We start from the raw sequence: 54,030 nt of genomic DNA, 5'->3' as shown, positions 1-54,030 counted from the left end.
GGTCGCGGGGTTCGACGGGCGACGGGCCGCCGTCGGTCGGCCGAACACCTGTTTCAGACCCTTTTTACGCTCACACGCGATACGGACACCCAATGACGCGAATCGTCGTGGTCGACAACCACGGGCAGTTCACGCATCTCGAGCACCGGGCGCTCCGCGATCTGGGCGTCGACACCGAGATCGTCGACAACGAGACGCCGCCGGCCGACGTCGACGCCGACGGGGTCGTTCTCTCCGGGGGACCGGACATGGACCGCGTCGGCCGGGCGCCCGACTACCTCGATGCGGGCGTCCCCGTCCTCGGTATCTGTCTCGGCATGCAACTCATCGCCGAGGAACTGGGCGGTGCCGTCGAGGCCGGCGATTACGGCGGCTACGCCGACGTCACCGTCGAAATAGACGACGACGACGACCCCCTCGTCGGGTCGCTGGCGCCCGAAACCCGGGTGTGGGCGAGTCACGCCGACGAGGTGGTCGACCTCCCGGAGGGCTTCGTCCGGACGGCCCACAGCGACATCTGCGGCATCGAGGCGATGAGCGACACCGACCGGAACCTCTACGGCGTCCAGTGGCACCCCGAGGTCGCCCACACCGAGGAGGGCGAGGCCGTCTTCGAGAACTTCCTCGCGGTCTGCGAGAACGGCGCCTGACCGCTGGGGGCGATCAACCAGGGTACCGTGCACCAAAAATATCAGACTGAATGTAGATTTTTATCAGTAGGTATGGTTAAATATACGATATGAAAAATGGATATATCAAATAATTCACGGCCGGATGGAGCAGTGGCCATCGGTCTCGCTGCGTCGGCGGTACTCGTCGGCTGGGTGGTGTTCACTGGAGGCGCGTCGATGGGGCGAGACGTCGTCAATATCGGCGTGAGTCTCCCGGCGTACCCGATGCTGGTCGCCGGTCTCCTCGCGGGGCTCGCCTACCCGGAGTGGTCGACGAAGGCCCTGAGTCTGTGGACCGGACTGGGCGCCTCACTCGGGGTCGCTTTCGTCGTCGTCCGGAACGGTATTGACGCCGGGCTCACCGTCGACTCGACGGTGCGCATCGGAGCCGTCGTCGCCGGAACCATCGTGGCCATTCCGCTCTCGGTCGGGCTGACAGTCCTCGTTACAGCACTGGGGGTCGCCGTCGGTCGCCGGCTCGGAAGCAAGGGACGGTCTATGATCCGTTCGAGCGGGACCGGCTGAGACCGAATCCGGTGTCGACCGTCGGTCGACTGTTCTCTCCCGCCCATCGCTGTACCATTCAAAACGCGCATCTGTCGAACCGCGCAAGTACCGCTCTGTTCCAGTCTCCCGTCGCCGTGCCGGGTTCGTTCTCGGGGCTCTCTGCACGGCGAACCTGCTGTGACAGCCGACATTCGTGGAATCCGATTCGTACACGCAACCGTCGACGGACTGTTCGCCGAGACGACGGTCCATCTCGGCCTGACGCCTCTCGAACGAACCGTTGATTCGCCGTAATCGACGTCTGATAAACACTCCGGTCGCTCCCCGTCGACTGGACCGAACTGTGCGTTACTTTTCAGTTCCGGACCTACGTTCGGTCATGTACCGACGAATTTTGGTTCCGACCGACGGCAGCACCGGGTCGGCCCACGTCGCGATGCAGGCCTTCGACCTCGCCGAACAGTACGGCGCGACGGTCCACCTCCTGTACGTCGTCGACCGGGGACTGCGCGACGTGCTCGGCGACGCCGAATCCGAGCGGGAACTGCGCGAGTCCGGCGAGCGGGCGGTTGCGACGCTCGCCGAACTCGCAGAGACCTACGATGTCGAGACCGAACCCGTGATTCGGGAGGGCGACCCCGCGGGCGTGATTCGCTCGTACGCGGCGGAGGTCGATGTCGACCTGATCGTAATGGGGACCCACGGCCGGTCCGGTCTCGGGCGGCGACTCATCGGCAGCGTCGCCGAGACGGTCGTCCGCCGGTCCGAACGGCCCGTCCTGACCGTCCGGTTGCCTGGGTCCGACGAGACCGTGACCGACGCCGACACCGCGGCGGCCATCGTCGCCGACGCGCTGGCCGAGGAGGGCTACGACGCCGAGGTAGAGGGCGTCGAGCGCCAGAACCACGTCTGGGTCGTCGACGCGACCGGCGAGGCGGGCGCCTTCACCGTCTACGTCGACCCCGTGACGCGACGGACCAGCGCGATCCGACGGACCGAAGCGTGAGCGTTCGTGACAGTGAGTAGTTAGATTTTTGTTTCTCCCGAAACAATAGGAAATCATGGCCCTCCAGGCGAGACGAATCGAGGGGTGGCTACCGCTGCTGTTGGTCGCACTCTCGGGGTTCGTCCTCGCGCTCCTGTCGGCGTTCCTCCCGCGAGTCGTCGGCGTCGCCCTCCTCGCGGTCGCGTTCCTGGGTGCGGGGGCTGCCGGAACTATCGTCGCCCGGCGGCGAGGGGGCGTCGCCCGGGCCCTCCTTGCGGGCGTCGGCCCGGCCGTCGGTGCCGGCGCGGCCGGCGTGCTGCTCGCCTCGCGCCCCATCCGGGACTTCCCCTTCCACCTCGGCAGCGGTCTCGGTCTCGGCGTCTGTGCCGTCCTCGTCGGGTTCGGCCTCGGCGCGGCCGACCGCTGGCTCGGTGACGGTCCTCCGAGACCGCCGTGGCGAGACGTGGTCGGCTTCGTCGCGCTGCTGGTCGTCGGCGCCACCCTCGTCGCCGCCACCGCGCCGTATGCGGCCGTCCACGTCCCTCGGCTCCTCGCGTAGCCGTCCTCCGCTCCGTCCCGAGCGATTTAACCCCGATCCGACCGGTCGAGTGAACAATGACGCAGTCGCAGGGCGACCTCGCGGCGCTGTCCCGGTTCGTCTTCCGGACGCCCGACTGGTCGGCCAGCCTGTTCGCGGCACTTCTCATCGCCGCCGTCTCCGGCGTCGCCGCCTTCGATTCGCAGTTCGTCCTCGACGACGCCTACCAGGGGATGGTCTACATCGCCGTCCCGACCGTGGTCGCCGCCGTCACGACCCCGTGGTTCGACCGACGGCTCGGCGGGAAGCTGACCTACAACCGCTCCGCGCTGCTGGCGCTGGTCTGTGAGGTCATCCTCGTCGTCTTCCTCGTCGCCAGCGCCGCCGTCGCGGCGGTCGTGGGGCTGTGGCAGGTGTTCATCTTCGACGCGCTCGTCGTCGGACTGGCCTCGATCTTCGCGCTCCGGCTGTTCGTCATCGTGGCCGTCTCCCGGCGGTCGATACTCGTGGCGTCGGTCCCCGCGAGCATCCAGACGGTCACCGCCGCGGCGCTGGCGTTCGTCTACAGCGGCACCGTCCGGTACCTCGAGGTCGGCGGGCCGCTCGTCGACAGTTACCTCGCGCGAACGAGCGAGGCGCCGCCCGAGTTGGCCGTCGTCAGACCCGACGACTTCGTGGTGCTGGCGGCGCTGTGCGGCGTCTACGCCGTCGCGGTCTACGTCTTCGTCGTCGCCATCGACCGGCCGTGGCGCCAGAGCCTCGGCGTCTCCGTGCTGGACTTCATCCGCGGCTTCGTCGGTCACATCGCCGAGGGGACCCGCGAACTGGAGGCCTTCTTCGAGGACCTCGGCGAGGAGGCGGTCGTCCCGGTCACCGTCCTCTCGGTCCGACGACCCGGGGGCGCCGAGAAGGCGCGGTTCGTGCTGCCGATGATACACCCGGGCCCGATGGGTGAGATCGGCGGCGGCAACCTCCCGGAGCGGATCGCCGACACCGCCGACGGGGTGGCGTTCCCGCCGCACGCCACCGCCGGCCACGACTTCAACCTCGTCACCGAACGCGAGGTCGAGACCCTCGTCGAGGCCGCAGAGCGGGCCCACGACCGCATCGACTACCGCGACCGGGCCACCGAGAGCAGCCGCGAGCAGGAGGGCGAGTCGAAACTGCTCGGACAGGCCTTCGGCGAGGACGCCCTCGTGGTCGCCACCCACGCGCCGGGGTGTGCCGACGACGTCGACTTCTCGGTCGGGCTCTCGGCGGCCGCCGAGGCCCGCGTCTCCGGCCTCGAGAACGTCCTGCTCGTCGACGCCCACAACTGCAACGACGGGCTGGACGGCGACGACCTCGGGCACGTCGTCCCCGGGTCGCGCCGCTCGTTCGACATGATGACCGCCGCAGGGCGCCTCGGCGAGCGACTGGCCGACGCCGAACAGCGCCCGCTGTCGGTCGGCGTCGCCTGGGAGCCGACCGAGTGGGAACCCGAAGACGGCATCGGCCCGCTCGGGGTCCGGGTCGCCGTCGTCGAGGTCGGCGACGACGACCCCCAGCGGACGGTCTACTGTCTGGTCGACGGCAACAACATGAACCCCGGCGTCCGCGAGGAACTGCTGGCGGTCGTCGACGCCGACGAGGCCGAGGTGATGACCACCGACACCCACATCGTCAACACGATGGAGGCGGCCAACCAGGTCGGCAGCGAGATCGACGTCGACGAACTCGCGGCGGTCGTCGAGGACCTCGTCGAGGAGGCGGCCGCCGACCTCGAACCGGTCGAGGCCGGGATGGCCGTCGAACACACCGAGGTGACGGTGTTCGGCAACGACCGCACCGAGGCGCTGGCCTCGACCGCCAACGCCATGATACAGATGGGTGGCGCGCTACTCCTGCTCGTCATCGGCGGCGCGATGGCCGTCAGCCTGCTGATACTGTTACTCGCGCCCTAGGGACCGTCGCCGGGGGCGTCCTCGAAGAGGTCGTCGACGGCGGCCTCGGCGGCCTCGACGGCCTCGCTTGCGACGACGGCGGGGTCGGGGTCGTCCGGCGCGTCCAGGTAGACATCGACGTCGAGGCGGCCGTCCTCGAAGCGGACGGTCACGTCCAGGTCACGAACCTCGGACTGCTTGTACCGCGAGAGAACGAGTCCTTCCGCGGCGTCGGACGCCGCCTCGACGATCTCCTCGTCGGTCGGTTCGGCGGTCGAGTCGTCGGTCACGTCGGCTCAGTCGCCGCCGGCGCCCGGTCCGCCCGGACCCATCGGGCCACCGCCGCCCGCGCCCTGCAGCATCTGCTGGAGTTCCTCCTGGAGCTCCTCGAACTGCTCCTGGACCCGGTCCTCCTGCTTCTGGAGCGTCTGGACGCGGACTTCGAGGCTGTCGACTTTCTCTTCGAGGTTCTCGTAGGCGTCGTCGTAGTCGGTCTCGATGAGGAGTTCGCCGACCTCGCGGTACATCTGGGTCTCGCCCTCGATGCCGTCGAGCGTCTCCAGGGCCGTCTCGGACTCCTGCAGTTGCGTTTCGGCCTGCTGTTTCTGCTGTGCGACCTGCTGGGCCGTCTCCTGAAGGTCCTGGAGTTCCTCTATCTTCTCCTGGGCCTCCGGCGGTAGGTTACCCTGCATACCGTAGGCCTCGTCTTCGGGACGGAAAAACCCCCACTTTTCGACTCCCCGGCCGGCGACCCTCGCGGAGAGCGACACGCATATGGACGGCAGGGACAACCCACACGTAATGACGACGACTGCGGCGCCCGTTTCGCCGCGCCTGATACCATGTTGACCGCCACCGCGCTCGACGGCGTCGGCGTCGACGCCGTCGCGCTGAAACCCGCCGAGCACGACCTCGAACGAGCCACGGCCCTCGGCGTCGAGTCCGTGGTCGTCGACTACGAGGGCCGCGAGCACCTGCCCGACCCGGCGACGCTGTCGTCGCTCGCGTCGGCGCTGGACTGCTACGTGACGACGCCGGTCCGGGCCGACGGCTTCGACCCGCTCGGCGACGACTCGCTGATGGCGTCGCTGCCCGCCGGGGCGACGCGGGTCCTCGTGGCCGGCAACGACGCCTACCTGACCGAGAGCGAGGCCAAGCGCGCCGTCGCACCGCGTCTCGGGGCCGCCCGCGAGCGGGCACCCGACGCGTGGGTCGGAACCGAGGGCGTCGAGCGACTGGCGCTGGCCGCCGGTGGCACGCAGTTCGAACTGCTCGCCTCGAACACCGCACGGGAGGTGCGGGCGATGCGTGCCGCCGGGTTCGACGGCGACGTCGCGCTGTACGCCCCGACGGTGCTGACCGACGACCCCGACGAGACGCTGGACGCCGTCGGCAGCTACGTGGCCCGCCGCGGCCCGGTCCGGCGGGCGCTCCCCGCCGACGCCGCGACGGACGCGACCGCCACCGGGCGGGCCCGCGAGGTGCTGCTCGAGGCGGCGACGGACTTCGCGCTGGTCGGGGACGCCGACGCCGTCGCGGAGCGCATCGAGACGCTGCGGTCCGTCGGCGTCGACCACGTCGTCGCCTATCCTGCCCGGGGGCTGGAGGTGTTCGCCCGGGATGGCTGACGACGGCGAACGCGTCGCCGTCGTCGGGGCCGGCGTCGTCGGGTCGACGACGGCGCTTCGACTCGCCCGCCGGGACGCCGACGTGACGCTGTTCGACGCCGGGAACGTCGCCAGCGGGGCCAGCGGCAGCGCGGCCGGCATCGTGTACGACGCCTTCGCGGACCCCCTCGACGCCGAAATCGCGAGCGACGCGATAGCCGCCTTCCGCGAGCGTGGGTCGATAACCGACCGCCCGTACGTCTGGTTCGCCCGCGAGGGCGACGAGCGGAACGCCGAGGCGATACGCGAGCACGTCCCGCGGATGCAGGCGCAGGACCGGGCCGTCGAGTTCGTCGAGCCCTCGGAACTGGGCGCCCGCTGGCCCGGCCTCCGGACCGACGACATCGAGGTGGCCGCCGTCGCGCGCAACGCCGGCGTCGTCGACACCGGAGCGTTCACCCGCGAGACCGCGCAGTTCGCCGTCTCGGCGGGCGCCGACGCCCGGACGAACACCCGGGCCCGACTCGACGAGGAGGGCCGCGTCAACGGCGAGTCCTACGACGCCGTCGTCGTCGCGGCCGGCGCATACACCGGCCGACTGCTGGCCGGCGCCGGCTACCCGCTGGCCGTCGAGGCCTACCGCGTCCAGGCGTACCTCTCGGCGTCGACGCCGCTGGCCGAACGCGTCCCGACGCTGTACGACGCGACGGCCGGCTACTACGCCCGTCCGGACGACGGCCGGCTACTGGTCGGTGACGGGACGGTCCCGGAGGCCCACGACCCGACCGACTGGAAGCGGTCGGCCGACGCCGAGTTCCGCCGCGACTGTGCGTCGTACCTCGAGACGGCGGTCGGCGAGTCCCTCGACGAGCGGCGCTCGTGGGCCGGCCTCTGCACCGCGACGCCCGACGGCGACCCGCTGGTCGGCGAGCGAGCGCCGGGCATCTACGTTGCGACCGGCTTCCAGGGTCACGGCTTCATGCGGGCGCCGGCCATCGCGACCCGGCTGGCGGAGGAGGTGCTCGGCGGCGACGGCGTCCCGGCCTTCGACCCCACCCGGTTCGACGGCGAAGAGGACTTCGAAATCGTCGAGGGGATGACGCTGGACGGCTAGGCGTCCGCGGACGCCTCGTCGGCCGACCCCTCGTCGGCCCCGACGGTGTCCGAGGCGGTGACCGCTTCCTCGCCCGCCGCCTTCGGAATCAGCACCTCGAGAGCGCCGCTGCCGGTCAGGGTCGCCTCCGCGCGGTCGACCTCGACGTCGGCCGTCTCCGGAAGCGTCACCGACCCGCTCAGCGAGAGTCCCCGCCCCGGAAACCGCATCGCGTAGCCCTCGTGGTCCTCGCGGAACCGGTCGACGCGGACCGTGAGGGTGTTCTCGTCGAACCTGACGTCGACGTCGCCGGCGCGCGCGCCGGGCGCGTCGAACACCGCGAGGTAGGCGTCGTCGCTCTCCAGCAGGTCGACCGACAGCGGCTTGCGCTCCTGGACGCGACTGGAGGCCCGGCCGATGCCGTCGAGGACGACCCGGCCCAGCGACTCCCCGACCTCCCGAATCATGCGTGGATTTCCTCGAGGCCGTCGCTCTCGCCGCAGTACGGGCAGGTGAACGACTCGACACCCGTGCCGTCCGGCATCGAGTACCGGTAGTGTAGCTCGAACATGTCGAGGTCGCACGCCTCGCGGTTGCAGACGACTTCCAGGGTCTTCGGCATAGCCGGGTGTAGGGCCGAGACGGTAATCAATGCCCCGACGTTTTGTGGGGTCGGGACCCACTCGACGCATGGAGGTTCGCGGCGTCGACTTCAGTGGTTCGGCGGAACCGGGCTGTGACATCTGGCTCGCCGACGGGCGCTTCGACGGCGACCGCCTCGAGGTGCTGTCGTGTCGGCCCGCCGCCGAGGCGTTCGGTGCGACCGCTCGAAAGCCGGTCCTGGAGGCCCTGGCCGAGTCGCTCCGCACCCGCGAGGGGACGACCGGGCTCGATTTCTCCTTCGGCCTGCCCGCCGCGTTGCTGCCACCGGAAATCGACGGCTGGGCCGAATCCGTCGAGTGGTTCGCCCGGGAGTTCCGCGAGGCCGACGCCGACGGGATGCGCGAGGCGCTGAAGCGACGAGCGAGGGCGAGTGACGCCGACGGCGTCGAGTTGAAACGCCGGACCGACGACGCGGTCCGGGCGAACTCGCCGTACAGCTTCATCACCTACTACCAGACGCTGTACGGCGTCCGGGACCTGCTCGCGCCGCTCGTGGCCGACGGTGCCGTCTCGGCCCCGCCGATGCAGGCGCCCGGCGACCCCAACCTCGTCGAAATCTACCCGGCCGGGACGCTGCGACGACTCGACACCGTCGACGAGGGATACAAGGAGGCCACCGGCGAGGCCAGGGGCCGCCGCGAGGAGATACTGGCCGCACTCGACGCCGAGACGGCCCTCGAGGTTCGAATCGACGACGAGGTGCGCGAGCGGGCCGTCGCCGAATCCGGCGGCGACGCACTGGACAGCGTCGTCGCCGCCGTCGCGACCGCCCGGGCCGTCGACCGAGGGTTCGAGCCGACGACCCCGCACGACGAGCGCGAGGGCTGCATCTACGTCTGAGCGTCGGGCGAGTCCATCCGAGTCGGTTTTACGCCTCGGCGTCCACCACCCGAACATGAAGGACCCGGCGGAAATCGAGGTCACGATAGTCGACGGGTACGTCGACGAACCGGCACACTTCGGCGTGCCGCCCTACGTCTCGACGTACCCGCGCTTCGCCGCCGGGGCCGCCGTCGACGCCGGCGTCCCCCGGGAGTCGGTCACCTACCACACCATCGACGAACTCCGCGAGGACGGACACAAGAAACGCGACGTCGTCGACGCCGACCTGTTCGTCTACGTCGGCGGCATGACCGTCCCGGGCAACTACGTCGGCGGCACGCCCGCCGAACCCGACGAGGTGCGCGAGCTGGCCTGGACCGCCGAGGGAACGAGCGTGATGGGCGGTCCCGTCCGGTTCGGCGTCGGCGAGTCCAACGAGGGCGCCACCGAGACCGAGCGGCAGAACCTCGACTACGACTTCCTCGCGCTGGCGGACGTCGAGGCCGCGGTCTACGACCTCGTCCACGGCGGCCTCGAGGGGTTCGAGGACCGCTACCGCGACAACGCCGAGTTGGACCGCTGGGCGGCGAAGGGCGCCTTCGTCGTCGAGCAGCACCCCGACCACCCCGACTACCTCATCGCGGAGATGGAGACCTCCCGGGGCTGTCCCTACCGGTGTTCGTTCTGCACGGAGCCGATGTACGGCGACCCAGCCTTCCGGACGCCCGACGCCGTCGTGGCGGAGGTCGACGCCCTGTCGGACCACGGCGTCCGACACTTCCGGCTCGGCCGCCAGGCCGACATCCTCGCGTACGGCGGCGACGGCGAGGCGCCCAACCCCGACGCGCTCCGGGAACTGTACGGCGGCATCCGCGAGGCCGTCCCGAATCTCGGCACGCTGCACCTCGACAACATGAACCCCGTGACCATCACGGAGTACCCCGAGAAGTCCCGGGAGGGGATTCGCATCATCGCCGAGCACAACACGCCCGGCGACACCGCCGCCTTCGGCCTGGAGTCGGCCGACCCGCTCGTCCAGGAGAAGAACAACCTGCTCGTGACCGCAGAGGAGTGTCTTGAGGCGGTCCGCGTGGTCAACGAGGCCGGCGGCTGGCGCCCCGGCGAGGAGCCGGACACCGGGCCGAGCGTCGATCCGGACGCCGACCGCCTGCCGAAACTCCTCCCCGGAATCAACCTCGTCCACGGCCTGGAGGGCGAGCGCCGCGAGACCTTCGAGCACAACAAGCGGTTCCTGCAGGACGTCTACGACGAGGGGCTGATGCTCCGGCGCATCAACATCCGGCAGGTGATGGCCTTCGAGGGCACCGAGATGGCCGAGACCGGTGCGGAGGTGGCCAACGACCACAAGCAACTGTTCAAGAGCTACAAGGAGGAGGTCCGCGAGGAGATCGACCGCCCGATGCTGAAGCGGGTCGCCCCGCCGGGGACCGTCCTGCCGAACGTCTACCTCGAGTACCATCAGGACGGCAGGACCTTCGGCCGGCAACTGGGTACCTACGCCCTGCTCGTCGGCATCCCGGGCGAGCGCGAACTCGGCCGGACGGTCGACGTCGCCGTCACCGACTACGGCTTCCGGTCGGTGTCGGGCGTCCCCTACCCGCTCGACGTCAACGCTGCCTCGATGGACGAGTTGCGGATGCTGCCCGGCGTCGGCAAGCAGCGGGCCGGCAACATCCTCGTCGACCGGCCCTACGACTCCGTCGAGGAAGTCGCCGACGGCGTCGACGCCGACCTCTCGCGGTTCTTCGAGGCCGGCCGCGCGCCGGGCGCCGACTGACCGGGCGTCCCGTCCGGTTCGCGTCTCCCCCGGACCCGGAGGTACGATTATCCCCGTCCGGGCCGATGGACGACGCATGAACGTCCCCGCCGCCGACGAGATAGAGGAGACGCTGTGGCGCCGCCACGCCAACCCGAAGAGCGGCTGGTCGCGGGTTCCGACCGGGCCGGTGCTGGTGTACGCGGTCTACCGCCGGAACGTCCGCCTCCTCGCCGCGGCGCTGGTGTGGACCGTCGTCAACCCGTTTCTCTTCTCGCCGCCGGCCCACGAGGACGCCTGGATGACCCGCGCGGTGCTGGCCGAGCGGTGGTGGATTCACGAGGAGGGCAACCACACGGTCGGGTTCGGCTACCCGAACGTCTGCAACGCGGCTGGCGCGCTGGGCTTTTTCGCCGCGCTGTACGCCGCCTGGCGGCGCCGACCCGCCGGGGCCGCCCTCGGGACGGTCGCCTCGGTCGGCCTGAAACTGTGGTGGCTGGCCGTGCTGGTCGAACGCTACGACGCCCGAGAGCAGTGACGGCGCCGGGGTCGACTAGCGATCCCAGCCGAACGCGTCGTGGAGCGCCCGCCCCTCCTCGTTCAGCACCGGCCCGACGACCTCGGTGACGCCGTCGAGGATTCGGGCCGAGCGGACCGCCGGCGCCTGCCCGACGAACTCGGCTATCTCGTCGCCGCCGACGCTGTAGACGACGCGGTCGAAGCCCGCCTGCACGATCCCGCCGGCACACATCGGGCACGGCTCCGTGCTGGTGTACATGACCGTCTCGGCGCGTTCCCCGGCGGTCATCTCCCGGCAGGCGCGGTACGCGAGATGGAGTTCCGGGTGCCGCCGGACGTCGTTCTCGGTGACGACGCGGTTCGATTCGGCCATGACGACCTCGTCGTCGCGGACGAGGACGCTCCCGAACGGCCGGTCGCCGCGCTCGGTGGCGGCCCGGGCCTCCTCGAAGGCGCGCCGCATGTGTGATTCGTGGTCGAAGTCGTCGAAGTCGGCGGTCACGTCCGGGTGAGCGGGAAGCCGGAACAAAACCGTTCCGGCTCAGACGGGAAAGTCGGCGTCGGGGTCGACGACGCGGTCGGGTTCGGCGGGCATCTCCCAGTCGGTCGCCAGCTCGAGCAACTGCACGAGCATGCGGCCGGTCGCCCCCCAGACGGTGTAGCCGTCGACCCGGAAGAAGTGGATACGTACCTCGCCGTAGTGGGGGTGGTCGCGGCGCTCGGACTCGTAGTTGCCCAGGTCGGTCAGCGCCGCCACCGACAGGACCGCTATTTCGGCGACCTCGCGCTCGTCGGGGGTGTACTCCCGGTCCGGGATTTTGGCGACGAACGGCCGGACGGCGTAGTTGGTGATGGTACGGATGTCGTCGAGTTGGCCGACGACGTCGACCTCCTCGGGCCGGAGTCCGATCTCCTCGCGGCCCTCGCGTTTGGCGGTGGCGACGAGGTCCTCGTCGCTCGGCTCGCGGCCGCCCCCGGGGAAGCTCATCTGGCCGGGGTGTTCGCCGAGGTGGTCCGCGCGCTTCGTGAACAGCAGGTACTCGCCGTCGGCGCGGGTGACGACCGGCGCGAGGACGGCGGCCTCGCGCTCCTCGTCGGTCACCTCGATCGGCTCGTGGGCGGCCACCCGCTGCCAGTCCATACCCGACGTAGGTCCCCGGCGCTCTTAGTTCGTCCCATCGGTGGCGTCGTCGAGTCGCTCCCGCAGCGCCCCCAACTCGACCGGCGCCCACGATTCGAGGTCGTAGCTCACGTCGAGCAGTTCGGCGGCCCGGGCGTCGTCGCCGTCGGCGACGGCGCGGGCGGCCTCCGCACGGAGCCGTTCCTCGGCCGCGCGACCGACCCGCTCTTCGTCGACCGACCGCTTCTCGACGTCGAGGATGTGCGGGAGGTCCTCGGCGCCCTCCGGCAGCGTCGGGAACGCCGCCGGGCCGGGCGCGAGCAGGGGCTCGTCGCCCCCGTCCTCGAAGGCGACGAGGACGAACGCCTCGAGGGCCTCGTCGACGGCGCCCTCGGGGGGGTCGTCGCCCCGCCGGAAGGCCAGCTCCGACAGCGCCGTCTCCAGTTCCGACCGGTGGAGCGCGCCGAACAGGTCGACGATCCCCGCCAGCTCGTCGGTCGTGAACACGTCCGCCACTGCGGGCGGGGCCGCCGTGAACGTTCCGACGGCGGCGCGGAGTCCCCGGTGTTTTTCCACCGCGGGTTCGTCCCGGCGCCCATGCGAATCGCGGTCGTCATCGAGGACCCGCCGCCGCACGCCGACCGGGACGGCGCGGTCCGGCTGCGACGGTTCGCCCGGGAGTTCGCCGACCGCGACCACGATGTCACCGTCTACTGCACCGGCTGGTGGGACGACCACGAGCGTCGCATCGAGCGCGAGGGCGTCGTCTACGAGGCGGTGACGGTCGCCCCCGCCCGGACCTCCTTCCTGGCCCGCATTCCGGCGCTTTTGGCCCGCGACCGGCCGGACGCCGTCGTCGTCTCGCCGTCGCCGCCCGGCGCGGCCGTCGCCGCCAGCGTCGGCGGTGCCCTCGCCCGCGCGCCGGTGGTCTGCGACTGGTTCGGCGACGAACCGGGACCGGCCGACCCCCGTCGCCGTCGGCTCGCGGCCCGCGCGCCGACGCTCGTCGTCACCCCCTCGGAACTGGGGCGGACCCGGGTCCGCGAACTCGGCGTCCCGGCGGCCGACACGGCGGTCGTGCCCCAGAGCGTCGACTACCCGCTCGTGGAGTCGACGCCGCCGCGGGAGCGGGACGGTCCCGAGGCCGTCTACGCCCGCCGGCTGGACGCCGACGCCAACCTCGGGAGCTTCCTGCTGGCCCTGGCGGAGCTTCGCCGCCGCGAGGACTGGTCGGCGACCGTGATCGGCGACGGTCCCGAGCGGGCCGACTACGAGACCCAGGCCGCCGAGCTGGGCATCGCCGACCGGGTCGCCTTCGTCGGCGACCTCGACCGCGAGGCGCGGGTGGCGACGTACCGGGCCGCCGACGCCTTCGTCCAGACGGCGCGCCGCGAGCAGTTCGCCGAGGAACTGCTGTGGGCGCTTTCGGCCGGCTGCGTCGGCGTCGTCGAGTACCAGACCGACTCCAGCGCCCACGAACTGCTGGAGGGGCACGACCGCGGCATCCGCGTCACCGAATCGGAGGCGCTGGACGACGCCCTCGTCGACGCCTGGGCGATACCGCACCGCGACCTCGCCGAACCGATGCGGGCCTACGACCACGCTGCCGTCGCCGGCGACTACATCGGGCTGTTCCGCGAGCGCGGCGTCGACGCCCGGTAGCGGCCCCCGGGACGAACGCCCGGTTTCGGCACGCTCGGGCGACGACCCCGGTTCCGGGATGATTTAATATGTCAGTGGGAACGTATGGCACGTATGGACTGGAGAGAGACCGAACGGGAGTACACGGACGAGGTGATAGGGGAGACGACCATCCCGGAACTGCTGTTCGACTCCGTCGAGCGGAACGCGGACCGGGACGCCCAGATGTACAAGGGGGGTGTCCACGATCGCTCGCTGACGCCGGGGGTGGTGCCGGAACCGCCCGAAGGGGAGTACGGCGCCATCACCTACGAGGAGATGGGCGACATCGTTCGGCACCTTGCCGCGGGCTTCCGCGAACTCGGCGTCGGGTCGGACGACCGGGTCGGCATCTACGCCGACACGCGGATGGAGTGGTCTCACGCCGACTACGCCATCCAGTCCGCGCAGGGCGTCGTCACGACCGTCTACACGGAATCGTCGGCGCCGCAGGTCCAGTACCTGCTGGACGACAACGACGCGATGGGGTGCGTCGTCGAGAACGAGGACCTGCTGGAGACGGTCCTCTCCGTCGAGGACGAACTCGACCTGGAGTTCGTCGTCGTCGTCGACGAGTTCGAGGCCCACGCCGACCGCGAGGACATCCACAGCCTCGCGGAGGTCCACGAACTCGGCGTCGAGAGCTTCGACGAGGAGCGGTTCCAGTCGTGGCTCGACGACCGCGAGTGGACGGACCTCTGTTCGCTCGTCTACACCTCCGGGACGACGGGCGACCCGAAGGGCGTCGAGTTGACGCACAAGAATTGGCGGACCTGCTTCAACCAGCTCCGGAAGCGCATCGGACCGCGACCCGACAAGGGCGACGACATCCCGGTGATGGAGGCGGGCATGACGGCGCTGTCCTTCCTGCCGCTGGCGCACGCCTTCGAGCGCATCAACCACTTCCACGAACTCGGCATCGGGATGACCGTCGCCTACGCCGAGAGCGCCGACACCGTCGGCGACGACATCGAGCAGGTCGGCCCGGACGCCGCGGCGTCGGTGCCGCGGGTCTACGAGCGCATCTACAACCAGATGCGCGAGCAGGCCGCCGAGTCGCCGGTCAAGAAGCGCATCTTCGAGTGGGCCGTCGACACGGCACAGACCTACGACGACGCCGACGACCCCGGATTCCTCCTGGAGACGAAGCTCTCCATCGCCGACCGACTGGTCTTCTCGCAGGTTCGGGAGGCGCTGGGCGGCAACATCAAACTGTTCGTCTCCGGCGGCGGGTCGCTGTCGGCGGACCTGGCGAAACTGTACCGCGCGATGGGGCTGACCATCCTCGAGGGGTACGGTCTCACCGAGACGGCGCCCGCGCTGACCACGAACCCGCCCGAGGACATCCGCATCGGGACGATGGGCACCGCCCTCTGTGAGGTCGACCTCGCGCTCGACCCTCACGTCGTCACCGAGGAGACCAAGGAGTCCGCCGAGGGCGAGGTGGGCGAACTGCTGGCGAAGGGACCCAACGTCTTCTCGTCGTACTGGAACAAGCCGGACAAGACCGCGGCGGCGTTCACCGAGGACGGCTACTTCCGGACCGGCGACATCGTCGCCCGCGACGAGGACGGCTACGTCACCTTCGTCGACCGGCGGAAGAACCTCCTCGTACTCGACACGGGCAAGAACGTCGCACCCGAACCCATCGAGGGCGAGTTCGCCACCTCCGCCCGCGTCGACCAGATCATGGTCACCGGCGACGACGAGAAGTTCATCGGCGCGGTCATCGCGCCGAACCTCGAACAGATGCGCGAGTGGGCCGACGAGGAGGGCATCGACCTCCCCGAGGACCCCGAGACCGCCGTCCGCGACGACCGCGTCCACGAGTGGATCGCCGAGGAGGTCGACCGGGTCAACGAGCGCCTCGGCCACCACGAGACCATCAAGGAGTTCCGGCTGGTCGGTCAGGAGTGGACCGCCGACAACGACCTGCTCACGCCGTCGATGAAGAAGAAGCGCCGCAACATCCGGGAGACCTACAGCGAGGAGATCGACGACATCTACGGCCGGCGGGCGGAAGCCGAGGCGACGACGGACTGAGGCGGTCGCCTGCCGTCGGGCGCACTCCGGAAGCGACTACGCCCCGTCGAACCTCCCGGGGTCGGCCGCGGCCGCGACCGTCCGCACCGCGGCGACGTTCTCTTCGACGTCGTGGACGCGGACGATGTCGGCGCCGCGCTCGGCGGCCACCGCCGTCGCCGCCACGGTCGCCGCGAGGCGATTCTCGGAGGTCTCCCGGCCGACCAGCCCGAACATCGACTTCCGGGAGTGGCCGACCAGCACCGGACAGCCGAGCGCCCGGAACTCCCCCAGTCGCCCCAGCAACTCGAAGCTCTCGGCGGCGGACTTCCCGAAGCCGAGGCCGGGGTCGACGACGATCTGTGAGCGGTCCAGCCCCGCCTTCTCGGCGAGCAGCACCCGCTCGGTCAGGGCGTCCAGCGCGTCGCCGACCACGTCGTCGTACTCGATGTCGGCGTCGGGGTCGACCGGCGTCTCCACGGAGTGCATCACGACCACCGGGACGTCGTGGTCGGCGGCGACGAGCCGCATCTCGGGGTCCTCGAGACCGGAGACGTCGTTCAGCACGTCGGCGCCCGCCTCCAGCGCGGCGCGGGCAACCTCGGCCCTCCGCGTGTCGACGGAGACGAGGCAGTCCAGGTCGGTCAGCGCCTCGACGACCGGGACGACGCGCTCTCGCTCCTCGTCGACCGGGACCGGGTCGGCGCCCGGCCGCGTGGATTCGCCGCCCACGTCGACGACGTCGGCGCCAGCCTCGACCATCGCCTCGGCACTGGCGACGGCGTCCTCGACGTCCTCGTAGCGGCCGCCGTCGTGGAACGAATCGGGCGTGACGTTGAGTACGCCCATCACCGCGGTGCCGTTCTCCCAGGGGTAGCCCCGCTCGTCGGGCCGGCGCTGAATGGCGAGCGTCTCGCGCAGTTCCTCGCCGACGACCGACAGGCCGTAGGGCTGGTCGTCGAGTTTCCCGACGAGGCGGCGGAACTGCGCCAGCGTCCCCATCAGGACGACGTCGACGAGTTCGCGGTCCTGGGCGATCAGCCCGGAGGTGGCACACTCCCCGCCCAGCGACAGCAGTTCCTGCTTGAGGTAGTCGGCCTGTCGGGGCTGGACCCGCGTGGCGACGACGCGGTGGACGCCCTTGCCGCGCATCCGGCGGACGCCGCCCTCGGTGACCTCGGCGGCATCGAGGACCCCCTCGGCGGTCTCGAGGTCCGGCACGCGCTTGGGCACCCGAAGGCGGGTCCACCGGCGGCGGGCCTCCGCGACGACGAACAGCGAGCCACAGACCAGGACGGCGTCCCCCTCGTCGGCCGCGCCCAGCGCCGCCTCGACGGCGTCGGCGACCGCCGACCGGGCGGTCACGTCGGCGTCCTCGAAGGTCTTGGCCAGCACCTCCGGCGTCTCCGCCCGCTCGAAGTCCGGCCGGCAGGTGTACACGCGGTCGGCGTCCGGCAGCGCCTCGACCATGCCGGCGTGGTCCTTGTCGCACATCGCGCCGAACACGAGGTGGAGGTCGTCGTAGTCGAACGTCGAGAGCGTCTCGGCGACCCCCTCGCAGCTACCGGGGTTGTGAGCGCCGTCGAGCACGACCAGCGGGTCCCGGTCCATCACCTCGAAGCGGCCGGGCCAGTGGGCGTTCCGGAGCCCCCGCGCGATATCGCCCGGCGAGGGGTCGGCCACCTGCCGGGCCAGCGCCGCGGCGACGCCGGCGTTGTTCGCCTGGTAGCTCCCCAGAAGCGGGACGGCCGTCTCGACGGACCAGCCGTCGCCCTCGACGGTGACGGCCTGTTCGAGACCCTCGCGGCCGCGGTCGACGACCCGGACCTCGGCGTCGGGGTCGGTGCCGACCCGCAGGACGTCGGCGGCGGCGTCCTCGACGGCCGACCGTGCTGCGCCCGTGGCGCCGGTGACGAGCGGGCGGTTCGACGGCGCGACGGCGGCCTTGTCGCGGGCGATTTCCTCGACGGTGTCGCCCAGGATGTCGGCGTGTTCGAGCGTGACGCTCGTGACCGCGGCGGCGTCGGCTTCGAGCGCGCTCGTGGCGTCGTAGCGGCCGCCGATGCCGACCTCCAGCACCGCGACGTCGACGTCGGCGCGGGCGAAGGCCCACGCGGCGAGCGCGGTGGTGGTCTCGAAGAAGGTGGGCGAGTCCCCCTCGGCCGCCCGCTCGGTGACGTACGGCTCCGCCGTCTCGACGAACTCGGTGACGGCCCGGCGGGTGACCTTCCGGCCGTCGACCCGGACCCGCTCGCGGACGTCGTCGAGGTGCGGCGAGGTGTACAGCCCCACGCTGTACCCCGCCTCCCGAAGGACGCGCTCGACCATGCGGGCGGTGCTGCCCTTCCCGTTCGATCCCGCGACCTGAACGACCCGGAACTCGGGGTCGAGACAGTCGAGATACTCCAGCAGGCGTCGGGTCGACTCGACGCCCGTCGTCGGCGAGTACCGGCGGAGGTCGAACAGGAAGTTCGCCGCCTCGTGGTACTCCATACGGAGGGCAGTGCGGCGAGCGGTTTATCGCTTTCCGGTTCCGGTCGGGCGGGGGTGGTGAACGCCGGGTGCGGTCCCGGACGCTACGTGGCCGATGGGATCGCCGCAAAACCGGGTCGGAGCGGTGGGTTCAGTAGTACTCGCGCTCGACGCCCCGGACCGCCTCGATGCGCTTCTCGATCGGCGGGTGGGTCGCAAAGAGCCGCTCCAGGGCGGACCGCTCGCCGCCGAAGATACACAGCGCCGAGACGTTGTCGTCGAGTTCGGCGTCGCCGCGCGTGCCGGCCGTCGAGATCTTCTCCAGGGCCTCTGCCATCGCGTCGCCGCCGACGTGCCGGGCGGCGTCGTCGTCGGCGACGTACTCCCGGTACCGCGAGATGGCGAGCACGAACACCATCGCCACCGACTGGACGACGATGGAGGCGACGTAGCCGAGGATGATGTTCCCGATGCCGCCCTCCCGCGAGAAGGCGATGGCGAAGTAGGCCGCGAAGCCGAGCAGCGAGGCGACGGCCTGGCCCATCACCATCGTGATGACGTCGCGGTTGTCGATGTGGGCGAGTTCGTGGGCCAGCACCGCCTCAAGTTCGTCGTGATCGAGCAGGTGCATCAGCTCCGTCGAGACGACGACGACGCCCGCCCCACGGCGGCCGACCGCGAAGGCGTTCGGGACGCCCATGTCGGCGACCTTCAGCGCGGGCTTCTCGAGGTCCATCTCCGAACAGAGGCGCTCGACCGACTGGTGGACGTTCGGGTACCTGTCCTCGGGCATGTCCTCGGCGCGGACGCTCCGGAGGGCGGCCCACTTGCCGAACTTGTACTGGAAGCCGGCGAACAGCACCGTCCCCAGCAGTACGAGTACGAGCGGGGCGCCGTAGGCCATCGCGACGATCGCCAGGAGCATGTAGAAGCCGAACAGGATGCTCCCGACGACCGCCATCCGGGCCTTGAGTCCGACGTGTCGCATGGTGGCCGGCCGTTGGGCGTTGACGGCTAAATGGTTTCTGTCGAGAGAGAGAATGTCACCCACGGAAGGGCGTTCGCGGCCTGCGACGGGTCGAATCGACCGCGTTCCGCCCCGCTACCGCCGCTCAGTACGAGCGCGGCATCCCGAGTTCGTGCTCGCCGATGTAGTTCAGCACCATCTCGTTGGAGACGGGCGCCGTCTGGGTGAGGCGGAGGTTCTGCCAGATGGCGAACACCTCGTACTCGGGGGTGAACCCGTTGCCGCCGTGGGCCTGGATGGCGCGGTCGGCGGCCTCCGTCCCGAACCGCGAGGTCAGGAGTTTCGCGGCGTTGGCCTCCATCCCGCAGTCCTCGTCCTCGTCCCACTTCTTGGCCGCCTTGTACGTCACCTCGCGGGCGGCCGTCAGTTTCGCGTACGATTCGGCGATGGGGTGCTGGATGGCCTGGTGGGAGCCGATGGGCGCGCCGAACACCTCGCGGTCGCCGGCGTAGTCGACCGCGAGGTCGACCGCCCGGAGGCCGCCGCCGAGCGCCGAGGCCGCGCCGCCGATGCGTTCGGTGTTCAGCGTGTCCCACAGCAGGTAGAGGCCGCCGTCGACCGTCCCGAGGACGTCCTCCTCGCGGACCGCCAGGTCGTCGTAGCGGACGGCGTACTGCTTCTCGAACCACGGGACGGAGGTCTCGACCTCCGACAGCGAGATGCCATCGCGTTCGGTCGGGTCGTCGACGAGGAACAGCGTGACGCCGTGGGTCGGGTTCGAGGGGTCGAACTCGGAGGTGCGAGCGACCAAGAGCATCGTGTCGGCGTTCTCGACGCCCGAGATGAACGTCTTCTCGCCGCTGACGCGCCACCCCTCGTCGGTCTCCTCGGCGGTCGTCTCGATGTTGAGCGTGTTCGTCCCCGCCTGCGGTTCGGTCAGCGCCATGCAGAATCGCATCTCGCCGTCCGCGATTTTGGGGAGGTACTCCCGTTTCTGTGCCTCGCTGCCGTGGCGGGTGATGCCGATCCCGCCGAACACCGGCGTGAGGACGAAGACGATGCCGCCCTGACCACCGCCGCGGGACAGCTCCTCGATGATGATGGTCATCTCGAGCATCCCCATCCCCTCGCCGCCGTACTCCTCGGGGATGGCGACGCCGAGCCAGCCGTCGTCGGCCAGCGCCTCCCAGTACTCCGTCGGGAACCGCTTCTCTTCGACGTGCTCGCGCCAGTAGTCGTGGTCGAAATCGGACGCTATCTCCCGGACCGACTCGCGGATGAGGTCGTGCATCTCCGTCTCGCCCAGAACCATGCCCCGTGTTACGTAACACCACGTTTAGACCCTTTCCCCGCCGAAGGGAGGGCCGTTATCAGGGGGCGTGCCAGGCGACGCCGACTCACAACGCATAAGTCGGTTCGCACCCCGTTTGGGCACATGCGACGTCGCGCCCCCGTCAGCCGTCCGCGCGTGGCGACTGGCGAGTGCGCCGACGGCCTCGCTTTCTCGAAAGGCAAACGTCCGTAGCGGGGTCTGCGGCGGGCGTGGCACCCCCGTCGCAGGCCGGTTCCGGACGCACCGCCCCGACGACCATCCGAACCCGACACCACCGACATCCACCCATGACACACGACACGTTCACCGGCGTCTTCCCCGCGATGACGACGCCGTTCCACGACGACGAGAGCATCGACCACGACACGCTTCGCGCCCACGCACGGCGCCTGGAGGCGGCGGGCGTCGACGGCCTCGTGCCGGTCGGCACGACCGGCGAGTCGGCGACGATGAGCCACGACGAACACGTCGAGGTCGTCGAGACGGTCGTCGACGCCGTCGACGACGTGCCCGTCATCGCCGGCAGCGGGTCGAACAACACCCGCGAGGCGCTGGACCTCTCCGAGCGGGCCGCCGACGCGGGCGCCGACGGCCTGCTTCTCATCTCGCCGTACTACAACCGGCCGGAACCGGACGGCATGGAGGAACACTTCCGGGCCGTCGCCGACGCCGTCGACCTGCCGCAAATCATCTACAACGTCCCGAGTCGGACCGGCCGCAACATCGCCGTCGAGTCCGCCGTCGCGCTGGCTGAACACGAGAACGTCGTCGGCTACAAGGCCGCGAGCGGCGACCTCAACCGGACCAACGAGGTCGTAGAGCGGACCCGCAACGAGAACTTCGCGGTGCTGTCCGGCGACGACGCGCTGACGCTGCCCGTCGTCGCCCAGGGCGGTACCGGCTGTATCTCCGTGGCCGCGAACGTCGAACCCGAGCGCGTCGTCGCCCTGGTCGGATCGGCGCTGGCCGGCGACCTCGACCGCGCCCGCGAACTCCAGTACGAACTGGGCGACCTCTTCCGGGCGCTGTTCGCCGAGAGCAACCCAATCCCCATCAACGAGGCCATGGAGATGCGGGGAATCCACTCGGCGACGATGCGGTCGCCGCTCTGTCCGCTGCAGCCGGAGACCCGCCAGCGACTGCGCCGAGTCCTCGAGGACCTGGAATGAAACTCGTCGTCGCCGGTGCCACGGGCCGGACGGGCAGCGAGGTGGTCGCCGAGGCCAGTCGCCGCGGTCACGACGTCGAGGGCGTCGCCCGCTCGTCGGACGACGTCGAGGACGTCAGGGTCTACCCAGCCGACGAACTGCCCGCCCTGCTGGCGGACGCCGACGTACTCGTCGACTTCACGGTCCCGGCGGCCAGCCGCGAACACGCCGCCCTCGCCGCCGAGGCGGGCGTCGCCTACGTCGTCGGCACGACGGGATTCGACTCCGGCGGCACCGCCGACCTGCGGGCGGCCAGCGAGTCGACGGCCGTGCTGAAGGCCTCGAACTTCGCCCGGGGCGTCCAGGCGCTGCTTGACGTCGTCGCCGCGGGCGTCGAGGCCCTGCCCGACTACGACGTCGAGTTGACCGAGACCCACCACAGCGGCAAGCGCGACGCCCCCAGCGGGACGGCGAGGACGGTGCTGGATGTCGTCGACGAGGTCCGCGGCGAGGAACTGGACCGCACGCACGGCCGCGAGGGGGAACACGGCCGCGAGGCCTCGGAGGTCGGCGTCCACGTCCGCCGGGCCGGGACGGTCCGCGGCGAACACGAGGTGCTCCTGGCGGGCAACGACGAGGTGCTGACGCTGACCCACCGCGCCGAATCGAGGCGGGTGTTCGCCGCCGGCGCCGTCGACGCCGCCGAGTGGCTCGTCGGCCGCGACCCCGGCTGGTACGAGTTCTCCGAGGTGCTGTAGGCCCGCGGGCCGCCTGCGGCGTCTTTGCCCGGCCGTTCCGGTGTGTTTTATCATCGTCCCCGTGGGAGTCCCAATCGATGGAACCGGTGCTGTGGCAGGTCCTCGCCGGGACGCGGGGCGGTCCGAACAGGGCTCGCATCCTGCGGGCGCTCGACGAGCGGCCCCGCAATCGCAACCAGCTGGCCGACGAGCTCGACCTCGACTACAAGACGATAGAGCACCATCTGGAGGTACTGGAGGACAACGGCATCGTCGAGAGCACCGAGTCGGACTACGGGGCGGTCTATCTCATCACCGACCGGACGCGACACCACTGGGAGAAAGCCACGGAGATAATGGAGGAGGTCCAATCATGACAGGGCGAGACGACACCGTGAACGAACAGCACGACGCGACGGGCGGAGGGAACGCCGAATGAGCACGCTGCTCACCGTCGCACGAATCGCCGCCGCGGTCAACGTCGTCCTCCTGGTGGCCCTGGCGTACGTCTGGGGCAGCAACTACCGGCGGATACGGTCCAAACAGACCCTCGGCACGCTGGTCTTCGCGGTGTTGCTGCTGGCGGAGAACGTCCTGGCGTTCTACTACTACACCTTCTCCGGGCTCGAACTGACGACGCCGGCGGCCCGGGCGATGATGCTGCTGCAGGCGCTGGAACTGCTCGCCATCGCCTTCCTGACCTGGGTCACCTACGACTGATAGTGGTTACTGCGAATAGTTTCAGCAACGGTGTCGAAAGACGCCGACTTGCGCCTCTCGTCACGGATACGGACCATCGCGGTGGTAGAGACTCGCAGTAACCACTACGAGACTGCGGGTGCCGAGGCTCCGCGGCGGCCCCCGTCGCCGCTACGGCTTCGACAGAGCCAAGTCCCGCGTTTCCGTCCCCCCGACAATGAGCGCGCTCGAAGACGACGTTCGGGACCTGCAGCGGCGCTACGAGTCGGGACTGTCGGCCGAGGAGGCGGGCGCCGACGAACACGCGATACTCGAGGACTTCCTCGCGGCCCTGGAGGCCGGCGAGGTACGGGCCGCCGAGAAGCGAGACGGCGAGTGGCAGGCAAACGAGTGGGTCAAGCAGGGCATCCTGCTGAACTTCGGGCTGCGGGACATCGAGACCCACAGCTACGGCGGCGTCGACTACCACGACGTCCTGCCGCTCCGGGAGACTGACGACCTTCCCGACCGTGGCACGCGGAACACCCCGGACGGGACGGTCGTCCGCCGGGGCGCCTACGTCGGCAGCGACGCCATCCTGATGAGTCCCTCGTTCGTCAACATCGGCGCCCACGTCGGCGACGGGACGCTCGTCGACTCCTGTGACACCGTCGGGTCGGCCGCACAGATCGGCGACGGCGTCAAACTCGGCGCGAACACGCTTATCGGCGGCGTGCTGGAACCGGTCGAGGCCGCCCCGGTCGTCGTCGAGGACGGCGTCTCGCTGGGGGCGGGCTGTCGGGTCACCTCCGGGTTCGTCGTCGGAGCGGACAGCGTCGTCGGCGAGAACACGCTGTTGACGCCGCGAATCCCGGTGTACGACCTCGTCGAGGAGGAGGTCGTCTACGGCCACCTGCCGCCGGAGCGCCGCGCCTTCACCCGGTTCGTCGAGTCCAGCGTCGGCGAGCACGACCTCTTCGAGGGCGGCGCCTACAAGCCCGCCGTCGTCGCCACCGACCTCGAGACGGAGACGCTGGAGGCGACCCGCCGCGAGGACGCCCTGCGGGACAACTGACGCCGTCGGGGCGTTCCCGCCAACTCGTATTTGGCCGCGAGTTTATCCCGCCGGCGTCCCCAGTGGCGGTATGGCTGACGAACTCGCGGCGCCGCTGGACGAACAGTTCGACGGCGAGATGGCGCTTCCCGACTCCGTCGACGAGGCGGCGGTCCGGCGGATGCGGTTCGTCGCGTACCTCCTCGACGAGAGCGTCCGGGTACCCGGAACGAGCATCCGGGTCGGTCTGGACCCCATCCTCGGTATCGTTCCCGGCGGCGGGGACGCCGTCTCCGCGGCGCTGTCGGCGTACATCGTCGTCGAGTCGGCACGGCTGGGCGTCCCGTTCCTGACCCTTCTCCGGATGGTCGCCAACGTCTCGCTGGACTTCGCAGTCGGTTCGGTGCCCGTCCTCGGGACCCTCTTCGACGCCGTCTGGAAGGCCAACAAGCGCAACTTCGAACTCGCGCTGTCGGAACTGTCGACGGCGACGGAGGAGGAGTCCGACGACGCCGAACCGGTCACCATCGCCGTCGAGTAGCGGGCACGACTGGCGGGAAAGATGGCGTCGGGAACCCCGCAGTCGACGGCTCGCGGACGGTGGTGCGTCAACCGTTCACACAGTATCTTTTTGCTCCACGGTGGTCGTGGAAATTGACAGACAGAGCCCGAGCCAACGATGGAAGACGAGCCCACGATTCTCCTCGTCGGTGACGATGCGGCCTTCGCCGAGCGGTTCGTCGAGGTGGCGTCCGACGGGTACCGGGTCCGGAGGGTACGAGACGGCGGGCAGGCAGTCGAGGCGGCGAGCGACGGCGTCGCCCTCGTCGCCGTCGACGAGCGGGGCGACGGGGTCGGCCCGCGACGCTTCCCCGAACGCCTCCGAGCGGATGGGTACGACGGGCGGGTTCTCGCGCTCCACGAGTCGGACCCGGGCGCGACCGGGCCGGCGGTCGACGACCACCTGGTCGCGCCGCTTGCGGCGACTGCCCTCCGGGACGCGGTCGAGGAACTGGTGGCGCCGGCCGTCTCCGGCCCCGACGCGACCGTCTTCGAGGCGCTCGGGGACGCCAAGGCCCGCCGCTGCTGTCGGGCACTCGTCGAGGCGCCCCTCAGTGCGAGCGAACTGGCGGACGCGACCGGCTACTCGCTGCCGACCGTCTACCGCCGCCTCGAGGAACTCCAGGCGGCCGGACTGGTCGAGGCCAGCACCAGGATACGCGACGGCGGCGGGAACTGCGAGGTCTACCGGACGGTGACGACGGCGGTCCGGGTCGACATCGAGGACGGGTTCCGGGTCGACGTCGAGCGCGAAACCGACGGATCCCGGGTCTGACTCGCGGGTCGGTCGTCAGTCGTCGCTCGCGTCGGATCCGGCGTCCGTCGTCCCGCCGGTTTCGTCGGCGCCCGCTCCCCCGTCGGCGTCGCGCTTCTCGTTCGATTCGGGGGCTTCGATTTCGATGGTCGTCCCGTCGTCGTCGGCGTCGGCGCCGGTGCCGACCGAGAGTTTCACCGCCAGCCGGTTCGCGTCGACGACGCCGCCGACGGCGGCGCCGAACGGTCCCAGCGTCGCGCCGAGGACGGCTCCGACGGGCCCAGCGGGTCGGTCGTCGCGCTCGCGGTGGCCGTCCCCGTCCGTTCGTCGTCGGTCGTCGGTCATGGTCGCCGGTGGGCGCTCGACGAGCCCAAGCGTTTCGGTCCGAGGCGACAGTCTTGTTATCCGGCCCGCCCATCCTCCGGTAATGAGTCTTACCGCCTCGCCGGCCGTCAGGCGCCTCGCCGACTGGGACGACGACCGGCTCCAGCGGCTCGCCGACGAGTACGGCACGCCGCTGTACGTGACCGACCACGACCGAATTCGGGAGAACTTCGTCCGGTTCGAGGCCGCCTTCGACTTCGCCCACGTCATGTACGCCGCCAAGGCCAACACCGGGCGGGCGGTGATACGGACGCTGTACGACGCCGGTGCCGACGTCGAGTGTGCCGCCGCCGGGGAACTCCACCGGGCGCTGGCGGCCGGCGTCGCCGCCGAGGACCTCCAGTACACCGCCGTCAACCCGCCGGACGGCGACCTCGACTACGCGGTCGACCTCTGGGCGGACACCCCCGAGTTGACGGTGACGGCGGGCGCCGAGATGACGCTGGATCGGCTCGCCGAGCGCGGCTTCGACGGCCGGCTCGCGCTCCGGGTCAACCCCGGCATCGGGACGGGCCACCACGAGAAGGTCGCCACCGGCAAGGACGCGAAGTTCGGCCTGCCCTACGACGAGGTCGAACGCGTCGCCGAGGCGGCACGGGAGCGGTTCGACCTCGTGGGTCTGCACGCCCACGTCGGCAGCGGCGTCCTCGCCGACGACCTCGAGGACCACCGCCGCGCCCTCCGGAAGGTGGCCGACCTCGCCGAGCGGGTCGGCGGCCTGGAGTTCCTCGACCTGGGCGGCGGATTCGGCGTTCCCTACCGGCCCGACGCGGACCCGCTGGACCTCGAGGCCGCGGCGGCGATGATCCGGGAGGTGACGGCGGGCGTCGACGCGACGGTCGCGCTGGAGCCGGGACGGTACCTCGTGGCCGACGCCGGGGCGCTCCTGACCCGGGTCAACACCATCAAGCAGACCCCCGGGACACGCGTCGTCGGCGTCGACGCCGGGCTGACCGACATGATCAGGCCGGCGATGTTCGACGCCTACCACCACGTCCGCAACGTGACCGGTCCCGACCGCGAGCCGGTCGCCTCGAGCGTCGGCGGCCCGCTGTGTACCAGCGCCGATGTCTTCTGTACCGACCGGCCGATCCCCCGCCCGGAGGCGGGCGACCTGCTGGCGGTCGGCAACGTCGGCGCCTACGGCATCGATCTGGCCAGCCAGTTCCACTCCCAGCCCCGGCCCGCCGAGGTCGCAATCGAGGGCGACGACGAGCGCGTGACGCGCCGGCGGGAGACGTTCGACGACCTCACGCGGCTGGAGGACGAGGCGCCCGGCGTCGAGTGACCGCCAGGACGGCCGATCACCGCCTCCACCCGGGCGCGTGACGCCGCACGTTTTATCGTGGCCCGGCGCCGAAGCCGGTCCATGACCGACGTCAACCACCGGATGCTCGAGCAGCACGAGCACCTCCGGGACCTGGGGCTCGTGATCGAGGAGCAGCGGACGGGGTACGTTCGCCTCTCGTTGCCGTACGACGAATCGCTCGGGAACCCGGGGACCGGCTTCCTGCAGGGGGGCGTGGTCGCAACGCTCGTCGACCACGCCGGCAGCGCGACCCTCCGAACGACGCTCGATGACCCCGGCGGAACGCCGCACGCCACCACGGAGTTGAACGTCAGTTACGTCCGTCCGGCGACCGGCGACCTGACGGCCGAGGGGTCGGTCGTTCGGACCGGCGGCTCGACGGGCGTCGTCCGCGTGGACGTATCCTCGGCCGAGGACGACGAGACGGTCGCGGTCGGTCGCGTGTCGCTGCACATCGACCGGTAGCGGTGCCGACGGTCGGGGTCCGTGGTGTCGGTCGACCCGCGGGTCAGTCCAGTTCGTCCACCAACTCGGCGCCGAGACCGGTGTAGTCGGCCGGCGTGAGCGCGCGCAGTTCCGCCCGAACCGACTCCTCGACATCGAGGTCCTCGAACAGCTCCCGGAACTCCTCCAGCGTCGCCCGCCGGCCGCGAGTCAACTCCTTGATGCGCTCGTAGGCCTCGGTGTCGCCCTCCCGCCGGAGGACCGTCTGGACGGCCTCGCCGATGACCTCGGGGTTGTTCGCCAGGTCCTCCCGCATGACGCCCTCGTTGGGCGTCACCTTCTCGAGGCCGGCGGCGGTCTTGCGGTAGCCGATGAGACAGTGAGCGAGCGCCGCGCCGATGTTACGCTTGACCGTCGAGTCCGAGAGGTCCCGCTGGAGCCGCGAGGTGGTGACGTAGTCGGCCAGGAAGTTCAGATCCGAGTTGGCCTTCGTCAGGTTGCCCTCGCTGTTCTCGAAGTCGATGGGGTTGACCTTGTGCGGCATCGTTGACGACCCCGTCTCGCCGTCGACGGTCTCCTGGCCGAGGTAGCGGTCCGAGACGTAGAGCCACACGTCGAGGTCGAGGTCGCGGAGGACGTTGTTGACGCCGCGCAGCGCGTCGAAGACGGCCGCAAGGTCGTCACAGGGGTTGACCTGCGTCGTCAGCGGTTCGTGTTCGAGGCCGAGCGACGCGACGAACGATTCGGCGAAGGCCCGCCAGTCGACGTCGGGGTAGGCGGCGTGGTGGGCCGCGTAGGTGCCGGAGGCGCCGGCCAGTTTGCCCGAGAGGTCGGCACTCGCGGCCTCCAGCCGGCCGAGCGCCCGCCCCAGCCGCGAGGCGTAGACGGCCAGTTCCTTCCCGTAGGTGGTCGGCGTCGCCGGCTGGCCGTGGGTGCGGGCCAACATCGGCAGGTCGCGGTGCTCTCGGGCGGCGTCCGCGAGGTCGTCCCGCACCTCCCGGATCGCGGGGACCAGCACCGTCTCGACGGCCGGCTTCACGAGCAGGCGGTGGGCGAGGTTGTTGACGTCCTCGCTGGTCAGTCCGAAGTGGACCCACGGCCCCTGCGTCTCCTCGTCGGGCAGCGCCATCCGGACGAAGTACTCGACGGCCTTGACGTCGTGGTTGGTCGCCTCGTAGTCGCCGTACCCCTCCGTCTCCAGGCGCTTTATCACGTCGGCGTCGTCGGCGTCGAACGCCTCGTACAGCGCCCGCAGGTCGGCGCGGGCGTCGTCGTCCAGCGCGAGCGGCGTCGCCTCGAGGTCGGCCAGCGCGAGCAGGTACTCGACCTCGACGCGGACGCGGGCGCGCATCAGCGCCGCCTCGCTGGCGTACTCCACGAGCGGTTCCGTGTAACGGGCGTACCGGCCGTCCAGCGGCGAGACGGCCTCCAGTGGGCCCCGGTCGGTCATACCCGAGGGTGGGGAGACCCGGCGAAAAAGCGTGTCGCTTGCCCGACCCGGATCGTCCGACCGCGCTCGGGGATTCGCGGCGATGATACACGTACATGAACAGACGGCGGCTGGAAGCCGTTTCATCGACCGCTTATACCCACGTCCGTGGGTATTCCGACGACCGCAACCGCAACTCCTTTTGCGGCGGCGGAGCCCATCTCGTGTATGAAAATAGCCGGAATGGCCTCGAACCGCGGCCGGAACCTGTTGCATCTGGCCGACACGGAACCGGGCGGTGTCGAGTTCGCCGTCGTGCTCACGAACGAGGAGGGCGCCCCGGTGCTCTCGGGTGCCGCCGAGCGGGGAATTCCGACCGAAGTCGTCGAGAAGGACGACGAGGAGCCGCGGGAGCGACACGAGCGCCGCATCCTCCAGCGACTCGAGGGGTACGACGTCGACCTGGTCTGTCTGGACGGCTACATGCGCATCCTCACCGAGGAGTTCCTCGACGACGCCCCGACGACGCTGAACGTCCACCCGTCGCTCCTGCCGTCGTTCCCCGGGATGGACGCCCACGAGCAGGTGCTGGAGGCCGGCGTCTCGGTGACCGGCTGTACCGTCCACGTCGTCGACGAGACGGTCGACGGCGGTCCCATCGTCACCCAGGAACCCGTTCCGGTCTACGAGGGCGACGACACGGACGACCTCAAGGAGCGGGTCCTCCACGAGGCGGAGTTCAGCGCCTACCCGCGTGCAGTGCGGTGGTTCACCGAGGACCGCGTGACCGTCGCCGACGGCGAGGTGTCCGTCGAGGGCGACGACGGCGGGCAGTTCCCCGCCCGGCGTCTCGGGAGCGACGACCGCGACCGGGCGCTGCGCTACGGCGAGAACCCCCACCAGGAGGCCGCCGTCTACGCCGACGGCTCGGCCGACGAGGCCAGCGTCGTCGGCGCCGACCAGTTGAACGAGGGCGCCAAGGCGCTGTCGTACAACAACTACAACGACGCCGACGGCGCGTTGAACCTCATCCGGGAGTTCGACGACCCCGCCGCGGCGGTCATCAAGCACACCAACCCCGCCGGCTGTGCGGTCGCCGACTCGCTTTCGGCGGCCTACGACGACGCGCTGTCGACGGACCCGATGAGCGCCTTCGGCGGCATCGTCGCGCTGAACCGCACCTGTGACGCCGCCACCGCCGAGGCCGTCACCGACTCCTTCAAGGAGGTCGTCGTCGCGCCCGGCTACTCCGACGCCGCCCTCGACGTCCTCCGGGAGTCGGACAACCTCCGCGTGCTCGACGTGGGCGAACTGGACGGCCCCGCCGCGTCGCCCGTCGAATCGGATCTCGTCGGCGGCCGACTGGTCCAGGAGCGGGACCGACAGTCGTTGACCGCCGACGACCTCGAGGTCGTCACCGACCGCGAACCCACCGATGCCCAACTGGAGACCATGCTGTTCGCCTGGCGGACCATCAAGCACGTCAAGTCCAACGCCATCCTCTTCGCTACGGGCACCGAGACCGTCGGCGTCGGGATGGGGCAGGTCTCCCGCGTCGACGCCGTCCGCCTCGCCGCGATGAAGGCCGACGAGCACGCCGAGGGAAAGGACGCCGACGGCGCCGTGATGGCCTCGGACGCCTTCTTCCCGTTCCCGGACGGCATCGAGGAGGCCGCCGACGCCGGCATCGAGGCCGTCGTCCAGCCCGGCGGCTCCGTCAACGACGAGGACGTCATCGAGGCCGCCGACGACCACGACATGGCGATGGCGTTCACCGGTCAGCGGGCGTTCAAGCACTAGAACACCCACTTTTTACACGGCCGCTCGCCGGCGGCGAGCGGCCGGCAAAAACGTGGGGAAAATATGCGCGAGAGCCTCCAGCCGCGGCCCTCCGGGCCGCGTTAGTCGGCTCTCGCTACGGCGACTCGACGGCTCCGCCGTCTCGTCGCCGGGAACCGCGAGCGTGCCGTCGGCACGCTCGCGGATGCTCGTACGTGAGTCCCTTCGTCGCGGGGCCTCAGGCGAGCGTCGGCAGCGTCGTCACCACGAGGACGAGCGTCAGGAGCCCGAGGCCCGTGAAGACGCCGGCGAGCGCGAGTTTGGCGCGGAGCTGGTGCATGGTCCACTGTTGGTGAATCCGGTATAAACGCGTTCGCCGAACTGGCGCCAGCGTCCGGCCCAAATCCGACCACGAACTGCCACGGCGGCGGAAGCCGACCGGGACGACACCCCGACCGTTTTCCCGACGCCGACCGAACGACGGTCCATGACCGACACCGAGGAGGCCGTCGAGCAGTTCCTGCGGAAGGCCGACGCGGCCTACGAGGAGTACGAGCAGGGGTACACCGACGCCGACGCGACGCTGCGGCGCCTGGAGCGGCACCTCGACCGACTCCGGGAGGCAACCGAGGAGTGAGTATCCAGCAGAGTTAACCCGACTCGCGCCACCACACCGAGTATGACGGAGTTCTCCGCCCGCGTCGAGAAGGTCTCCATCAGCGGCATCCGCGAGGTGTTCGAGGCGGCCGGCGAGGACGCCATCAACCTCGGACTCGGCCAGCCGGACTTCCCGGCACCGGAGCACGCCCGGCAGGCCGCCGTCGACGCCATCGAGGCCGGCGAGACCGACGCCTACACCTCGAACAAGGGCACCGCCGAGTTGCGCGATGCCATCGCCGCCAAACACGACCGCGACAACGGCTTCTCGGTCGACCCCGGGAACGTCATCGCCACGGCCGGCGGCAGCGAGGCGTTACACATCGCCATCGAGGCCCACGTCGACGCCGGACAGGAGGTCGTCTACCCCGACCCCGGCTTCGTCTCCTACGAGGCGCTGACCCACATCGCCGGCGGCGAACCCCGGCCCGTCGCCCTCCGGGACGACCTGACGATGTCGCCCGAGGCCGTCGAGGACGCCATCACCGACGACACCGCCGCCTTCGTCGTCAACAGCCCCGCCAACCCGACCGGCGCGGTCCAGAGCGAGGCCGACGTGCGCGCGTTCGCCCGCATCGCCGACGACCACGACGTCCTCTGTATCTCCGACGAGGTGTACGAGCCGTTCGTCTTCGACGGCGAGCACCACTCGCCGATGAGCTACGCCGACTCCGACAACGTCGTCGTCGTCAACGCCGCCTCGAAGGCCTACTCGATGACCGGCTGGCGGCTCGGCTGGGTGACGGGCTCCCACGAGCGCATCGAGCGCATGCTCCGGGTCCACCAGTACGTCCAGGCGTGTGCCTCCGCGCCGGCCCAGTACGCCGCCGAGGCGGCCCTGACCGGCCCGCAGGACCACACCGCGAAGATGCGCGAGGCGTTCGAACAGCGCCGCGACGTCCTGCTGGACGGCCTCGAGGACATGGGGCTGGAGGTGCCGACGCCGAAGGGCGCCTTCTACGCGATGCCCCGCGTCCCCGACGGCTGGGTCGACGAGGTCATCGACCGCGGCGTGGTCGTCGTCCCCGGCGAGGCGTTCGGCGACCACGGCGCCGGCCACGCCCGCATCTCCTACGCGGTGGGGATGGAGACGCTGAAGGAGGCCATCGGAATCATGCGCGAGGCGACGCGGGCGGTGCAGTAGCGGGACGGCGGCCGCTCACTCGCGGTTCGTCACGCCGTACGTCGTTCCCCGGTACGAGAACGTGGTGCCCCGGCGCAGTCTCGACCCGGCGGTGGCGCCGGTGCGAAGCCGGACCCGTTCGACGCCCTCCTCGAAGTGTGCCAGGACGTTCCGGAGCGTGGGGCGGCCGTAGACCGTCTCGGTGATGAGGGTGGTGTGGCGGCCGTCGTCCGGCGTCGACGGGTCCACCCCTCGCTCGACGGTGATGGTTTCGGGGTCGTCGACGCCGACGGACACCGTGACGGTGTCGCCGTCGCGCGTCGCGTCCTCGACGGCCTCCGTCGGAACCAACTCGAGGGAGTCACCATCCAGTTCGAACGGCCTCGCGTAGCCCACCGACGGCTGGTTGTCCCGTATCGACCGGCCCGCCTCGCCGTAGGAGCCGGCGACGACGAAGGCGTACGTTCCAGCACCGAGAGCCCGCAGGGACGGCGACTCGTCGGCCTCGACGGGCTCGACCGGCTGCCCGAGGTCCTCGTTGCGTATCGAGACCGACCACGCGTGCGAGTCACCGGGGGCGAGCGACGATTCGGAGTCCGCGGGCACCCGTCTGGCGACCACGCCGTGCCACTCGCCGTCGGCGCGTTTCTGGAGACTCCAGTCGTAGAAGTTCGTGTCGAAGTGGCGGTCCCGACCGTTGGTCAGCGTGAACGCGATGTCCGCGTCCGGAAGCGACGCCGACCGGTCGTCGGCGGTCAGCGCCGTCCCCGACCCGTCGGGCGTCGACCCGCCCGGGCGATGACAGTTCATCTCGAACTCGCCGTCGTAGTCCGCGTTCTCGACCCGTGGGACCGTCGACGGGCAGGCGCGAGCATCCGAGCCTGCACCGGGAGTGAAACGGTCGACACATCCCGCAAGGGCACCGACGACCCCTATTGACCCCTGGAGCAGCCTTCGACGCCTCATTTATTCCTGCTTCTATATTTTCGAATTTTAATCTTTCGATGGGCGCCGGCCGGAACGGACGGAGGCGTCCGCTACGGCGTCGGTTCGGGACCGGAGTCGCAATCGGGAATCCCGTGCGGCGTCGTGACTCGTCGGTGTTCTGCTGTCCGAAAACTGAGAACGAAATCGGTCGCGCGACCGCGGCCGACCGTATCCGCAGTTAGTTACGAACGACGTTCGTCGCGCGGGGGCCCTTGGGGGCCTGCTCGATGTCGAAGTCGATGTCCTGTCCTTCCTCGAGGTCCGGGCCGCCGACGTCCTCCATGTGGAAGAACACGTCCTCGTCAGCGTCGTCAGTCGAGATGAAACCGTAACCGCCAGTGTCGTTGAAGAAGTCAACCGTGCCGTTTGCCATTGCGAGTAGAGCGAGGGGGAGGGGACGTATACGTCTTCCGAGGGTCGCGTTGACACGGGGGTCGGTCCCCCTAGCCGGCGCGGAACTGCGCGACGGCGGCGCCGGCCAGGCCGGCGAGCGCGAAGCGAACCCCGCGCAGGACCGAGTTGACGGCGACGGCACTGCCACCGCCGCCGGGGCCCCGCATCGGGGCGACCGGCGCAAACGTCGTGACGAGGAACGCCGCCGCGAACGACGCGACGGCGCCGACGACCCCGAACGTCCCGGCCACGCGGGCCCACGTCTCGCCGACGTCGAGGCGACGGCCGGTCCAGTAGCCGACGAGGAGCACGCCGACCGGCGCGACGAGGAACAGGACCACGGAGAGGGCGGCGGCGGCCGAGCGAATCCGACCCGGCGGGCCTTCGAGCAGGAGCGGCAGGAACCCCCCGACCGTCGAGAGGGCGCCGGCGAGGACGCCGAGTACCGCGATTCCGAGACCGGACCGGAGAAGCGTCGGGGTCGCCCGACCGCCGGGCGCGCTCATACTGCCAGGTCGCCGGACGCCTTCAGGACCTCGATGGCGTCGGCGTCGACGTCGTCGACCGGCATGTGCATCGGGACGAAGTTGCGCCGCTCGAAGTCCTCGCGTTCCTCCTCCTTGCCGATGGTACACCACAGCTGGGGCCGGTCGGGGCCGTGCCACTCGCCCTGCCGGGAGACGCCGAAGCAGACGTACTCCTCGCCGTCGTACTCGATGACGGCGTCCTTCCGGATGCCGGGGTCCCCGTGGATGATGAGCCGCTGCATGGGCGGGCCTTCGGCGGAGTCCGGGTTAAGCGCTTCGAAGGGCGGGAACGCGACGGGCGCGGTCGTTCGCCTTGCGGTTCACCTCGCGGGGCGGTCGGCGGCCGCCGCCCGCGCGTACAGCACGCCACCACCGACGGCCGGCAGCAGGACGATCGCGAGGCCGAGCAGCGGCCAAAAGACGAGCGCGCCGAGGCCGCGGGGCCACCACGGATGAATCGCCGCGACGGCGGCGACGTACGGGACCACGGTCAGCGCGATGCCGCCGGCGACCGACCGCCGGGGGAGCCGGGTCCCCTCGAGCCGGTAGATTCCGTAGGTCGCAAGCACCACGAACAGCAGCCCCAGCGCGTACCGCCCGTACAGTCCAGGGTCGAGCGGTTCCAGCGTCGTCACGACCGCGCTCCGGGCGCCGGCCGTCGGTCCCGACCCGGCGACGACGTAGGTTTCGCCCGGTTCGGGCGCCTGCCAGGCGGCGCTGCGCTCGTCGTCCCCGTCGGTCGCCGCCACGCCGGTCCAGACGGCCCGCCCGTCCTCGACGGTCGCGCCGGACGGCTCGTTGACGATTCGCTGTCCGTCGGGTGCCGCGACGACGAACTCGTCAGCGTTGATGACGTAGTTGGTCGTACTCCCCTCGCCGTTGAGGTACGGCACCACGAGCAGGCCGAGGCGCTGTCGGGCGGCGCCGCGGTCGACGAACTCGATGGTGAGCGTGCCGTCCTCGATCTCGACGGTCGGGTCGGTGGGGTTCACCGGCGGCCTGAACCGGTTGTCGAGGGCGTCCTCGACCCGGGTTTCGGCTCGCCCGGGGTTCTCGCGCCACTCGCCGGCGGTCGGTTCGGTCAGTTCGTTCTCGACGCGCCAGCGGACGTCGCCGTCCTCGCGGACCTGAAGCGTCGCGTCGGTCGCGGTGACGTTCTCGTGGAAGGCTTCCCCGCATATCTCACAGACGGGGGTTGGCGGTGGCGCCGCGACCCCGCTACCGGCCGCGAGGAGGAGGGCGACGAGCGCCAGCGCCGGGAGGGCAGTCGGTCTCGACACGGTGCAGCCGTCACCACCCGTCATGAAGTGTCTTCGGGTGCCACACCGTCGGGTGCCGGCGGCCGTCCCCGGCGGTGAAACCAAACCCGTTTTAACCCACGACGCGTTATCGGTCGGTAACTATGGAGATGCCACGCCGGTTCAACACGTACTGTCCGCACTGCCATACCCACCACGAACACGAGGTGGAGAAGGTCCGCTCGGGCCGTTCCTCGGGCACCAAGTGGGACGCCCGCCGCACCCGTCGCGGGAAGGCCGTCATCGGCAACGCCGGGCGTTTCTCCAAGGTTCCCGGTGGCGACAAGCCCACCAAGAAGACCGACCTGAAGTACCGATGCAGCGAGTGCGGCAAGGCCCACCTCCGCGAGGGATGGCGCGCCGGTCGACTCACCTTCCAGGAGTGACGATGGCGGGGAACTTCTTCACCGTCCGGTGTGACGACTGCGAGAACGAGCAGGTGGTCTTCGGGAAGGCCGCCAGCGTCGTCGACTGTGCGGTCTGTGGCTCGACGCTCGTGACGCCGACGGGCGGCGAGGCCGAGATTCACGGCGAGGTCCTCGAGACGGTCGAGGCCCGATAGCGACCGACCGGCGGGCGAACGGAGCTTTTATTCTCGTCACACGGGTAACAGTGGGTATGAAATACAGTGGCTGGCCCACGCCGGGCGAACTCGTCGTCGGTCGCGTCGACGAAATCGAGGACTTCGGCGTGTTCGTCGACCTCGAGGAGTACGAAGACAAACGCGGGCTGGTCCACGTCAGCGAAGTCGCCTCCGGGTGGATCAAGAACGTCCGCGACCACGTCAACGAAGACCAGATGGTCGTCTGCAAGGTGCTCGAGGTCGACGAGGACGCCCAGCAGGTCGACCTCTCCATCAAGGACGTCAACGACCACCAGCGCTCCGAGAAGGTCCAGGAGTGGAAGAACGACCAGAAGGCCGACAAGTGGATGGAAATCGCCTTCGGCGAGGACGTCGACGACGAGACGTTCCGCCGAGTCGCCAACGAACTCATCGAGGCCCACGGCACGCTGTACGACGGCTTCGAGGAGGCCGCCATCCACGGTCCCGAGGCGCTGGACGATACCGACCTCGACGACGAGGAACTGGACGCCATCGTCGAGACGGCCCGCGAGAACGTCTCCGTCCCGTACGTGACGGTGACGGGCTACGTCGACCTGGAGGCGCCGGGCGCCGACGGCGTCGAGGACGTCCGGGCGGCGCTGGAGGCCGCCGAGGGCAACGGCGAGGTGCCCGACGAGGTCGAACTTGAGGTCACCTACGTCGGCGCCCCCGAGTACCGCATCCGCGTGAAGGCGCCCAACTACAAGACCGCCGAGTCTCAACTGGAGGCCAGCGCCGACCGCGCGGGCGAGGCCATCGAGGCCACGGGCGGCACCGCCGACTTCCACCGCGAGCGCCGCACCGACGAGGAGTAGATGAAGTCCGACATCCGGGTCTGCTCGGCGTGGGAGACCGCCCACGAGGCGCCGGTCTACACCCTCGGCGAGACGTGCCCGGAGTGCGGTGCCGACGCCGTCAACAGCGCGCCGGCACCGTACAACCCCGAGGACCCCTACGGGGAGTACCGGCGGCGGGCGCGACGGCGCGATTGAGTTCGGTCTGTTGAAACATCGCCGTGTTCTTATGCGGTCCGGGTCCCAGTGGTTCGCATGGACGCATTCGACATCGAGGCGCCGGCCGACCCCGACCTCGAGGCGCCGGTGCTGGTCGAGGGACTGCCGGGCGTCGGCCACGTCGGCAAACTGGCCGCCGAACACCTCCTCGAGGAGTTCGACGCCGAACTGGTCCGGCGGGTCTACTCCGAGCACTTCCCGCCGCAGGTGACCGTCGAGGACGGCCGGACGACGCTGGCCTCCGCGGAGGTGTACGCGGTCCGCGACGCCGACCGCGACATGCTGGTGCTGACCGGCGACCACCAGGCTGGCGACGGCCCGGGCCACTATCGGCTGACGGAGGGCTTTCTCGACGTCGCCGAGGCGTTCGACGTCGAGCGCATCTTCGCCATGGGCGGCGTGCCGACGGGCGAACTCGTCGAGGAGCCGGACGTCGTCGGCGCGGCGACCACCGACGCGTTCGTCGACGACCTGGAGACCGTCGGCGTCGAGTTCCGCGAGAACGAACCCGCCGGCGGCATCGTCGGTATCTCCGGGTTGCTTCTCGGCCTGGGCGAGCGCCGCGGCTTCGAGGCGGCCTGCCTGATGGGCGAGACCAGCGGCTACCTCGTCGACCCACAGAGCGCCCGTGCGGTGCTCGAGGTCCTCCAGGAGGCGGTCGGCTTCGACGTGGGCTACGACGCCCTCGAGGACCGCGCCGAGGAGATGCAGGAGGTCGTCGAGCGCATCCAGCAGATGGAGCAGGGCGCCTCCGCGCCCAGCGACGAGGACCTACGGTACATCGGCTGAGTGCCCGCCTCCAACAATCTCTTAAGCGATTCGCCCCAAGCGTAGCCGTGGTCGTCGAACCGTTCGTGTCGCTGCCCCGCTGGCTGTATCTCGGCGTCGCCGCCGGCGTCCTCGTGAGCGTCGTCGTCGCCGTCACCTTCCTCGTCGCCCGACGACTCTTCCCCGACCGCGGCGAGTCGGCCGGCGGAGGACAGTCGGGGCGCTCGACCGAGGCCATCCGCCGCACGGAGATACGCGAGTACCTGAACCGCATCGACGAGCGGTTCGTCGAGGACGCCGAGGTCGCCGGCAACCGCGTCGCCTTCCTCCTCCCGCACCGCGACGTCGCCGTCACTTTCGACGCCCGTACCTTCCTGGCGCTGGAGCGGGCGCCGACCCACGTCATCCTCGCCGAACACGAGATGCCGGGGGTCGCGCTCGGCAACCGACTCCCCTTCGAGACGCCCGAACTCTCCTTCGGCCCCGAGGACCCCGCCGGCCGCGAGGAACGGGTCGGGGCCGCCGACGCCGCCTACGACGTGCTGGGCCTGTCGAGCGGCGCCGACGAGGAGGCCGTCCGGCGCGCCTACCGCCGGCGCGTCAAGGAGGTCCACCCCGACCAGGGCGGCGACGAAGAGGAGTTCCAGCGGGTACAGGAGGCCTACGACGCCGCCCGGAGGTATGCCTCGTGACGCGGGTCGACATCACCGACGAGGTGGTCCGACAGCTCCGGGACGTCCTCGACGCCGGCGCTCTCGACGACGAACACAACTACATGGGCGCGCGGTTCGCCGCTCTGGACCTCGGCCACGAGGAACTGGCGACCTTCGTCCGGGAGGCCGACGCCGCGACCTACTACGAGGCGCTGCAGCGAGCGAAGCGGCGCGAGGGCGTCGAGTGAGGTGAGGTCACGGGCAGGGGGTTCCGGGCCGGCAGGGCGCCCGCCGGCACCGCCCGTCGGGACCGTCAATCGCTTCTCGTACCGACCTCGGTGTCGTCGGCCTCGATGGCACCCACCTCCGGCGTGGTTGCCGTCCCGCGGACGTTCTGGAGTTTGCCCAGCACGACCGCGGCGACGTAGATGCCGACGGCGACGAGGACGATGACGCCCCCGGCGGTGACGCCAGTGTAGTAGGCGACGGCGATGCCCAGCAGGACCGCGAGTTCGGCGAGGACGACCGACACCCAGAGCGATTCGCTGAAGCTCCGGGAGACCTGGGTGGCGCCGGCGACCGGGACCACGAGCATCGCGGCGACGAGGATGACGCCCATGATCTGCATCGCGCCGACGACGACCATCGCGGTGAGCATCACCATCACGCGGTTGTACCAGTTGACGGGGATGCCGGAGACGGCGGCCGCCGTCTCGTCGAAGGTGACGTACAGCAGCTGGTTGCGCGTGACCGCAACCGTGACCACGATGACGGCGAAAAGCACGAGCAGGATGGCGGCGCTCTCCGGGGACACCGTCGCCAGGTTGCCGAAGAGGAACTGGTTGACGCCGACGGCGAGTCCGCCCGCGTTGAGGCTGATGAGCGTCGTGCCGAGCGCGAACCCCGTCGAGAGGACGATGGCCATCGAGACGTCGTTGTAGGCGTCGGTCACCTCGGAGATGAGTTCGATGAACAGCGCGGCTATCATCGCCACGACGACGGCGGTGAGGTACGGCGACACCCCGAGGTCGATGACGGCGTTCAGGAACAGGCCGACGGCGACCCCGGCGAACCCGGTGTGGGCCAGGGCGTCCCCGATGAGCGCGAGCTGTCGGTGGACGAGAAAGGTGCCGATGAGCGGCGCCATCACACCGATGCAGAGCCCCACGAGGAGCGCACGGTGCATGAACCGATACTGGGGGTTCAGCATCTCCAGCCCGGTGAAGTAGTAGAGCCAGTCCATCAGCCAGTACCACTGGTCGAGGACCAGCAGGAGCAGGGCGAACACCGCCTCCCCGACCGCGTCGAGGGCGCCCTGCAGCGGGGCCAGAAGCGACGTGGGGGCCACCAGCAGCGTGGGGTCGACCAGGCCGACCGCGGCCGCCACGAGCGCCGCCGCGGCGGTCATCGGTTCACCTCCGAGAGGAACCGGGCCTCGGTACCGAACGCCCGCGCGAGGGCGTCGCTGTCGACGAACTCGTCGGTGGGACCGTCGAAGTAGACCTCGCGGTTGAGACAGACCACGCGGTCGGCGTGCTCGACCACCGCGCCGAGGTCGTGCTCGATGAGGAGGACGGTGATGTCCTCGGCGTTCAGCGACGCCAGGAGGTCGTAGAAGGCGGTGACCGACTCCGCGTCGACGCCGACGGTCGGCTCGTCGAGGACGAGCAGGTCCGCCTCGCTCGCCAGGGCGCGGGCGATGAACGCCCGCTGGCGCTGGCCGCCCGACAGCTCCGTGATGCGGCGGTCGGCGAAGGCGCTCATCCCGACCGTCTCGAGGGCGTCGTCGACGATGGCCCAGTCCTCCCCCGAGAGCAGGCCGAACCCGACGTGCGGGAACCGACCCATCTTCACGACCTCGCGGACGGTGATGGGCATCTCCTTGGCGGCGTTGGCGGTCTGGGCGACGTAGCCGAGCCGTTCGCCGTCGTCGAACCGGTCGGCTCGCTCGCCGAACAGCCGGGCCGACCCGCGGTCGGGCTCGAGCAGCCCGAGCATCAGTTGCATGAGCGTCGACTTCCCGGAGCCGTTCGGCCCCACGATGGCGACGTACTCGCCCCGGTCGACCGTCAGCGAGACGTCCTCGACGACCGGGGTCGCGGTGTAGCCGAACGTCACGTCCGCGAGGTCGACGACCGGGTCGCTCGGCGTCCCGGGGCGGTCGGTATCGGTCGCGGCGTCGGTGTCGGCGTCGGTGTCGGCGGCGTCGAGCCTCTCGTCGGTGCGGCCGCTGGCCGCCTCGTCGGTCGTCGCCGTCCCCGTGTCCTGGCTGCTCATATCGAATCGAAGTTCCGCCACTGTTCGAGCCACTCCGGCGAGGGAGCGGCCGCCTCGGGCGTCTCGTTGCCGAGCACGATTTCGAAGGTGGGCATGTTGATGTTGTAGGCGATCTCCTCGTAGCCCCAGTTCTCCGCGACCCACTCCTCCCGAACGCCGGCGTACGGTGTCACGGGGAAGTACGCCTCCACGCCGGTCTCGCGGACGAGCGTCTGGGCGGGGTCCTGTTTCTCGAAGACGCCGTTTGCGATGTAGCGGATGTCGTTGTCCCGGATGACGCGGGCAGCCTCCCGGATGTCCGCCGGTTTGACGTCCCCGCTGGCGGCGAGGTTCGTCACCAGCGGTCGCATCCGGACGCCGTAGCGGACCCCGATGTACTGGAAGGCGTTGTGGGCCGCAAGCTGGACGATGTCTCGGTCTGCGCGGTCGAACATGGCGGCGTAGTCGGCGTCGATGCGGTCGAGGACGTCGGTCTTGTAGGTCTCGGCGTTGTCGCGGAACGCGTCGGCGTGCTCGGGGACGATGTCGGCGAACCCCTCGGCGATGTTGTCCACGGACCGCCTGGCACGCCGGGGGTCCAGCCAGAAGTGGGGGTCCTTGCCGCGCTGTTCGCCGACGCCCTCCTCGTCGCGGTCCAGCGTCGCCGCGAGGTCGACCAGGTCGATTCCCTCCCGGACGTTGACGAGCGCGGTGTCGACGTCGTCGCCCTCGATGGTCTCGATGGCGCGGTCGGCCCACGGCTGGAAGTCCTCCCCGACGTGGACGAACGCGTCCGCCTCGATGATGCGCTGGGTGATCCGCGCGTTCGGATCCCACCCGTGGCCGTGGAAGCCCGTCGGTACCAGGTTCTCCACCGTCAACGGGGTGCCGTCGGCGATCTTTCGGCCGAAGTCGAAGAAGCTGAAGAAGGAGGCGACGGCGACGGGACCGCCGCCCTCGTCGTCGCCCGACTGCACCGGCGCGCTCGGCAGGGCGGTACAGCCGGCCGCGCCGGCCAGGGCGGCCGCACCGCCGACGCGGAGGGCCTCCCGTCGCGTTATCGGTCCCCGATCCGGCGCCGTCACGCGTCCGTCCCTCCGTCGCGTCCCCACACTCCGCCGGGTGCGGTCTCTCCGTCGCGTCCTCGTCGCTGGGTCCGTTTCGGTGACCCGGGCCGCTCGACAAACATACGTTCTTACCCGGATAGTGACCCGCACAAAGTAATAACAGTTCTGGTCTAAACTATAGATTAGACACATCTAATTCGTCGCCCCGGGTCGACAGCCGCCGGGCCACGGGCGGCTGTCGGCTCGTCTCTCGGGGGAATCCTCGCGGGCACGGCCCCGGCGCCGCCCGTCTCACTCGCCCTCCGTGTCCCCCCACTCGACCGCCGAGAGGGTTCGCTGGACGACGTCGGTGTCGACCGACCGTGCGAGCGTCCGGAACCCGGCCGCCTCGCTCCGGTCGTCGGCGTTTGCGACCAGTCGGGAGACGATGAACTCCGGCGTCGAGCGGCCCACCTCGCCGAACCGTGGCTGGTAGTCGACCTCCAGTTCCAGGTCGTCGGTCAGCCCCTCCGCGAAGATGCCGTCGGTGCGGGCCGTCTCCGGCAGCGGTTCGAGGTCGTCCGCCAGGTGGGTCACGAACGTCCCGAGGGCGCCCTCCTCGACGGTCAGGTTCACCAGGCCGTATAGCAGGTCGGCGGCGCGGCCGGGTTCGGTGATGGCCTCGAACTCGTCGACGAGCATGAGCGTCCGGTCGCCGGAGACCAACGGCGGGACGACCGACTGCAGCGTCGACTCGAGGACGCCGGCGTTGAAACTGGCGTGTCGCCGGTGGAAGACGATGCGGTCACAGGCCGAGACGGTCGCCCACTCCGCCGGGACGGGTAGCCCCATGTGGGCGAGGATCTCGACCTGGCACAGCGTCTCCAGCAGCGTCGTCTTGCCGCCGCTGTTGGCGCCGGTCAGCACCGACACCTGCTGGCCGCTCGGCGGGTCGACCTGCTGGCCGTCCGGCGCCCCGAACTCGTGGTCGCCCAGGGCGTAGGTCACCGGCTGGACGGACTCGCCGGCCGCCGAGAGCGTGAGGTTTCGTGCGCCCGCGACGGCGAGCGTCCCCGGATCGCCGTCTGCCCGTCCCGGCCGGACGAGGTCGAACGCCTCGACGAAGCGGGCCAGCGAAAGGTCTCGGCCGACGCGGGCGACCGCACGCCGGGCCCGGTCGACGTCCTCGCCGGCGGCCTCGATGTCGGCCTCCAGGTCCTCCCGGACCGTCGCGGCCCGCTCCTCGACGGCCGCGTCGAGGTCCGCCCGGAGCGCCCGGAGCGTCTCGGTAACGAAGGCCGTCGCGTCGGCGGCCTCGGTCGCCATCGCCTCGCGGGCCCGGGCGGGGTCGACCGCCGTCTCGGTGCGGAGGTGCTCGACCAGTCCCTCCCGGAAGCCTGCTGTGTCGCGGACGCCCTCCGAGCGCAACTCCTCGACCAGCGACGGGGCGCTGGCAGCCATCGTGTCGACGGCCTCGCGGGCCGCCCGGAGGCGGTCGAGTTCGTCGTCGGCGCCGCTGCCGAGGCGACCGTCCTCCAGCGCCGCCAGCGCCGTCGCGGCGTCGGCCAGCCGGTCGGCGTCGAGGTCGACGATCGGCTCGAAGGCCGGACCCGACGCGCCCGATTCGTCGAGGGCGACGACGGCCCGCACCGCCGCGAGCCGGCCGCCCTCGGCGGGGTCGTGTTCCTCGAAGGCCGCGAGGACCGCCTCTCGGGTCGACTCGTCCAGGGCGGCCCACGTCTCGGCGGCAGTCTCGACGGCATCGAGGCGCCTTTCGATTTCGTCGCCGTCGGTCAGCGGCGTCAGCGTCCGGATGCGGCCGGCGGCGTCGTCGTTGACGGCGTAGCCGGCCGCCAGTTCGATGAGTTCCTTGTAGACGGCCCTGGCGTCGCGGGTCGCCAGCAGGTCCATGCCGTCGGCGCTGCGTGCCCGGCGGAGGATGCGCGTCGCTCGGTGGCGGTCGACGCCCGCGTCGACGAGCGTCCAGACGTCGCCCGTCTCGATGGCGTCGACGGCGGCCTCCCGGCCGATGGCCGACTCCAGCGTCGCCTTTGTCTTCGGCCCGACCCCCCAGTAGGCCTCCAGTTCCATGCGGACCACATCGCGCAGGCGGTAGTTAGCTTCGGTGGTCGGCGGCTGCCGTCGACGCCGCCGGTTGCGGGTCCTCCCGACGGCCGTCGTCGCCGGCGCTCGCGCTCAGTTGCCCGCCCGCAACTCGTCCAGCGCCGCGAGCACCTCCTCGACCTCCGGTCGGTCGAACGTCGAGCGTCCCGCGTAGCTCCAGGCGATTTCGGGCACCTCACCCCGACGGTCGACGACGACCACCTCCGGCATCCGGCCGAAGAAGTCGCTCAGTTTCCCCAGCAGGCCGAACCGGACCGGCTGGTCGTAGGCGTCGCCGACTTCCGCCTCGGGATCGGCGAGAAGTGGGTACGGCAGGTCGTACTGCTCCTGCCACTCGGCCGCCTGCTCGACGGGTTCGGGGAGCACCGAGACCACCTCGGCGGCCCGCTCGCGGAACGCCTCGACGTGGTCGGCCAGCGCCTGCACCTGCTTTCGGCAGTTCGTACAGTGGTAGTCCCGCTGGAGGTACAGGACGACGAACGCCACGTCGTCGGGGCGCTCGGCGAGCGTGTACGGGTCCGGCCCGGCGGCGACGTTCGGCAGCGAGAAGTCGACGGCCTTCGTGGGCATAGTACGAGGAGGGGCCGCCGGCACAAAGCCGTTGGCGTCGGCGGCGTGGACCTCCGACGCTACTCGTAGGTCTTGGTGTAGCCGCCGTCGAACAGCAGGTCGCCGCCGTTGAGGTGTCTGGCGTGCGAGGAGAAGCCGAACACGAAGAGGTTGGCCACCTCGACGGGCATCATCAGTTCCTTCGTGCGGGCCTGCCCTAGCATGACGTCCTCGACGACCTCGTCTTCGGTGATACCGCGCTCCTCGGCGGTGTCGGCTATCTGGTCGGCCATCAGCGGCGTCAGCACGTAGCCGGCGCTGATCGAGAAGCCGCGCAGCGTCCCGTCGCCCTCCGCGGCGATGGCCCGCGTCAGTCCGTTGAGGCCGTGCTTCGCGGTGATGTAGGCCGGCTTGTCCCGCGTGGCGTAGTGGCCGTGGACCGACGACATGTTGCCGATGGCGCCGACGCCGTCCTCGGTCGCCCGGACGTGCGGCATCACGAGTTTCGAGAGCAGGAACGGCGCACGCAGCATGACGCCGCTCATGGTGTCGTAGACGTCCATCGGGAACTCGGCGAGGGAGGCGATGTGCTGCATCCCGGCGATGTTGGCCAGATAGCGGATCTGCCCTTCCTCGCTCGCGGCCTCGATTGCCGCCTCGGTCTCTCCGTCGTCGGTCAGGTCCGCGGCCGCGGCGACCGCCCGGCCGTCGGCGTCGAGTTCCTCGACCCGCTCGACGGTCCCGTCCAGACCCGCCTCGTCGACGTCGAGGCCGACGACGGTGAGACCGTTGACCGCCAGCGCGATGGCCGTCGCCCGCCCGATACCCGACGCCGCGCCGGTCACCACGGCGACGTTGTCGGTCGTGAATCGCTCGTCGTCGAGCGTCAGCACCCGCTCTTCGGTGATCGGCGGCGGCGAAAGCTCGCCGTCGCTCGCGTCCGGTTCCGAACTCATACCACGGTGTGGAACGCCGAGCGGTATGGCTTCCGGGGTTGACATGCGAACCACCGACCGTCGGGGGCGAGAACCCGCCGCCGAGAACCGGGGGTTGATATGTGAATCCGGCGTTTGATGCCCGATGGCCGAAAGGAGGTGGACATGAGACGCGAGGAGACCGGTGTATCGGGAACTGTGCCACGGAACGGCGGGGGGCGGCCGAGACGACCGGCGGGCCGGCATGTCTGAACCGGGCGGGCGGGCGGTCCCCCACGATCACGGCGACCGGGCCTACGAGTGGGTCGGCGACCCCAGCGGCCGGCGGGCGGCGCTGTCGCCCGACCGAATCGCGGTGAAGGAGCCGGCCCAGGGGGCGACCTACACCTACGCGGACGTCGACGACCGCGCCAGCCGCACGGCCCGCGCGCTCCGCTCGCTGGGCGTCGAGACCGGCGACCGGGTGGCGGTGCTGTCGCGGAACCGAATCGAGCTGGTCGACCTGTTCTTCGGGACCGCCAAGACGGGGGCGCTCCTGGCGCCGCTGTCCCACCGGCTGGCCGAGCGCGAGTTGGCCGCCGTCTTCGGCGACGTCGACCCTGCCGTCGTCGTCGTCGAGACGCCGTTCGAGACCGACCTCATCGACGCCCTCCGGCGGACCGACGCCGACCCGGTCGTCCGGTCGCTGCCGACCGACCGCGACCACCGCTACGACCCGCTTTCCGCCGCCGACCACGGGACCGACGTCGAGACCGTCGAGGCCGCCCTCTCGGACCCGCACCTGCTGTTGCACACGGGCGGGTCGACGGGCACGCCGAAGGAGACGGTGCTGGACCACGGCTCGATACACTGGAACGCCTACAACACCGTCGTCTCGTGGGGCATCCGCCCCGACGACGTGACGCCTATCGTGTTCCCGATGTTCCACACCGGCGGCTGGAACGTCCTGACGCTGCCCTTCTTCCAGATGGGGGCGACGGTGCTGTTGCGGCGGGAGGTCGGCCCGGCCGCCGCCCTCGACGACGTCGAGCGGGAGCCGTCGACGGTGCTGGTCGGGACGCCGACGACGCTGGGCGCGATGGCCCGCCACGACGAGTGGAACGAGACGGACCTCTCGACGCTCCGGTTCGTCAAGAGTGGCGGCGGTCCCTGCCGGCTGCCGACCATCGAGGCCTGGCGGGACCGGGGCGTCGACTTCTCGCAGGGGTACGGGCTCACCGAGTGCGGGCCGAACGACTTCGTGATGCCGACCGACGCCCCGGCCGAGAAGGCCGAGAGCGTCGGCGTACCCGCGATGTGCGTCGACGCCCGGGTCGTCGACGGGGACGGCGAGCCGCTCGGTCCCGGCGAGGTGGGCGAACTCGAACTGGCGGGACCGGCCGCCGCCGCCGGCTACTGGGGGTCGCCCGACGAGGACACCTTCGGCGCCTGGGTCTCGACGGGGGACCTCGCGCGGGTCGACGCCGACGGCTACCTCCACGTCGAGGGCCGGACCGACGACATGTTCGTCACCGACGGCGAGAACGTCTACCCCCGGCGGGTCGAGACCGCCATCGCCGACCACCCGGCCGTCGAGGAGGCGGTCGTCTTCGGCGTCCCCGACGAGCGACTGGGCGCGGTCGGCCACGCCGTCGTCGTCGGCGAGGCGTCGCTGACGCTCGCGGAACTGGCGTCGTTCCTCGCCACCCGCGTCGCCGAGTACGCGGTGCCTACCGCACTCGAGGTGGTCGAGGAGTTGCCGACGAACGGTCCCGGAACGGTCGACCGGGCCGCCGTCGAGGAGCGGTTCGGGCCGACGGGGAGGACGGAACCGTGACCGGGCGAGCGGGCGGGTTCGGGGGCCGAACCGGGGGCGAGAAACCCGACGAGCGGGGCTGAACCGTGGTGAACGATTATGTACGTGGACGCGAAAGAGGGAACTCATGTTAGACGTCACCATGGAGATGGAGCAGTTCGACTGCCCCTTCATCGACACCACCGTCGACCACGAGGTGACGTTCTCGACGATGCACTGGCAGCTCGATTCGGCCGCCGAGGAACTGGAGACGCGGCTCGTCGTCGAGGGCGCCGACCGCGGGGCCCTGGACAACGGCCTGTCGGCGCTGCGGGACCACGAGAACATGACCGACTACGGGCTGTTCACCCGCCGGGGCGACACCGCGACGATACGCGCGGTCATCGAACAGACCGACGCGATGACGACCATCCACGAGCAGGGCGGCTACATCACCGGCCCGTTCCACATCGAGGACGGCTCCGAGCAGTGGCAGGTCGGCTTCGACGACGGCGGCACCGCCGACGAGACGCTGTACGAACTCGACAAGAACAACGACTACGAGGTGCTCGCGCGGTCGGATCTCGAACTCGACCAGCTGTTCGACGTGATGACCAACGCCGAGGCCGCGACCGCAATGTTGGACGCCTGTCGGTCGCTGTCGGCCGTCGAGGAGGAAACCATCCGCACTGCTGCGGAAGCGGGCTACTTCGACAACCCCCGCGAGGCGACGCTGTCGACGCTGGCCGACGAGTTCGACGTCTCGACGACCGCCGTCTCGAAGAACATGCGCCGCGGCGAGAAGAAGGTGCTCCGGAGCCTCGTCGAGGCGCTGGAACACGTCGACGACCGCTGAGGAGGGGCGGAAGCGTTTACTCGCTCGTCCCGGTAGGTTCGGACATGAGCAGCCTCCGGCGGACGCTCGGCGAGTTCCTCTCCGACGACGGTGCGGACCCGGACACGGACCCCGACTCGAAGGCCCTGCAGGTCGCCGCCGACATCGCACGGAACCCTCGGACGGTGACGGTCCGTGACGGCCGCGAAATCGGCTACGCCGACGTGGGCGACCCCGACGGGACGCCGCTCGTCGTCTTCCACGGCTTCCCCAACTCGCGGGTCTTCGGGGCGATGTTCGACGAGGTCGGCCGCGAGTACGGCGTCCGAATCGTCGCGCCCGAGCGTCCGGGCATGGGCGTCTCGACGCCCGACCCCGACCGCGAACTGACCGACTGGCCCGACGACGTCCGCGACGTCGCCGACGCGCTCGGTCTCGGGACGTTCCCGGTGTTCGGGGTCTCCGGCGGCGGTCCCTACGCCGCGGTGACGGCCGCCCGCTGCCCCGACCGCGTCGAGCGGGCCGGAATCGTCTGCGGTCTCGCGCCGATGGCGTCGGTCGGCCTCCGCCAGCGGCTCTGGTACTACGCGGCGCGGGCCGTCCCGCCCGCGAGCAAGGCCGGCCTGTGGCTCCTGTCCCGGGGGGTGCGCCGCGACCGCGAGGCGTTCCTCGAAGACGTCGCCGAGTCGGCCGCGCCCGCCGACGGCCCGCTGTGGCGGGGAGAGGTCGGCAAGGTCCTCCACGCCAGCATGATCGAATCGACGAGCAACCACGGTCTCGACCCGCTGGTCCGGGAGACGGCCATCTACGGCAGCCCCTGGGGGTTCGACCTCGGCGACGTCGAGGTTCCGGTCCACCTGTGGTACGGCCGGGCGGACACCATCGTCCCGCTGCAGATGGGGCTGTACCTGACCGAGCACGTCCCGACGGCCGAGGCGCACGTCTACCCCGACCTGGGCCACCTCTCGGTCGTCGAGGAGAACGAGACCGAAATCGTCGAGACGCTCACGGGGCGTCGTCGATAGACGCCGCGCCGACGGCCCGCGGTTGATACTCGAACCTCTCGTTTTTGATAGCACCGTCGCCAACACCGTGGTATGCGACCACAGCACGCTCACAGACCCGCGACCCGAACGACGACCCGACCGGGACGACCGACCGGGGCGGCAGAGGGACGACCATGACCGAGCGCGACCCGGAACTGGACCCCCAGGCGGAGGCGCTGCTGTCGGAACTGGAGTCCGGCATCGCGCCGCCCTCCTCGACGCTGTCGGTCGCGGCGGGGCGGGCGCTGCTGGAGGACCTCTTCGCCGTCGAGGAGCTGGCCGACGTGGGCGGCGTCACCGACCTCGAGATTCAGGGTCCGAACGGTCCCGTCCCGCTCCGCGTCTACGTCCCCGACGGGGAGGGACCGTTCCCGCTGCTGGTCTACTTCCACGGCGGCGGCTGGGTCCGCGGGTCGCTCGACGCCTACGAGGGCCCGTGCCGGCTGCTGGCGAACGAAGCCGAGGCCGTCGTCGTCTCGGTCGGCTACCGACGCGCTCCGGAGCACCCCTTCCCGGCGGGGCTGGAGGACTGCTATCGGGCCACCGAGTGGGCGGCGACCCACGCGGCCGACCTCCAGGCCGACCCCGACCGGGTGGCGGTCGGCGGCGACAGCGCCGGCGGCAACCTCGCCGCCGCGGTCGCACTCGCCGCCCGCGACCGCGACGGCCCCGAGTTCGCACACCAGCTCCTCGTCTATCCCTCGGTGAACCCCCCGTCGGTCCGGTGGTTCGACTCCTACGACGACTACGGGACCGACTACTTCCTCGAGATGGACAGCGTCGAGTGGTACCTCGACCAGTACCTCACCGGCCCGGCCGACGTGGGCAACGCCTACGCCTTCCCGCTTCGCGCGCGGGACCTCTCGGGGCTGCCGTCGGCGACGGTCCTCACCGCCGGCTTCGACCCGCTCTGCGAGGAGGGCGCCGCCTACGCCGACCGCCTCGCGGCCGACGGGACCGACGTCGAACACCTCCACTACGAGGCCCAGATTCACGGCTTTCTGAGCCTCTACGAGTACGTCGACGAGGGGCGCAGCGCCATCGACGACGTCGCCGACCGGCTCGTGGCCGTCGTCGGTGAGTGAGATCGTTTCAGGTCGCCGTCACTCGGTTCGACGTCCCGGACGTGGCCCCTCCGAAATCCCGGCACTACGTTCGACGCCCCGGAATCGCATCGACCGGGAGGTGTCTCGATGGCACGCGGCGGTTGACATGTGAACCTCCCCCCTTTTGCCCGACTGTGTGAACGTCTCTCCCATGGCGAGGAACCAGACACGACGCCAGTGGATCAAGGCCGCCGCGGCAGGCACGGTCGGCATCGGGCTGGCCGGCTGTACGGGGAACGGCAACGGGAACGGTAACGGTAACGGAAACGGTGACGGGAACGGAAACGGTGACGGCACGGACACCGGCACCACCACCGGCGACGCGGGCGCCTCCGGCACGGTCAAGATCGGGGTCATGCAGCCGCTGACGGGTGACCTCCAGTACTACGGCCAGCAGTCCCTGTGGGGGTTCCTCTCGGGGCTGGCCTACAAGTACGACCAGGATCCGCTGGACGTCGCCCAGGCCGGCACCCAGACCGTCGAGGCCGGCGACGTGACCTACGAACTGGTCATCGAGAACTCGGAGTTCAGCCCGGACACCGCCCAGACGGTCGCCCAGGACCTCGTGCTGGACGAGGAGGTCGACATGCTGTTCGGCGTCGCCTCCTCGGACGGCGCCAGACGCGTCATCGAGACCGTCGTGCTGGAGGCAAACGTCCCGTACGTCGCCGGGCCGGCGGCGTCGGCCGGCATCACCTCCAGCAGCGAGTTCTGCAACGAACTCCTCTTCCGCGCCAGCGAGAACACGGCGATGGACGCCCGCTCCGGCGGCCGATACGTCGCCCAGGAGACCGACGTCGAGCGCGTGTTCATCATGGCCGCCGACTACTCGTTCGGTCGCGCCGTCGCGTCGAACTACCGGAGCGTCCTCGAGAGCGAGGGCATCGAGATCGTCGGCGAGCGGTTCGTCCCCCGGGGGACCGGCACCGGCGACTTCGAGGGGCTCTACAGCAACGCCGTCGAGGCCGACGCCGACGCCGTCATCGGCGGCTTCACCGTCGTCACGCTGCCGGCGTTCCTCGAGACGGGGCTGTCGGGCGACTACGGGCTCCGGATGTTCGGCGGCTTCGCAACCGAGATATCGACCGCCGCCGTCGGCGGCGTCGCACAGCGGGTGCTCGGCGAGGGGTTCACCGCCCAGGACATCCGCGACGCCCAGCTCGGCCCGTTCACCACGCGGTACCACTGGAACCAGTACGACAACGAGATCAACGACGCCTTCGTCGAGAGCTACACCTCGACGTACGGCAAGGTGCCGGACCTCTTCACGTCGGGCACCTTCGCTGCGGCCTCCTCCATCGCCCAGGCCGTCGAGACCGGCGGGTCGACCGAGGGCGCCGACATCGCCGCCGAGATGCGCGGGATGACCATCGCCGAGACGCCGAAGGGCGAGGACGCCTACACCTACCAGGAGTACAACAACCAGGCTCGCTCGGCGATGACCGTCGCCTACCCGGTTCCCAACGACGAGGAGAGCTGGAACGCGCCCATCAAGCCCGGCGAACCGCTGGCGCGCATCCCCGCCGAGCAGACCACGCTCCCGGCCGACGACCCGGACATGAACTGTTCGCTGTAAGATGGTGCTTCGAACGAACGGACTCACGAAGCGCTTCGGCGGCGTCACCGCGGTCGACGACGTCGACTTCGAACTCGGCGAGGAGTGCTGTTCGCTCATCGGCCCCAACGGCGCCGGCAAGACGACGTTCTTCAACCTCCTGACGGGGGTGCTGTCGCCGTCGGCCGGCACCGTCGAGTACCGCGGTTCGGGCGACTACGTCGACATCACCGACTACGACCCCCACGAGACGGCGCTCGCCGGCATCCACCGCTCCTACCAGATAACGAACATTTTCGCGGCCTCGACGGTGCTGGAGAACGTCCGCATCGCCGCCCAGGCCCACGGCGACGGCGACGCCTGGCGGGCCTGGCGCAACGTCGACGCCTTCCCGGAGTACGAGCGGGAGGCCTACGACATCCTCGACCGGGTGGGACTGGCCGACGACGCCGACGCGGTCGCGGAGACGCTCAGCCACGGCGAGAAGCGCAACCTCGAGGTCGCCATCGCGCTGGCCGGCGACCCCGACGTACTCCTGCTCGACGAACCGACGGCGGGCGTCTCCAGCGACGGCATCGGCGCGCTGACCGACCTCGTCGAGGACATCGCCGAGGACCACGCCGTCCTGCTCGTCGAGCACAACATGGACGTGGTGATGGAAGTCTCCGACCGCATCGCCGTCCTCCACCAGGGATCGCTCATCGCGGACGACGACCCGACGGCCGTCCGGAACAGCGAGCGCGTCCAGGACGCCTACCTCGGCGGCTACGAGCGCGGCGAGGCGACGGGCGGGGACGCCGCCGGGGGTGAGGCCGCATGAGCCTGCTGGAGGTCGACGATGTCCACAGCTACTACGACGAAAGCCACGTCCTGCAGGGCGTCTCGCTGTCCGTCGAGGCCGGCGAAACGGTCGCGCTCATCGGCCGCAACGGCGTCGGCAAGACGACGACGCTGCGCTCGATCCTCCAGTTGACGCCGCCGCGCCGGGGCACCGTCACCTACGACGGCGTCGACGTCACCGGCCGGCCGACCCACGAGGTCGCCCGCATGGGCATCGGCTGGGTGCCCGAGGAGCGGCGAATGTTCTCGCACCTGACCGTCGACGAGAACATCCGCATCGCCACGCCGCCCGACGCGTCCGTCCAGACCGCCTTCGAGACGGCCTACGACGCGTTCCCGGACCTGGCCGACCACCGGGGCCGGGAGGCGGGCGACCTCTCGGGCGGCCAACAGCAGATGGTCGCCATCGCGCGCGGGCTGGTCGGGGACAACGACACGCTGCTCGTGGACGAACCGAGCGAGGGACTGGCGCCGCAGATCGTCGAGGCCGTCGCCGACGCGCTGTCGACGGTCGCCACCGAGACGACGGTGCTGCTCGTCGAGCAGAACTTCCCGCTGGCGATGGACCTCGCGGACCGGTTCTACCTGCTGGACCACGGGACCGTCGTCGAGTCGGGATCGACCGAGGACGTCACCCGCGACGACGAGACCATCCGGAGGTACCTCTCGGCATGACGGCCGCCGTCGCAGCCGTCGACGCCGTGCCGCTGTTTGCGCCCGTCGACATCGGCATCCGCGCCGTCTCGAAGGCCGCACTCTACATCGTCATCGCCAGCGGGCTCAGCCTCATCTTCGGGCTGATGGGCGTGCTGAACTTCGCACACGGCTCGCTGACGATGATCGGCGCCTACCTCGGCGGGGCCATCATGGTCGCGGCGGTGTCCTCGGGGACGAGCGGGATCGCGCGGTTCGCCCTGTTCTTCGTCGCCGTCGCGGCCGTCTTCGCCGTGCTGACGGCCTTCGGCG

63 protein-coding genes (1 of these 63 cut by a window edge) are annotated in these 54,030 nt (G+C 70.4%); 39 read left to right on the top strand and 24 right to left on the bottom strand.

The window, feature by feature from the left end; genetic code table 11:
- Positions 1–92: 92 nt before the first annotated feature.
- The 5 genes from NLF94_RS19290 (at position 93) to NLF94_RS19270 (ending at position 4,644) form a co-directional block, all read left to right on the top strand.
- Positions 93–650: a GMP synthase subunit A gene (locus NLF94_RS19290; RefSeq protein WP_254839267.1), complete on the top strand. Its 558-nt coding sequence runs from the start codon at positions 93–95 to the stop codon at positions 648–650.
- Between the two features lie 132 nt (positions 651–782).
- Positions 783–1,196 (top strand): hypothetical protein, encoded by a 414-nt coding sequence (locus NLF94_RS19285; protein ID WP_254839266.1) that lies wholly within the window; start codon positions 783–785, stop codon positions 1,194–1,196.
- 361 nt (positions 1,197–1,557) lie between these two features.
- Positions 1,558–2,184 (top strand): universal stress protein, encoded by a 627-nt coding sequence (locus tag NLF94_RS19280; protein ID WP_254839265.1) that lies wholly within the window; start codon positions 1,558–1,560, stop codon positions 2,182–2,184.
- A gap of 55 nt (positions 2,185–2,239) precedes the next feature.
- Positions 2,240–2,722, top strand: a complete 483-nt coding sequence (locus NLF94_RS19275; protein ID WP_254839264.1) for a hypothetical protein — start codon at positions 2,240–2,242, stop codon at positions 2,720–2,722.
- A gap of 56 nt (positions 2,723–2,778) precedes the next feature.
- Positions 2,779–4,644, top strand: coding sequence for a DUF2070 family protein (locus tag NLF94_RS19270; RefSeq protein ID WP_254839263.1), 1,866 nt, complete (start codon positions 2,779–2,781; stop codon positions 4,642–4,644).
- Here NLF94_RS19270 and NLF94_RS19265 read toward each other — a convergent pair.
- Both NLF94_RS19265 and NLF94_RS19260 read right to left on the bottom strand, forming a co-directional pair.
- The gene (locus NLF94_RS19265) at positions 4,641–4,913 is read right to left on the bottom strand and encodes a DUF3194 domain-containing protein (protein ID WP_254839262.1); all 273 of its coding nucleotides are present in this window, start codon (positions 4,911–4,913) and stop codon (positions 4,641–4,643) included. The two genes, NLF94_RS19270 and NLF94_RS19265, sit on opposite strands and share 4 nt — an antisense overlap.
- A 6-nt stretch (positions 4,914–4,919) precedes the next feature.
- Complete coding sequence (locus tag NLF94_RS19260; protein ID WP_254839261.1) at positions 4,920–5,315, bottom strand: prefoldin subunit beta; 396 nt, start codon at positions 5,313–5,315, stop codon at positions 4,920–4,922.
- 150 nt (positions 5,316–5,465) lie between these two features.
- Between NLF94_RS19260 and NLF94_RS19255 the strand changes: the two genes are divergently transcribed.
- Both NLF94_RS19255 and NLF94_RS19250 read left to right on the top strand, forming a co-directional pair.
- Complete coding sequence (locus NLF94_RS19255) at positions 5,466–6,251, top strand: DUF7388 family protein (RefSeq protein ID WP_254839260.1); 786 nt, start codon at positions 5,466–5,468, stop codon at positions 6,249–6,251.
- Positions 6,244–7,344: an NAD(P)/FAD-dependent oxidoreductase gene (locus NLF94_RS19250; protein WP_254839259.1), complete on the top strand. Its 1,101-nt coding sequence runs from the start codon at positions 6,244–6,246 to the stop codon at positions 7,342–7,344. Before NLF94_RS19255 ends, NLF94_RS19250 begins: the two co-directional genes overlap by 8 nt.
- On the opposite strand, the gene NLF94_RS19245 is transcribed toward NLF94_RS19250, so the two are convergent.
- The gene (locus tag NLF94_RS19245) at positions 7,341–7,790 is read right to left on the bottom strand and encodes an Hsp20/alpha crystallin family protein (RefSeq protein WP_254839258.1); all 450 of its coding nucleotides are present in this window, start codon (positions 7,788–7,790) and stop codon (positions 7,341–7,343) included. The two genes, NLF94_RS19250 and NLF94_RS19245, sit on opposite strands and share 4 nt — an antisense overlap.
- The gene (locus NLF94_RS19240) at positions 7,787–7,945 is read right to left on the bottom strand and encodes a DUF7559 family protein (protein WP_254839257.1); all 159 of its coding nucleotides are present in this window, start codon (positions 7,943–7,945) and stop codon (positions 7,787–7,789) included. The genes NLF94_RS19245 and NLF94_RS19240 overlap by 4 nt, the downstream gene beginning before the upstream one ends.
- 68 nt (positions 7,946–8,013) lie before the next feature.
- Between NLF94_RS19240 and NLF94_RS19235 the strand changes: the two genes are divergently transcribed.
- The 3 genes from NLF94_RS19235 to NLF94_RS19225 all read left to right on the top strand — a co-directional run bounded on the left by NLF94_RS19235 (position 8,014) and on the right by NLF94_RS19225 (position 11,123).
- Entirely contained in the window at positions 8,014–8,826 is an 813-nt protein-coding gene (locus NLF94_RS19235) for a DUF429 domain-containing protein (RefSeq protein WP_254839256.1), read from the top strand.
- A gap of 55 nt (positions 8,827–8,881) precedes the next feature.
- On the top strand, positions 8,882–10,606 hold the full coding sequence (locus NLF94_RS19230; RefSeq protein WP_254839255.1) for a radical SAM protein: 1,725 nt from the start codon (positions 8,882–8,884) through the stop codon (positions 10,604–10,606).
- Positions 10,607–10,682: 76 nt separating this feature from the next.
- Complete coding sequence (locus NLF94_RS19225) at positions 10,683–11,123, top strand: DUF6653 family protein (protein ID WP_254839254.1); 441 nt, start codon at positions 10,683–10,685, stop codon at positions 11,121–11,123.
- 15 nt (positions 11,124–11,138) lie between these two features.
- On the opposite strand, the gene NLF94_RS19220 is transcribed toward NLF94_RS19225, so the two are convergent.
- From NLF94_RS19220 to NLF94_RS19210, 3 genes are read right to left on the bottom strand one after another with little or no spacing between them, the layout of a single operon-like run.
- Complete coding sequence (locus NLF94_RS19220; protein WP_256558663.1) at positions 11,139–11,606, bottom strand: nucleoside deaminase; 468 nt, start codon at positions 11,604–11,606, stop codon at positions 11,139–11,141.
- Positions 11,607–11,645: 39 nt separating this feature from the next.
- Positions 11,646–12,245, bottom strand: coding sequence for an NUDIX hydrolase (locus NLF94_RS19215; protein ID WP_254839253.1), 600 nt, complete (start codon positions 12,243–12,245; stop codon positions 11,646–11,648).
- 24 nt (positions 12,246–12,269) lie between these two features.
- The gene (locus NLF94_RS19210; protein WP_254839252.1) at positions 12,270–12,731 is read right to left on the bottom strand and encodes a DUF7109 family protein; all 462 of its coding nucleotides are present in this window, start codon (positions 12,729–12,731) and stop codon (positions 12,270–12,272) included.
- Between the two features lie 90 nt (positions 12,732–12,821).
- On the opposite strand from NLF94_RS19210, the gene NLF94_RS19205 reads away from it, so the two are divergent.
- Positions 12,822–13,886, top strand: coding sequence for a glycosyltransferase family 4 protein (locus NLF94_RS19205; RefSeq protein WP_254839251.1), 1,065 nt, complete (start codon positions 12,822–12,824; stop codon positions 13,884–13,886).
- Between the two features lie 93 nt (positions 13,887–13,979).
- Positions 13,980–15,947 (top strand): AMP-dependent synthetase/ligase, encoded by a 1,968-nt coding sequence (locus tag NLF94_RS19200; RefSeq protein WP_254839250.1) that lies wholly within the window; start codon positions 13,980–13,982, stop codon positions 15,945–15,947.
- A gap of 36 nt (positions 15,948–15,983) precedes the next feature.
- Here the strand turns inward: NLF94_RS19200 and folP are convergent, their stop codons facing one another.
- The 3 genes from folP to NLF94_RS19185 form a co-directional block, all read right to left on the bottom strand.
- Complete coding sequence (folP, locus tag NLF94_RS19195; RefSeq protein ID WP_254839249.1) at positions 15,984–18,419, bottom strand: dihydropteroate synthase; 2,436 nt, start codon at positions 18,417–18,419, stop codon at positions 15,984–15,986.
- A 130-nt stretch (positions 18,420–18,549) separates the two neighbouring features.
- Positions 18,550–19,386 (bottom strand): M48 family metalloprotease, encoded by an 837-nt coding sequence (locus tag NLF94_RS19190; protein ID WP_254839248.1) that lies wholly within the window; start codon positions 19,384–19,386, stop codon positions 18,550–18,552.
- 124 nt (positions 19,387–19,510) lie between these two features.
- Entirely contained in the window at positions 19,511–20,677 is a 1,167-nt protein-coding gene (locus NLF94_RS19185) for an acyl-CoA dehydrogenase family protein (RefSeq protein WP_254839247.1), read from the bottom strand.
- Between the two features lie 308 nt (positions 20,678–20,985).
- Here NLF94_RS19185 and dapA point away from each other — a divergent pair, with 308 nt between their 5' ends.
- From dapA to NLF94_RS19150, 7 genes are all read left to right on the top strand, one after another.
- Positions 20,986–21,867, top strand: a complete 882-nt coding sequence (dapA, locus tag NLF94_RS19180) for a 4-hydroxy-tetrahydrodipicolinate synthase (RefSeq protein WP_254839246.1) — start codon at positions 20,986–20,988, stop codon at positions 21,865–21,867.
- On the top strand, positions 21,864–22,604 hold the full coding sequence (gene dapB / locus NLF94_RS19175) for a 4-hydroxy-tetrahydrodipicolinate reductase (RefSeq protein ID WP_254839245.1): 741 nt from the start codon (positions 21,864–21,866) through the stop codon (positions 22,602–22,604). Before dapA ends, dapB begins: the two co-directional genes overlap by 4 nt.
- 77 nt (positions 22,605–22,681) lie before the next feature.
- A complete protein-coding gene (locus NLF94_RS19170) occupies positions 22,682–22,960 on the top strand; it encodes an ArsR/SmtB family transcription factor (RefSeq protein ID WP_254839244.1) in 279 nt (92 codons plus the stop codon).
- Positions 22,961–23,018: 58 nt separating this feature from the next.
- On the top strand, positions 23,019–23,303 hold the full coding sequence (locus tag NLF94_RS19165) for a DUF8036 family membrane protein (RefSeq protein ID WP_254839243.1): 285 nt from the start codon (positions 23,019–23,021) through the stop codon (positions 23,301–23,303).
- A gap of 196 nt (positions 23,304–23,499) precedes the next feature.
- The gene (locus tag NLF94_RS19160) at positions 23,500–24,336 is read left to right on the top strand and encodes a 2,3,4,5-tetrahydropyridine-2,6-dicarboxylate N-succinyltransferase (RefSeq protein WP_254839242.1); all 837 of its coding nucleotides are present in this window, start codon (positions 23,500–23,502) and stop codon (positions 24,334–24,336) included.
- 70 nt (positions 24,337–24,406) lie between these two features.
- Positions 24,407–24,856, top strand: coding sequence for a DUF4112 domain-containing protein (locus NLF94_RS19155; protein ID WP_254839241.1), 450 nt, complete (start codon positions 24,407–24,409; stop codon positions 24,854–24,856).
- A 138-nt stretch (positions 24,857–24,994) separates the two neighbouring features.
- Positions 24,995–25,651 carry a winged helix-turn-helix domain-containing protein gene (locus NLF94_RS19150; protein WP_254839240.1) on the top strand — a complete coding sequence of 219 codons (657 nt, stop codon included), beginning with the start codon at positions 24,995–24,997 and terminating at the stop codon, positions 25,649–25,651.
- A gap of 15 nt (positions 25,652–25,666) precedes the next feature.
- Here the strand turns inward: NLF94_RS19150 and NLF94_RS19145 are convergent, their stop codons facing one another.
- Complete coding sequence (locus tag NLF94_RS19145) at positions 25,667–25,975, bottom strand: hypothetical protein (RefSeq protein ID WP_254839239.1); 309 nt, start codon at positions 25,973–25,975, stop codon at positions 25,667–25,669.
- Between the two features lie 82 nt (positions 25,976–26,057).
- Here NLF94_RS19145 and lysA point away from each other — a divergent pair, with 82 nt between their 5' ends.
- Both lysA and NLF94_RS19135 read left to right on the top strand, forming a co-directional pair.
- The gene (gene lysA, locus NLF94_RS19140) at positions 26,058–27,302 is read left to right on the top strand and encodes a diaminopimelate decarboxylase (RefSeq protein ID WP_254839238.1); all 1,245 of its coding nucleotides are present in this window, start codon (positions 26,058–26,060) and stop codon (positions 27,300–27,302) included.
- Between the two features lie 81 nt (positions 27,303–27,383).
- Positions 27,384–27,788 carry a PaaI family thioesterase gene (locus NLF94_RS19135; RefSeq protein ID WP_254839237.1) on the top strand — a complete coding sequence of 135 codons (405 nt, stop codon included), beginning with the start codon at positions 27,384–27,386 and terminating at the stop codon, positions 27,786–27,788.
- Between the two features lie 43 nt (positions 27,789–27,831).
- Here the strand turns inward: NLF94_RS19135 and purB are convergent, their stop codons facing one another.
- Entirely contained in the window at positions 27,832–29,217 is a 1,386-nt protein-coding gene (gene purB, locus NLF94_RS19130; protein WP_254839236.1) for an adenylosuccinate lyase, read from the bottom strand.
- A gap of 207 nt (positions 29,218–29,424) precedes the next feature.
- On the opposite strand from purB, the gene purN reads away from it, so the two are divergent.
- The 3 genes from purN (at position 29,425) to NLF94_RS19115 (ending at position 32,776) form a co-directional block, all read left to right on the top strand.
- Positions 29,425–30,996: a phosphoribosylglycinamide formyltransferase gene (gene purN / locus NLF94_RS19125; protein WP_254839235.1), complete on the top strand. Its 1,572-nt coding sequence runs from the start codon at positions 29,425–29,427 to the stop codon at positions 30,994–30,996.
- Between the two features lie 466 nt (positions 30,997–31,462).
- On the top strand, positions 31,463–31,612 hold the full coding sequence (locus NLF94_RS19120) for a hypothetical protein (protein ID WP_254839234.1): 150 nt from the start codon (positions 31,463–31,465) through the stop codon (positions 31,610–31,612).
- Positions 31,613–31,654: 42 nt separating this feature from the next.
- Positions 31,655–32,776, top strand: coding sequence for a pyridoxal phosphate-dependent aminotransferase (locus NLF94_RS19115; RefSeq protein ID WP_254839233.1), 1,122 nt, complete (start codon positions 31,655–31,657; stop codon positions 32,774–32,776).
- Positions 32,777–32,791: 15 nt separating this feature from the next.
- Here the strand turns inward: NLF94_RS19115 and NLF94_RS19110 are convergent, their stop codons facing one another.
- The 5 genes from NLF94_RS19110 to NLF94_RS19090 all read right to left on the bottom strand — a co-directional run bounded on the left by NLF94_RS19110 (position 32,792) and on the right by NLF94_RS19090 (position 35,942).
- Positions 32,792–33,721, bottom strand: coding sequence for a hypothetical protein (locus NLF94_RS19110; RefSeq protein ID WP_254839232.1), 930 nt, complete (start codon positions 33,719–33,721; stop codon positions 32,792–32,794).
- A 199-nt stretch (positions 33,722–33,920) separates the two neighbouring features.
- Positions 33,921–34,115: a cold-shock protein gene (locus NLF94_RS19105; protein ID WP_254839231.1), complete on the bottom strand. Its 195-nt coding sequence runs from the start codon at positions 34,113–34,115 to the stop codon at positions 33,921–33,923.
- Positions 34,116–34,185: 70 nt separating this feature from the next.
- Positions 34,186–34,641 carry a hypothetical protein gene (locus NLF94_RS19100; protein WP_254839230.1) on the bottom strand — a complete coding sequence of 152 codons (456 nt, stop codon included), beginning with the start codon at positions 34,639–34,641 and terminating at the stop codon, positions 34,186–34,188.
- Positions 34,638–34,904, bottom strand: coding sequence for an HAH_0734 family protein (locus NLF94_RS19095; RefSeq protein ID WP_254839229.1), 267 nt, complete (start codon positions 34,902–34,904; stop codon positions 34,638–34,640). Before NLF94_RS19095 ends, NLF94_RS19100 begins: the two co-directional genes overlap by 4 nt.
- 78 nt (positions 34,905–34,982) lie before the next feature.
- On the bottom strand, positions 34,983–35,942 hold the full coding sequence (locus tag NLF94_RS19090; RefSeq protein WP_254839228.1) for a hypothetical protein: 960 nt from the start codon (positions 35,940–35,942) through the stop codon (positions 34,983–34,985).
- Positions 35,943–36,064: 122 nt separating this feature from the next.
- Here NLF94_RS19090 and NLF94_RS19085 point away from each other — a divergent pair, with 122 nt between their 5' ends.
- From NLF94_RS19085 to NLF94_RS19055, 7 genes are read left to right on the top strand one after another with little or no spacing between them, the layout of a single operon-like run.
- The gene (locus NLF94_RS19085) at positions 36,065–36,346 is read left to right on the top strand and encodes a 50S ribosomal protein L44e (protein WP_254839227.1); all 282 of its coding nucleotides are present in this window, start codon (positions 36,065–36,067) and stop codon (positions 36,344–36,346) included.
- Positions 36,347–36,348: 2 nt separating this feature from the next.
- On the top strand, positions 36,349–36,522 hold the full coding sequence (locus NLF94_RS19080; RefSeq protein WP_254839226.1) for a 30S ribosomal protein S27e: 174 nt from the start codon (positions 36,349–36,351) through the stop codon (positions 36,520–36,522).
- 56 nt (positions 36,523–36,578) lie between these two features.
- Positions 36,579–37,379 (top strand): translation initiation factor IF-2 subunit alpha, encoded by an 801-nt coding sequence (locus NLF94_RS19075; protein ID WP_254839225.1) that lies wholly within the window; start codon positions 36,579–36,581, stop codon positions 37,377–37,379.
- The gene (locus NLF94_RS19070) at positions 37,380–37,556 is read left to right on the top strand and encodes an RNA-protein complex protein Nop10 (protein ID WP_254839224.1); all 177 of its coding nucleotides are present in this window, start codon (positions 37,380–37,382) and stop codon (positions 37,554–37,556) included.
- A 57-nt stretch (positions 37,557–37,613) separates the two neighbouring features.
- Complete coding sequence (locus NLF94_RS19065) at positions 37,614–38,366, top strand: proteasome assembly chaperone family protein (protein WP_254839223.1); 753 nt, start codon at positions 37,614–37,616, stop codon at positions 38,364–38,366.
- Positions 38,367–38,413: 47 nt separating this feature from the next.
- On the top strand, positions 38,414–39,037 hold the full coding sequence (locus NLF94_RS19060; RefSeq protein ID WP_254839222.1) for a J domain-containing protein: 624 nt from the start codon (positions 38,414–38,416) through the stop codon (positions 39,035–39,037).
- Entirely contained in the window at positions 39,034–39,246 is a 213-nt protein-coding gene (locus tag NLF94_RS19055) for a hypothetical protein (RefSeq protein WP_254839221.1), read from the top strand. The genes NLF94_RS19060 and NLF94_RS19055 overlap by 4 nt, the downstream gene beginning before the upstream one ends.
- A 65-nt stretch (positions 39,247–39,311) precedes the next feature.
- Here the strand turns inward: NLF94_RS19055 and NLF94_RS19050 are convergent, their stop codons facing one another.
- The 6 genes from NLF94_RS19050 to NLF94_RS19025 form a co-directional block, all read right to left on the bottom strand.
- Positions 39,312–40,406: a metal ABC transporter permease gene (locus tag NLF94_RS19050; RefSeq protein WP_254839220.1), complete on the bottom strand. Its 1,095-nt coding sequence runs from the start codon at positions 40,404–40,406 to the stop codon at positions 39,312–39,314.
- Positions 40,403–41,275 (bottom strand): metal ABC transporter ATP-binding protein, encoded by an 873-nt coding sequence (locus NLF94_RS19045; RefSeq protein WP_254839219.1) that lies wholly within the window; start codon positions 41,273–41,275, stop codon positions 40,403–40,405. Before NLF94_RS19045 ends, NLF94_RS19050 begins: the two co-directional genes overlap by 4 nt.
- Positions 41,272–42,315 (bottom strand): metal ABC transporter substrate-binding protein, encoded by a 1,044-nt coding sequence (locus NLF94_RS19040; RefSeq protein WP_350355889.1) that lies wholly within the window; start codon positions 42,313–42,315, stop codon positions 41,272–41,274. The genes NLF94_RS19045 and NLF94_RS19040 overlap by 4 nt, the downstream gene beginning before the upstream one ends.
- A 297-nt stretch (positions 42,316–42,612) precedes the next feature.
- Positions 42,613–44,391: a MutS-related protein gene (locus tag NLF94_RS19035; RefSeq protein ID WP_254839217.1), complete on the bottom strand. Its 1,779-nt coding sequence runs from the start codon at positions 44,389–44,391 to the stop codon at positions 42,613–42,615.
- A gap of 105 nt (positions 44,392–44,496) precedes the next feature.
- A complete protein-coding gene (locus NLF94_RS19030) occupies positions 44,497–44,994 on the bottom strand; it encodes a peroxiredoxin family protein (RefSeq protein ID WP_254839216.1) in 498 nt (165 codons plus the stop codon).
- 59 nt (positions 44,995–45,053) lie between these two features.
- Positions 45,054–45,929 carry an SDR family oxidoreductase gene (locus tag NLF94_RS19025; RefSeq protein ID WP_254839215.1) on the bottom strand — a complete coding sequence of 292 codons (876 nt, stop codon included), beginning with the start codon at positions 45,927–45,929 and terminating at the stop codon, positions 45,054–45,056.
- A gap of 223 nt (positions 45,930–46,152) precedes the next feature.
- On the opposite strand from NLF94_RS19025, the gene NLF94_RS19020 reads away from it, so the two are divergent.
- The 3 genes from NLF94_RS19020 (at position 46,153) to NLF94_RS19010 (ending at position 49,542) form a co-directional block, all read left to right on the top strand.
- Positions 46,153–47,724, top strand: a complete 1,572-nt coding sequence (locus tag NLF94_RS19020) for a class I adenylate-forming enzyme family protein (RefSeq protein ID WP_254839214.1) — start codon at positions 46,153–46,155, stop codon at positions 47,722–47,724.
- Positions 47,725–47,830: 106 nt separating this feature from the next.
- Positions 47,831–48,538, top strand: a complete 708-nt coding sequence (locus NLF94_RS19015; protein WP_254839213.1) for a helix-turn-helix domain-containing protein — start codon at positions 47,831–47,833, stop codon at positions 48,536–48,538.
- A gap of 44 nt (positions 48,539–48,582) precedes the next feature.
- Complete coding sequence (locus NLF94_RS19010) at positions 48,583–49,542, top strand: alpha/beta fold hydrolase (protein ID WP_254839212.1); 960 nt, start codon at positions 48,583–48,585, stop codon at positions 49,540–49,542.
- Here NLF94_RS19010 and NLF94_RS19005 read toward each other — a convergent pair.
- Complete coding sequence (locus NLF94_RS19005) at positions 49,523–49,699, bottom strand: hypothetical protein (protein ID WP_254839211.1); 177 nt, start codon at positions 49,697–49,699, stop codon at positions 49,523–49,525. The genes NLF94_RS19010 and NLF94_RS19005 overlap by 20 nt on opposite strands.
- Here NLF94_RS19005 and lipP1 point away from each other — a divergent pair.
- The 5 genes from lipP1 to NLF94_RS18980 form a co-directional block, all read left to right on the top strand.
- Entirely contained in the window at positions 49,698–50,648 is a 951-nt protein-coding gene (lipP1, locus tag NLF94_RS19000) for a LipP1 family hormone-sensitive lipase (protein WP_254839210.1), read from the top strand. The genes NLF94_RS19005 and lipP1 overlap by 2 nt on opposite strands.
- 172 nt (positions 50,649–50,820) lie before the next feature.
- Positions 50,821–52,245, top strand: a complete 1,425-nt coding sequence (locus NLF94_RS18995; RefSeq protein WP_254839209.1) for an ABC transporter substrate-binding protein — start codon at positions 50,821–50,823, stop codon at positions 52,243–52,245.
- Between the two features lies 1 nt (position 52,246).
- Positions 52,247–53,044: an ABC transporter ATP-binding protein gene (locus NLF94_RS18990; protein ID WP_350355833.1), complete on the top strand. Its 798-nt coding sequence runs from the start codon at positions 52,247–52,249 to the stop codon at positions 53,042–53,044.
- Positions 53,041–53,739: an ABC transporter ATP-binding protein gene (locus NLF94_RS18985; protein WP_254839208.1), complete on the top strand. Its 699-nt coding sequence runs from the start codon at positions 53,041–53,043 to the stop codon at positions 53,737–53,739. Before NLF94_RS18990 ends, NLF94_RS18985 begins: the two co-directional genes overlap by 4 nt.
- Positions 53,736–54,030, top strand: partial view of a branched-chain amino acid ABC transporter permease gene (locus tag NLF94_RS18980; protein WP_254839207.1) — the 5' portion only. 701 nt of this gene lie beyond the right edge of the window; 295 of the gene's 996 nt are visible here — the first part of the coding sequence; the start codon lies at positions 53,736–53,738; the stop codon falls past the right edge of the window. The genes NLF94_RS18985 and NLF94_RS18980 overlap by 4 nt, the downstream gene beginning before the upstream one ends.

The organism is Natronomonas marina, from assembly GCF_024298905.1.
Classification (GTDB): domain Archaea; phylum Halobacteriota; class Halobacteria; order Halobacteriales; family Haloarculaceae; genus Natronomonas; species Natronomonas marina.
Note: the sequence above shows the minus strand (reverse complement) of the source record. Positions and strands in the feature narration are given on the sequence as shown.

Bases quoted from the DNA above. Each gene is read 5' to 3' on its own strand.
- dapA (WP_254839246.1), top strand. From the start codon at position 20,986: ATGACACACGACACGTTCACCGGCGTCTTCCCCGCGATGACGACGCCG.
- NLF94_RS19010 (WP_254839212.1), top strand. From the start codon at position 48,583: ATGAGCAGCCTCCGGCGGACGCTCGGCGAGTTCCTCTCCGACGACGGT.
- NLF94_RS19160 (WP_254839242.1), top strand. From the start codon at position 23,500: ATGAGCGCGCTCGAAGACGACGTTCGGGACCTGCAGCGGCGCTACGAG.
- NLF94_RS19255 (WP_254839260.1), top strand. From the start codon at position 5,466: ATGTTGACCGCCACCGCGCTCGACGGCGTCGGCGTCGACGCCGTCGCG.
- NLF94_RS19045 (WP_254839219.1), bottom strand. From the start codon at position 41,275: ATGAGCAGCCAGGACACGGGGACGGCGACGACCGACGAGGCGGCCAGC.
- NLF94_RS19215 (WP_254839253.1), bottom strand. From the start codon at position 12,245: ATGGACTGGCAGCGGGTGGCCGCCCACGAGCCGATCGAGGTGACCGAC.
- NLF94_RS19155 (WP_254839241.1), top strand. From the start codon at position 24,407: ATGGCTGACGAACTCGCGGCGCCGCTGGACGAACAGTTCGACGGCGAG.
- NLF94_RS19205 (WP_254839251.1), top strand. From the start codon at position 12,822: ATGCGAATCGCGGTCGTCATCGAGGACCCGCCGCCGCACGCCGACCGG.
- NLF94_RS19105 (WP_254839231.1), bottom strand. From the start codon at position 34,115: ATGGCAAACGGCACGGTTGACTTCTTCAACGACACTGGCGGTTACGGT.
- lipP1 (WP_254839210.1), top strand. From the start codon at position 49,698: ATGACCGAGCGCGACCCGGAACTGGACCCCCAGGCGGAGGCGCTGCTG.
- NLF94_RS19275 (WP_254839264.1), top strand. From the start codon at position 2,240: ATGGCCCTCCAGGCGAGACGAATCGAGGGGTGGCTACCGCTGCTGTTG.
- NLF94_RS19020 (WP_254839214.1), top strand. From the start codon at position 46,153: ATGTCTGAACCGGGCGGGCGGGCGGTCCCCCACGATCACGGCGACCGG.
- NLF94_RS19170 (WP_254839244.1), top strand. From the start codon at position 22,682: ATGGAACCGGTGCTGTGGCAGGTCCTCGCCGGGACGCGGGGCGGTCCG.
- NLF94_RS19245 (WP_254839258.1), bottom strand. From the start codon at position 7,790: ATGATTCGGGAGGTCGGGGAGTCGCTGGGCCGGGTCGTCCTCGACGGC.
- NLF94_RS19065 (WP_254839223.1), top strand. From the start codon at position 37,614: ATGGACGCATTCGACATCGAGGCGCCGGCCGACCCCGACCTCGAGGCG.
- NLF94_RS19070 (WP_254839224.1), top strand. From the start codon at position 37,380: ATGAAGTCCGACATCCGGGTCTGCTCGGCGTGGGAGACCGCCCACGAG.
- NLF94_RS19095 (WP_254839229.1), bottom strand. From the start codon at position 34,904: ATGCAGCGGCTCATCATCCACGGGGACCCCGGCATCCGGAAGGACGCC.
- NLF94_RS19225 (WP_254839254.1), top strand. From the start codon at position 10,683: ATGAACGTCCCCGCCGCCGACGAGATAGAGGAGACGCTGTGGCGCCGC.
- NLF94_RS19280 (WP_254839265.1), top strand. From the start codon at position 1,558: ATGTACCGACGAATTTTGGTTCCGACCGACGGCAGCACCGGGTCGGCC.
- NLF94_RS19015 (WP_254839213.1), top strand. From the start codon at position 47,831: ATGTTAGACGTCACCATGGAGATGGAGCAGTTCGACTGCCCCTTCATC.
- NLF94_RS19085 (WP_254839227.1), top strand. From the start codon at position 36,065: ATGGAGATGCCACGCCGGTTCAACACGTACTGTCCGCACTGCCATACC.
- dapB (WP_254839245.1), top strand. From the start codon at position 21,864: ATGAAACTCGTCGTCGCCGGTGCCACGGGCCGGACGGGCAGCGAGGTG.
- NLF94_RS19290 (WP_254839267.1), top strand. From the start codon at position 93: ATGACGCGAATCGTCGTGGTCGACAACCACGGGCAGTTCACGCATCTC.
- NLF94_RS19150 (WP_254839240.1), top strand. From the start codon at position 24,995: ATGGAAGACGAGCCCACGATTCTCCTCGTCGGTGACGATGCGGCCTTC.
- NLF94_RS18985 (WP_254839208.1), top strand. From the start codon at position 53,041: ATGAGCCTGCTGGAGGTCGACGATGTCCACAGCTACTACGACGAAAGC.
- NLF94_RS19050 (WP_254839220.1), bottom strand. From the start codon at position 40,406: ATGACCGCCGCGGCGGCGCTCGTGGCGGCCGCGGTCGGCCTGGTCGAC.
- NLF94_RS19200 (WP_254839250.1), top strand. From the start codon at position 13,980: ATGGACTGGAGAGAGACCGAACGGGAGTACACGGACGAGGTGATAGGG.
- NLF94_RS19100 (WP_254839230.1), bottom strand. From the start codon at position 34,641: ATGAGCGCGCCCGGCGGTCGGGCGACCCCGACGCTTCTCCGGTCCGGT.
- NLF94_RS19035 (WP_254839217.1), bottom strand. From the start codon at position 44,391: ATGGAACTGGAGGCCTACTGGGGGGTCGGGCCGAAGACAAAGGCGACG.
- NLF94_RS19030 (WP_254839216.1), bottom strand. From the start codon at position 44,994: ATGCCCACGAAGGCCGTCGACTTCTCGCTGCCGAACGTCGCCGCCGGG.
- NLF94_RS19080 (WP_254839226.1), top strand. From the start codon at position 36,349: ATGGCGGGGAACTTCTTCACCGTCCGGTGTGACGACTGCGAGAACGAG.
- NLF94_RS19240 (WP_254839257.1), bottom strand. From the start codon at position 7,945: ATGCCGAAGACCCTGGAAGTCGTCTGCAACCGCGAGGCGTGCGACCTC.
- NLF94_RS19075 (WP_254839225.1), top strand. From the start codon at position 36,579: ATGAAATACAGTGGCTGGCCCACGCCGGGCGAACTCGTCGTCGGTCGC.
- NLF94_RS19185 (WP_254839247.1), bottom strand. From the start codon at position 20,677: ATGGTTCTGGGCGAGACGGAGATGCACGACCTCATCCGCGAGTCGGTC.
- NLF94_RS19260 (WP_254839261.1), bottom strand. From the start codon at position 5,315: ATGCAGGGTAACCTACCGCCGGAGGCCCAGGAGAAGATAGAGGAACTC.
- purB (WP_254839236.1), bottom strand. From the start codon at position 29,217: ATGACCGACCGGGGCCCACTGGAGGCCGTCTCGCCGCTGGACGGCCGG.
- NLF94_RS18990 (WP_350355833.1), top strand. From the start codon at position 52,247: ATGGTGCTTCGAACGAACGGACTCACGAAGCGCTTCGGCGGCGTCACC.
- NLF94_RS19110 (WP_254839232.1), bottom strand. From the start codon at position 33,721: ATGAGGCGTCGAAGGCTGCTCCAGGGGTCAATAGGGGTCGTCGGTGCC.
- NLF94_RS19190 (WP_254839248.1), bottom strand. From the start codon at position 19,386: ATGCGACACGTCGGACTCAAGGCCCGGATGGCGGTCGTCGGGAGCATC.
- NLF94_RS19145 (WP_254839239.1), bottom strand. From the start codon at position 25,975: ATGACCGACGACCGACGACGAACGGACGGGGACGGCCACCGCGAGCGC.
- NLF94_RS19025 (WP_254839215.1), bottom strand. From the start codon at position 45,929: ATGAGTTCGGAACCGGACGCGAGCGACGGCGAGCTTTCGCCGCCGCCG.
- NLF94_RS19005 (WP_254839211.1), bottom strand. From the start codon at position 49,699: ATGGTCGTCCCTCTGCCGCCCCGGTCGGTCGTCCCGGTCGGGTCGTCG.
- NLF94_RS19230 (WP_254839255.1), top strand. From the start codon at position 8,882: ATGAAGGACCCGGCGGAAATCGAGGTCACGATAGTCGACGGGTACGTC.
- purN (WP_254839235.1), top strand. From the start codon at position 29,425: ATGAAAATAGCCGGAATGGCCTCGAACCGCGGCCGGAACCTGTTGCAT.
- NLF94_RS19165 (WP_254839243.1), top strand. From the start codon at position 23,019: ATGAGCACGCTGCTCACCGTCGCACGAATCGCCGCCGCGGTCAACGTC.
- folP (WP_254839249.1), bottom strand. From the start codon at position 18,419: ATGGAGTACCACGAGGCGGCGAACTTCCTGTTCGACCTCCGCCGGTAC.
- NLF94_RS19120 (WP_254839234.1), top strand. From the start codon at position 31,463: ATGACCGACACCGAGGAGGCCGTCGAGCAGTTCCTGCGGAAGGCCGAC.
- NLF94_RS19270 (WP_254839263.1), top strand. From the start codon at position 2,779: ATGACGCAGTCGCAGGGCGACCTCGCGGCGCTGTCCCGGTTCGTCTTC.
- NLF94_RS19115 (WP_254839233.1), top strand. From the start codon at position 31,655: ATGACGGAGTTCTCCGCCCGCGTCGAGAAGGTCTCCATCAGCGGCATC.
- NLF94_RS18995 (WP_254839209.1), top strand. From the start codon at position 50,821: ATGGCGAGGAACCAGACACGACGCCAGTGGATCAAGGCCGCCGCGGCA.
- lysA (WP_254839238.1), top strand. From the start codon at position 26,058: ATGAGTCTTACCGCCTCGCCGGCCGTCAGGCGCCTCGCCGACTGGGAC.
- NLF94_RS19135 (WP_254839237.1), top strand. From the start codon at position 27,384: ATGACCGACGTCAACCACCGGATGCTCGAGCAGCACGAGCACCTCCGG.
- NLF94_RS19235 (WP_254839256.1), top strand. From the start codon at position 8,014: ATGGAGGTTCGCGGCGTCGACTTCAGTGGTTCGGCGGAACCGGGCTGT.
- NLF94_RS19250 (WP_254839259.1), top strand. From the start codon at position 6,244: ATGGCTGACGACGGCGAACGCGTCGCCGTCGTCGGGGCCGGCGTCGTC.